Raw genomic sequence first — 57,219 nt, 5'->3', positions numbered from 1 at the left:
ACGCTTCGCCGATTAACGGTATATACAGATTGCCTGGCGCCAGCGTCCGCGTATCCTTCGATACGCCCTGCGCCATCAAGCTTCCGGACGATTCGTCCGTCAACGTGCCCCCCGCCATCACGGCGATTTCAGCCAACGTTCGTTTCATCACGCTTCATCGTCCCCTTATCGCTTCCTGAGCCACCAACCGGTCGTCGAACGGATGTTTGACGCCGCAAATTTCCTGATATGTTTCATGCCCTTTGCCCGCGATCAAAACCACGTCTTTGGCCCCGGCACGCCCAATCGCCTTGCGGATCGCTTCTTTGCGGTCTGCGATCAGTTCGTACCGGGACGTATCCCAGCCCGCTTCGCGAAGACCCGGCTCGATGTCGAGCAGAATCCGCTCGGGATCTTCCGTCCGCGGGTTATCGGACGTCACGTAAATATAGTCGCTGTAAGACGCCGCAATCGCCCCCATCACCGGCCTCTTCTTCCGGTCCCGGTCACCGCCGCAGCCGAACACGCAATACACGTTTCCTTCGGCAAACTGGCGAATCGTCGCTAACGCGTTCTTCAAACCGTCCGGCGTATGGGCGTAATCGACCAGCACCAAGTAAGGCTGCCCGACGTCCACAATCTCCATCCGCCCCTCTACCGAAGCGATCCGCGAGATGCTGTCCGCAATACGCTGCAGCGGAATCCCTTCGGCCAATGTTGCGGCGATGGCGCCCAGGGCGTTATAGATGTTGAATCTCCCGACCAGACGCATCCGCACCTCGGCTTCGCCCTGAAACGTCAGCAATCGAAAACGCGTCCCGCCCGCCGTCATTTCGATATCAACCGCTCTCACATCCGCAGTCTCATCGTCAATCGCGTATGTAATGGTCTGTGCGGCGGTCGCTTTACGGTAATACGCCGATGCGGCATCGTCCGCATTCAGCACAGCAAACTGCCGGCGGGCCGGGTCTTCCGTATACTCGTTCCCCAGTCTGGAGAAGAGAAGCCCTTTCGCATCCCGGTACTGCTCCATCGTCAGGTGATAATCCAAATGATCTTGCGTTAAATTGGTAAAAATACCTGTGCGGAACCGGCATCCCTTCACCCGGCCCATATCCAGCCCGTGGGAAGAAACTTCCATTAACGCGTAATCCGTACCGGCCTCGACCATGTCCCGCAAGATGCGCTGCAATTCCAGCGCTTCCTGCGTATTCGTCGCTTTATTCTCGCGGTATTCCGATCCGATCTTGACATGAATATTGCCCATCAAACCGGTCTGAAACCCTTGATCGCTCAAAATGCTTTCCAATATATACGTCGTGGTCGTCTTGCCGTTCGTGCCCGTCACTCCGATCAGCTTCAGTTCCCGGCTCGGATACCCGTAAAAGTGATTCGCAAGCACGGCCGCCGCCATTCTGGCATCGCGCACGAGCAGCGTCGGAACGCCCGCCCGCAGATCGCGTTCCGCAACCAGCGCAGAGGCCCCCCGCTCAACGGCGACGGCGGCGTAATCATGACCGTCCACAGTCAAACCCGGTACGCAGATGAACAAGTCGCCCGGTTTGACCTTGCGGGAATCGGTCGCCATGCCGGTCACTTCCGTGGCGCCGTCGCCGATCAGGCGGCTCGTGACGAGCTGGGAGGCCAGTTCTTGTAGCTGCATCGAGCGTCCCCTCCATTGGTCAATAAATCGTTAAAAAAAGCACGGATGATCGATCTCCATTTTCACACATGGTCTCGATAAACCTTTCTTCGTTGAATAAAAATCCGCACGGATGATCGATCCCATTTTCACACATGGTATCTATTATGGACAAAAAAACGCCCGATGAAAAGCCCAATTTTCAATTTTCATAATGAAATTGCGGGACTGGGGCCGCTTAAGACGCCGGCGGCGCCGGCTCCTGCGGTACGCCCGTGTCGGATAAGTAGATGCGAATCGTGGAGCCTTGCTCCACACGCGTGCCCGGCTTCGGCACCTGGTTGATCACCGTCTTGCCGGTACCGGATTTGGCCAGCTGAAAATTCATATTTAAATCTTCGTAAATATCGGTGACCGTCATGCCGACGAGATTCGGCACTTCCACGATGCGCTTGTCGCCATAGACGTATTTGCGGTCGAGCTGGTCTTTCCGCGGAGGCACCTTCATATAACGCAAGGTATCTTCCATCATGCTCTTCACGAGCGGCGCTGCGATCAATCCGCCGAACTGGATGCCTTGCGGGTCGTCTACGGCCGCATAAATGACGACCTTCGGATCGTCCGCAGGCGCGAAGCCGATGAATGAAACGATGTGCTCGTCGGCGGAATAACGTCCGTTAATAACTTTTTGCGCCGTTCCCGTCTTCCCTCCGACACGATAGCCGTCGATGAACGCGTTTCGTCCGGTTCCGTTCGCCACGACGCTCTCCAGCGTCTCGCGCACCTGCTTGGACGTCGCCTCGGAGATGACCTGCCGCACCATGGTCGGCTCGACCTTCTGCACCATCTCGCCGGACTCCGGCTTATACCAGGCCCTCGCCACATGCGGTTGGTACAGCTTACCGCCGTTGATCGCCGCCGAGATGGCCGTAATTTGCTGAATCGGCGTCACCGAAACTCCTTGGCCGAACGAGGTGGTCGCCAGCTCGACCGGACCGACGCGGGACGGCTTGAACAGAATGCCGTTCTCCTCGCCGCCGAGGTCGATGCCGGTTTTTTTGCCAAAGCCGAAGTCGTGGATGTACTTGAACAGCAAGTCGGTGCCCAGACGCTGGCCCATGACGACGAAGCCCGGGTTGCAAGAGTTTTCAACTACCTGCTGGAACGTTTCGCTTCCGTGTCCTTGCCGCTTCCAGCAGCGAAGACGCGCCCCCGCCACCTCGATCGAGCCGGGATCGTGAAAGCCTTCGGTCAGCTTCACTTTGTTTTCCTGGAGGGCCGCAGCAAGCGTAATGATCTTGAAGGTTGATCCGGGCTCGTAGGTCATCCAAATCGGCAGGTTGCGGTTATAGCTTTCCACCGGGTATTGCTTGTAGTTGCTTGGTTCATAACCCGGCCGGGACCCCATCGCAAGAACCTCGCCGTTGTTCGGATCCATGGCGATCGCAACGATGTGTTTCGGTTGATATTTCAGCATCGCTTGATCAAGCTCCCGCTCCATGATCGCTTGAATGTTGCTGTCGATCGTCAGCTGCAGATTGAGTCCGTCCATCGGCTCTTTGTACGTGTCGGTCGATCCCGGCATCAGCTTGCCGTTGGCTTGCGCCAAATACGAAATGCCGCCATTGAGACCCGTGAGCAATTTATCATACTTCAATTCTATGCCCGTCAAGCCTTGATTATCAATTCCGGTAAAACCGAGCACATGTGCGGCCAATCCGCCGAACGGATAATACCGTTTGTTGTCTTCGGTGACAACAATGCCCGGCAGCTGCATATTGCGGATTTCCTGCGCTTTTTCCTGCGAAATTTTGCGGCCGCCGGGCTTGATATAAGCTTGAGATTTGCGTACTGTAATTTGTTTGTAAACTTCCGCTTCGCTGAGGTCGAGCGCCGCCGCCAGCTTGGCCGCCGTCATCTGCGGATCTTTGATCTGGACAGGAATGGCCATGACCGTCGGCGTGCTTATATTGTAGGCCAGCTGTACGCCATTCCGGTCAAGCAGCTCTCCCCGTTTAGCCGTAACCTCGATGTTTCTTCGCCAAGATTCCTCGGCTTCTTTCGACAGCCTCGGCCCCATCCATATTTGCACGTACGCGAGCCGCACCACCAGCGCGAAGAACAAAATCGTTCCTATTATCAGTGCGGCGAATAATCGTCGGCGAACCGTTACATTCGATGCCCGCATGCCCGCTCCTTCCCCCTCCTGAATCAAGAATGGTTTCATATCATCCCTATTCAGGACAACCCGGGGTTAGAACAAGCTATCGTTTGGCGGCGTTCTTATCGGTTTTGCTTCCGGTTGCGGACGATGGGGATTCAGCCGGGTTATCCGGCGTCTCCAACAGTTCGCTGTATGGCTTCAGGGACAGCGTCAGCACCCGCTCGCTCTCGGTTCCTTCGAGCGTTTGGGCAGCCACATACCCTTCTCCTACGGATTGACAGCGCACTTTCAGGAGCGAGCATACTTCCATCGCGTCGCGAAGCGATTTGCCGGTTAAATTCGGGATCGATACGTGCTCAGGCTGTTCCAGCACTACATAGATTCGTTGCGAATTCCCGATTTCAGTATCAGGAGCAGGCAATTGGGCCAAAACGGTCGAGCCTTTTCCATACGATTCCACACTGACGCCCGATTTGTTCATTAAAGATTTCGCTTGGTCAAGCGTCATGCCGGTCAAGTCCGGCGCTTTCGTCTTCTCGCTGACCGGCGCCGGCTGCGTCTGTACCGTCGTCGGAGCAAGCCCCATATAACGCAGCGATTGCGAAACAATCTCGCGAAACGCAGGCGCGGCAACCTCTCCACCGCGATGGTAGTCCCCGCCGAGGTCCGGCTCGTCGGCGATAATCGTAACAAGAATGCGCGGATTTTCAATCGGGGCGTAGCCGATAAAGGAAATGACCCATCTCCCTTCGGCATATCCCTTTTCACCCGGAAGCACTTTGTTGGCCGTACCTGTCTTACCGGCGATCCGGTAGCCGTCGATATAGGCTCTTTTTCCCGTTCCAATATCCTGGTCGGAGACTACCTGCTCCAAATATTCGCTGACTTGCTTCGCCGTCTTCTCCGATACGACTTCGCGGATCACCTTCGGTTCGAACTTCTGGATAACCTCGCCGGTATCAGGCTTCGTAATCTCTTTAATCAGATGAGGCCACATCAGCTTGCCCCCGTTCGCAACGGCGGCATAGGCGGCCGTTTGTTGAATGGCGGTAGCGGTCAAGCCTTGTCCATAGGTCGCCGTTGCAAAATCGGGAGCGTAACGCATATTGACGATACCCGGCACCTCGCCGGAAATGTCGATGCCCGTCCTTGCGCCGAAGCCGAATTTGGTAATATATTGGCGCAGTTTGTCCTGCCCGAGCTTCTCGATGCCAAGCTTAACGAAGGCGACGTTACTCGAACGCTTCAAACCTTCTAAGTACGAAATTTTCCCCCATCCTGAAATGTTATGGTCATGAAGACGCCGGTCGGCCACTTTGATCGAACCGGATTGATACGTCTCATTCGGATTGAACAGCCCTTCTTCTACGGTAGCCGCTAATGTGACCAGCTTGAAGGTAGAACCGGGTTCATATTGGGAGGCCACGGCATGATTAAGAAAATCTCGCGTTTCTTTCGTTTCCCAATATTTGTTCGGGTTGAACGTCGGGACGTTCGCCAATCCTAAAATTTCCATCGTTTGCGGATCGACCGCAATCGCCGTTATGCTTTTCGGCTTAAATTTCTCGTTCACCTTCTGCAAGGCGCTTTCGATATAAAACTGAATATTTTTATCGAGGGTCAACTTCACATCATCCCCGTTGACAGCCGGCTGATACCGGCTTTGCGAGTCCGGCAGCTCGACGCCCTTCCGGTCTTTCTCATAAATCAACCAACCGGGAGAACCTCTCAAATATTTATCCAGCGTTAATTCCAGCCCCATAATCGGCTTATCTTCCTTGTTTATATATCCGATCAGGTGCGAAGCCATCGTCTCGGCGGGATAAAACCGCTTCTGCTCGGGAAGCAGCAGGATTCCCGTACTTTCGTTTTTCTTGGGCAGCTTCGACTGTAAATCGGAAATCATCTTCTTAATTTTATCAGCCGTTTCGGCGTCGATTTTCCAGCCATCGTTCCCCAGCTCCACCTGGGCGTAATACTTGCCGTCCTCTTTCTTCTTGTTGATGCGCGTACGGATCTTGTCCTCCATCGCCATCACAGCGCCCGCATCGTCAGCCGGACTTAAGATTGCCGCCAATCCTTTGACGACATCCAATTCAAGTCCTTTGTTCATAATCGTTTCCGGCTCCAACGCGATCGTGTAGGAAGGCGCATCTTCCGCCAAAGCCTTGCCGTTCCGGTCGGTTATCGTGCCGCGGATAGGTGGAATTTCTTTGTCCATCGCCCATTTTTCCTTCGCTTTGGAGAGCAGCTCTTCGCCTTGAACAACCTGCACCCAATACAATCGGGTCACCAGAACAGCAAAAAGGAGGGTGAATCCCCCTCCAATGAGTAACGACCGCAGTTTCACCATTTTCGTCATGGTCTTATCCCCCTATTCCCGCTTACGGATCAGGGCTGATCCTTCGTTTTCTTGACGCCGGACGCCGTCTTGGTTTCGGTCGATTTAGACGCGGCTTGTCCATTCGAATCGGCCGCGGCTTTGTTCTTGTTCGTCTTCACTTGATCGGGCTCAGGCGTTACGAAGCCGAGCTCCTTTGCTTTTTCGAGCATCCGGTGCGGCTCGGACAAAGCATCCACCTTTTGCTTCAAAATGCTGTTCTCCGCTTCCAGCTTGGCGATTTGCTGCTCGATGCTCCTGATGTTGGCATTCATTTCGTAAATTTGCGCGTAACGCCAAATAATCAACCCTGCAACGACGACGCAAATCGCAACCGTAAACAAATACAACAGCTTTTCCTGCAGCGGCAGCGTCTTATTCCGTTGTACGACGCGCTTCGTCTCTTTCGCTTTCACCTGTTGCTCCGTTCGCTGCTCCACCGCTAGGTTTCCATGAATATAAGCCGGCAAAATAATTCTCCCCCTTAATCCTTCACTTTTTCCGCGATTCTAAGTTTTGACGAACGGGCTCTCGGATTTGCTTCGAGCTCCTCTTCACCCGGTTCTATCGGCTTACGGTTAACCAGTTTCAATTGACCTGTCGGGTTGCATGCGCACATCGGAAGATCGGGCGGACATATGCATTTTGCCACGTACCCGGCGAACGTCTGCTTGCAGATGCGATCCTCGAGCGAATGGAACGTAATGACGGCCACCCGCCCTCCCGGAGCAAGGCAGCGCACCGCTTGCTTCAGCGCATCCTCGAAGGCGCCAAGCTCGTCGTTGACGGCAATCCGCAGCGCTTGGAAGCTGCGCTTGGCGGGATGCGGCCCGGTTCTGCGCGCGGCAGCCGGAATCCCTTCTTTAATCAGCTCGACCAGCTGTCCCGTCGTCTCGATTGGAGCTGCGCTGCGGGCGGAGACGATGTTTGCGGCGATGCGCCGGGCGAATTTCTCCTCCCCGTATTCGAACAGAATATCGGCGATTTCTTTCTCGGACCAACCGTTAACAATATCTTTCGCCGTAAGCGGCGCTGTACGGTCCATCCGCATATCCAGCTCCGCATCGTGGTTGTAGCTGAATCCCCGGTCGGCTTCATCGAGCTGCGGCGAGGAGACGCCGAGATCGAACAAGATGCCGTCGACCTGTGGATGCCCGTCCTTCACGGCCTCTGGAATTCGGGAGAGCTCCTGTTCCAAATAACGAAAGTTGCTGCGTACGAGCCGTACCTTGTCCTGAACGCCGGAAAGACGCTCTTTGGCGTTCGCTAAGGCGATGTCGTCTTGATCAAATGCGATCAGCAGCCCGCCCGGACCGAGTCTCGACGCAATTTCCAAACTGTGCCCGGCTCCGCCAAGCGTACAATCGACATATATACCGTCAGGCTTTATATGTAATCCTTCCACGGCTTCTTGCTTAAGCACCGTAATATGATGAAACACGGCTCCATCCTCCTACATCGAACTAACACCGGATTAAAAGTCAAAATTGAAGTCGACAAGCTTCTCGGCGATTTCGGCAAACGATTCTTCCGATTGCCTGGAATAGTCTTCCCAGATTGCCTTACTCCAAATCTCTACCCGGTTGGATACGCCGATCACGACGCAATCTTTCTCCAGCTTGGCATGGTCGATCAACGTATTCGGCAGGTTTACTCTGCCTTGCTTGTCCAGCTCGCATTCGGTGGCGCCGGAGAAAAAAAACCGCGTAAACGCACGCGCATCTGATTTCATCAGAGGCAGCGCCTTAAGCTTTTGCTCCAGAACAGACCATTCTTGCATGGGATACACGAACAAACATTGATCGAGACCGCGAGTGACGATGAACGATGCTCCGAGGGCTTCACGAAATTTGGCAGGCACAATCATACGGCCTTTGTCGTCGACTGTGTGCTGATACTCCCCCATGAACACCACTCGCCACCCCCTTTCCCTCCACTTTACCCCACTTCCCACCACTTGTATAGTAATGTTTCGCCATATTAACAAAAAATCCTGCTTCATCGTCGCGATGAAACAGGATTTTTTCGATTTATTCGGTTTTGTTTTCTTCCGCCAGCCGCTGTCGCACGCTTGCCAGCTTCGCTTTCCTTCGGCGGCGCACCCACCAGAGCGGAATGGCGACGATGACAAGCAGCACAAGAATCGGAAGCGCGCCGGCCAGTACGACAACGATCCCCTGCAGGACGACGTTCAGCACAGTCAGCGAGCCCTGCAGCGCGGCGGATGCCCGTTTTGCGAGCGGCCCTCGTTCTTGTGCGCCGATCGCCTCCGCCGAACCGATTTTTTGCGCGATGCGCAGATCGATGGTGGAGTACGATACGTTTTGCTCCAGATAACGCATACGCCCTTTAATACGTTCGATTTCTTCCTGCACCTTGCCCAGCTCGCTCGAGAAGGCTACCAGCTCATCCGCTTTCGTCGCCTTCTCCATGAAGGAAATCAACCGGCTTTCCACAAGCTGCTTCGCCTTCAATCGGGACGAGAGGTCCACATATTCCTCCGTCACATCCTGGCCTTCCATCGATTTGCGCATGGACGGATTGATTTTCTCCAGTTCGACGAGCAGCGATTGGAAGCCGTTCGCCGGGACCTTGATGACGAAGGTGCCGGACTTCTCCGATGCCGATGTGCTTTCGTTAAACTGCAGCACATAGCCGCCCGAACGCTTAACCGCCTCCTGCACGCGCGTCTCGGTGTCCGCGTAGTTCTCGACCTGCATCGATAGGTTGGCGTGATAAATGATCTTACGGCTGTATGCATCGTCGCCTTCCGCGGCCGTTTGCCCGGTAAAGCTCCCGCCCTGCGGCGGCGCGTTCTGCGAAGACGCGGCGGCGGCGTTCTGCGCTTCGCCGCCCGCCTGATCGGCAGCGCCCGCACTGACACTTTCGTGCTGAGCCGAGTTTGCCGTCGGTGCTCCCGATTTGGCGGCCTCGCTCGCGGATTTATCGGAGCTTGCGGAGCTGCAGCCCGCGAGCGCCGACGCGATAAGCGCCGACGCGAGCAGCAGCCTCGCGCCCCGGCGGTTGATCGCGACTCGGAACCCGTTGCCCGACCGACTTCTCTCTTCTTTCATTCGATAATCCCCCTCGCTCTCTGCAATCGATCCATCAGGCAGCCCTCCGTAATCCTAACAGGAAGCGCAGCCTTATCTATCCAGACGATTGGGGAAGAATTGATGTTGCACAGACCGCCAGCCCGAATTAAAAAAACGCCGATTCCGATCCAAAGCGCCCCTTCCCATACGGCCGAAACATACCGGAAACATCCGAGAAGCCAGGAAACCTTGCCCTTATCGTCCAAAAAGCGCCTCGACCGTTTCGTCGAGGCGCTCCTTATACAATCGTATTAATGCTCGGCCCAGCTGTCCAAGTACGACTTCTGCTCGTTCGTCAGCGTGTCGATACCGAAGCCGAGCGCCGCCAGCTTGAAGCGAGCCACCTGTTCGTCCAGCTCGTAAGGCACGTTCACCACTTTGCTGCCGATTTGCTTATAGTTGTCGTTCACATATTTCAGGGACATCGCTTGCAGTGCGAACGTCATATCCATAATTTCCGCAGGATGACCGTCGCCTGCCGCCAGATTGACGAGCCGTCCTTCCGCGAGCAGATAAAACTTGCGGCCGTCCTTCAAGGTATATTCTTCGATATTGCGGCGCACGGTACGCTTCGATACGGACAATGCCTCGAGCTCCGGTTTGTTCACTTCGACGTCGAAGTGGCCGGCGTTGGACAACACCGCACCGTCCTTCATCACTTCGTAATGCTCGCCGCGAATGACGTCGCGGTTGCCTGTGACCGTGACGAAGTAGTCGCCGACTTTCGCCGCTTCCACCATCGGCATAACGGCAAATCCGTCCATGTACGCTTCAACCGCCTTGATCGCATCGATTTCCGTCACGATCACGTTGGCGCCGAGTCCTTTGGCCCGCATCGCCACACCTTTGCCGCACCAGCCATATCCGACAACGACAACTGTTTTCCCGGCGACAACGAGGTTCGTCGTCCGGTTGATACCGTCCCAAACCGACTGGCCCGTACCGTACCGGTTATCGAACAAATATTTGCAGAACGCGTCGTTGACGGCAACCATCGGGAACTGCAGCTGTCCGTCTTTCTCAAGCGACTTCAAGCGCAAAATGCCCGTGGTCGTTTCTTCCGCGCCGCCGCGCACCTTTTTCAGCAAATCCTTGCGCTCGGAATGAAGAATCGTCACCAAGTCCCCGCCATCGTCGATAATCAAGTCCGGCTCGGTCTCAAGCGTCTTGAGCATTAGTTCCTTGTACTCCTGCGGGTCCGGGTTGTACTTGGCGAACACGGTAATCCCGTCTTCGACGAGCGCCGCGCACACGTCGTCCTGCGTGGAGAGCGGGTTACTGCCGCAGATCGCCACCTCCGCGCCGCCGGCTTGAACAACCTTGGCCAAATAGGCCGTTTTTGCTTCAAGATGAAGCGAAATCGCCACTTTAAGCCCTTTGAACGGCTGTTCTTTTTCGAATTGCTCGCGAATTTTATTCAGCACCGGCATGTGGGCATTCACCCAATCGATTTTCAAATGCCCTTCGTGCGCGAGCGAGATGTCGCGGATTATACTGGAATCTACCGTACTTTTAGCCACGTAAACTTCCTCCTCATAATAGATAATGAAATGAATTACATATAACAGATGCGGTGCTTGCCGTCAATTTCATGCGGGGTTTGCACCAATTCGTCCAGCCAGGCGCTGCCGTACTTGTTCAAATACGCGGAGATATTGAATACCCGCTCCTGCAGCTTGCCGGACGGCAGGACGGATTGACCGATCCGCGCGAACTGGCGCAAGCCCGATTCGTTCTGCGAACGGAGGCCGTCTTCCGCCTTTTGCCCGAAGAAGTCGATTTGCTCCAAAATTTTGCCTAAATTCGTTTCACCCAGCTTTTGCAGGCCCGGATTGATCTCGGCGACCGACGACACGATCGGCTCGTACAGCTCCCGGAACTTGTTCTTGACGTCGGCAAAACGATCCTTCAGCTGCCAGCGGTCTTGCGCTTCCAGCCAAGCCTGACGCCGTTCCTCCAGACGGAACCTGACGTCGTCCAAGGTCAGCCCGAGCTTCTGCATATTCTTCTGAGCGGTCCCTTCCACAATCGTGAAGCCAAGACGCGGCCACAAAATCGGCATACGCATGCCAAGCGTATGGAACGCTTGCTGCGTCAACCCCCAGTAGGCGATCTCCGCGGGGCCGAGCACCGTGCCGAGCACCGGCAGCAAGTAATCCTGCATGAGCGGCCTCGTCATCACGTTGTTGCTGAGCCGCTCCGGCGCGGTCTGCGCCCAGTCGAGCAGCTGCTCCTTCGAAAACCGGCGCTCGCCTTTACGATCCGTATAGCACTGACCTGACGCATCTGCAAACAGCAGCGTCCGCTCGCCCCGCTCGTCGAACACGAACAAGTTCAGACTGTTCTCGCTCCCGTCCGCCTGAGGCTCGTATCCAAGCTCCTGCAAGCGTGCCCGATTGCGCAGCAGCGCCTCGCCGATCGCAGACGAACGTTCGATCAACGTATGGAACATCGGTCCCTCCAGCCGGCGCAGCGCAGGATCGTCCGAATCCAGCAGCACAAGCCCGTACTTGCCGAACAAGCCCGCCAGCAGCTTCGCGAACCCATCCACCAATGTGTCCGAAGACTCCGCCGCCGAACGGAATTCCGCCAGCACGCCTTCCTTAAACTCGGTAGGCATCAACGATGCATCGAGCTGCGCCAGAGCCGATTCCCATTGTTCGCGGCTAAGTAAGGTTTGGCTGACCGACGTACGCCGATCGTCCGGACGCTCCACCTTCATTTTCTCAACCCGCAAATCGGCCGACAAGAAATAGGTGTGATTCACTTCGTCGAAATCGTGATCTTCCCCGGCAATCCAAAATACCGGCACAACCGGCCGGTTCAACGCTTCAGCCGATTGCCTCGCCGCCTGTATAATGGTGATCGCCTTATAAACGACCATCAGCGGCCCCGTAAACAAACTCGCCTGCTGCCCTCCTACCACGCACAACGTGCGTGCATCGCGCAGCGATTCGATCCCTTGCAACGCCTCGGGAGCGTTGCCGGCCTTGCGATTGAAAGCCCGCAAAGCTTCGGCAAGCCCTTCGCGATCTGCACCGAACGGCCGTTCACGGTCTAACCAGTCCGCGCGCGCGCTCCACGCCCCCTTCGACCAAGGGTCGTAATCGTAAAGTCCGCTTGCCTTCTCGGAGCGATTTATGTAATCGTCGGTCAAAGGCTGGCCGGTTCGCCATTCCACTGTTTCCAAACGCAAAGCTCCCGCCGCCCTTTCCTCTGTATGGAGTCGAACTCGTATTGACAACTCATTCCTACTGATGTTAACAAAAAAAGCCCCCAAAGAGCAAGGGGCTTCTCGTAAGCTGTTAATAAAGATGGCAAGCGGTAAAGTGTCCCGGCTTCACTTCTTTGAATTCCGGCATCACCGCTGCGCATTCCGGCATCGCCATCGGACAGCGGGTCCGGAACGGACAGCCGCTGGGCGGGTTGAGCGGGCTCGGAATCTCACCCTGCAGAATGATGCGCTCGCGCGTACGCTCAACTTCGGGATCCGGAATCGGGATCGCCGACAGCAGCGATTGCGTGTACGGGTGCAGCGGGTTCGCGTACAGCTCCTCCGCCGTCGTCACCTCGACCAGTTTGCCCAAGTACATCACGCCGATGCGATCGGAGATGTGCTTGACCATCGCCAAGTCGTGCGCGATGAACAAGTAGGTCAGACCGCGTTCCTTCTGCAGCTTCTTAAACAGGTTGACGACTTGCGCTTGTACAGACACGTCCAGCGCCGATATCGGCTCGTCCGCAATGATGAACTGCGGCTCGATCGCGAGCGCCCGGGCAATGCCGATCCGCTGGCGCTGACCGCCCGAAAACTCGTGCGGGAACCGGTTTGCGTGTTCTTCGTTCAAGCCGACGGCTTGCAGCAGCTCGGATACGCGAGCCTTGCGCTGCTTGCCCGTGTACAGCCCGTGAATGTCGATTCCCTCAGCGATAATGTTGCCGACGGTCATCCGCGGATTCAACGAAGCGTACGGATCTTGGAACACCATCTGCATGTGACGGCGAAACTCCTGCTGCTTGCGGCCGCGAAGGCCGTGAACGTTCTCTCCGTTAAAGAGCACCTCGCCGCCGGTCGCTTCATAGAGCCGGATGATCGTGCGACCGGCCGTCGACTTGCCGCATCCGGATTCGCCGACGAGTCCGAACGTCTCGCCGCGCTCGATGGCGAAATTCAAGCCGTCGACGGCTTTCAACGTTTTGCCGCTGCCCAGGTGAAAATGCTTCTTCAAATCGCGAACTTCCAATAAAGGCTGCGGCTTACTCATCGCGAGACACCTCCCGTTTCTAGCGGACGTTCGACCTTCGGCGCGTCCGGATGCAGCAGCCAACAGGCGGCCGCATGCGTTTCGGAGAGCGGGGTCTGCTCCGGATCGTTCTCCAGACATACTTTCATCGCATAAGGGCAGCGCGCTGCGAAAGCACAGCCCTTGGGCGGTGCGAACAGATCCGGCGGCGTGCCCGGAATCGGAATCAGATCACTATCCTTGTCCTGATCCAGGCGCGGTACCGAACGGAGCAGCCCCCATGTGTATGGATGTCTCGATTGATAGAAAATTTCATCGACGGTACCTTGCTCCACCACTTTGCCCGCATACATGACGACGACGCGCTGCGCCATCTCCGCGACAACGCCAAGGTCGTGCGTAATGACGATGATGGACGCTTCCGTTTGCTCCGACAGCTTCTTCATCAAGTCGATGATCTGCGCCTGAATCGTCACGTCAAGCGCCGTCGTCGGTTCATCCGCGATCAGCAGCTTCGGATTGCACGCCAGCGCGATCGCAATCATCACGCGCTGCCGCATGCCGCCGGAGAGTTCGTGCGGATATTGGTGAATCCGGCCTTCCGGATTGGAAATGCCGACCAGCTTCAGGATTTCAACCGCTCGCGCGTTAGCGGCGTCACGGCTCAAGCCTTGATGCTTGATCAGGCCTTCTGTTATTTGCTTGCCGATTGTCATCGTCGGATTCAGCGACGTCATCGGATCCTGGAAAATCATCCCCATCTCCGAACCGCGGATGCTCTCCATCTGCGAATTTGAACAGCTGGTAATTTCCGTCTTGCCGTCAAACAAGATCGAACCGCCTTTAATCCAGCTCGGCGGCGAAGGAATCAGCCGCATGATCGTTTGTGCCGTCACGGATTTCCCGCACCCGGATTCGCCTACGATCGCCAATACTTCGCCTTTATCTAAATGAAAGGATACGCCCCGCACAGCTTGTACTTCGCCGGCGTAGGTGCGGAACGAAACCCGCAAATCCTTAACTTCCAATATCGGTTTACTCATGAATTGTCACCTCCGAATAACTGACTGCTTATTTGCGCATCTTCGGATCAAGGGCATCCCGCAGGCCATCGCCGAGCAGGTTGAAGCTCATCAGGATCAAACTGAACAGCAGCGTCGGGAAAATAACCCGATGCGGATACAAGCGAATCGAATTCGCGCCGTCGGACAACAGCGAACCTAACGATGCCAGCGGAACCCGGATGCCAAGTCCGATAAAACTGAGGAACGCTTCAACGAAAATCGCCGAAGGGACGATGAACGTAATTTGTACAATAATCAAACCGAGCGCGTTCGGCACCAAATGCTTCATAATAATGCGCGCGCCCCCGGCGCCGAGGGTACGAGCCGCAAGCACGTATTCCTGTTCCTTCAATTGTAAAACTTGACCGCGCACAAGCCTCGCCATAGGCACCCAGCCGGTGATGGCATAGGCAATGATAATCGTCTTGAAGCCCGGTCCGATCACGATAATCAACAAAATGGAAATCAACAGAAATGGGATCGAATAAATAATTTCGATGAACCGCTGCATAATATCATCGACGCGGCCCCCGTAGTAAGCGGAGATTCCGCCGTAAATGACCCCGAACACGAGGTCGAGCAGCGCGGCCGTAATTCCGATCGCAAGCGAGATCCTCGTACCCCACCATACCCGAACCCACAAATCCCTTCCGAAGTCGTCCGTGCCGAACCAGTGGACGGCCGAAGGCCCCATGTTTTTAATATCATAGTTTTGCGTCGCATAGTCGAATTTGGACAAAATCGGACCGAAGATCGACAGAAGCGTCAGAAGGATGAGCGTGATCAAGCCGAACATGGCGAGCTTGTTTTTTTTCAACCGCCGCCAAGCGTCCTGCCAATTCGTCATCGACGGACGAACGATCGTTTCCCGGTTCACTTCTTCCTTGCCGACCGGCTGGAACAGATCTTTGGATATTTCCATCATTTGCTTCCTCCCTTCGCCAAGCGTATCCGCGGATCGACAAGCCCATAGAGCACATCGGTAATAAACAGCACCACGACGAGAATAAACGCATAGAAAATCGTCAAACCCGTAATCATCGTGTAGTCATTGGAATAAATCGACTGGACGAAATGCTTGCCGAGACCCGGCACAACAAAAATTTGCTCCACGACCAGCGTACCTGTAATCAGGTTAACGAATACGGGACCGAGCACCGTAATGACCGGCAAAATCGCATTCCGGACCGTATGCTTCACCACAATCGAAGGCGAGGATAATCCTTTGGCCCGCGCCGTCTTAATGTAGTCTTGATTCAGCACGTCGAGCATCGACGTTCGCATAAGCCGGGCCAGGATGGCAATGGTACCGAACGATAACGCGATGGCGGGCAGTACCCTGGACGAAGGCCCTGTCCACATGCCCGGCGGCAGCCAGCCGAGCTTCACGCCAACGAAATAGGAGAGCAGTGGTCCGAGCACGAAGGAAGGAATCGAAATCCCGACGATAGCCGTAAACATCGCCGCCACGTCCAGCCCCTTGTTATGATTTAACGATGCAACAATACCGAGAATAAGACCGACGACAATAGCGATCAGCAGCGCCCACATTCCAAGCTCGAGCGAGGCCGGGAATGCTTGTTGAATAATATCCGTCACTTTACGCGTAGGAAACTGGAACGAAACACCCAGATCGCCGTGAATGACGTTGTTCATATATTTGAGGTACTGATTCCAGATCGGCTGGTCGAGACCGTATTGGGCATACAGGATCTGACGCTGCTCAACGGTCATTTTCTGCGAGTCTTCGCCAAACGGGTCCCCCGGCAAATTTTTCATCAACACGAATGTGAATGTCACAATGAGCCATAAGGTTACCACCATATACACCAGACGTCGTAGCAAGTAACGAAGCATGGCACACCTCCTAAACTAGTAAAAAAACAATTGCGCACAGCGCGGCCGAATCAGCCGAACTGCTTCGCAAGCATAGTAGACAACACCATGGACTATGTTTGCGAAGCAGTTCCGCGCAACCGCCGTCCTTACCTGTCGCCAGCGGTCCAAAAGAAAAATCGAGGCCGTTCTTCATAAGCAGAACGGCCCCCTCTTGCATCGAATCAGCCTCGATTAATATAAAATCACTTGATAGAAACCCATTTTAATTCCCACTCTTTGGACATCGCCGGCAGAATCAAACCGTCGACATTCACTTTCTTCGCGTACGGACGCGTACGGAAGTAGAGCGGGGCGACCGGTGCGTCGTTCATCAACATTTTCTCGGCGTCAACGAGCATTTGGGAACGTTTCGCCAAGTCAACCTCTTTGTCGGCCGCTTTGACCAGATCATCGTAAGCTTTGTTGTTGTACTGCACGTAGTTAAAAGACTTGTTATCGGACATCCACATGTTAAGGAACGTCATCGGGTCGTTATAGTCCGCGCCCCACAAAGCGATCAACGCGTCAAAGTTGTTCTCCTGCATATTTTTCACGCGAAGTGCGAATGGCAGCGGTTCGCCGTCCACTTCGACTCCCAGATTTTGTTTCCATTGCGCTTGAACAAACTCGATCGTTTTCTTAGCCGTTTCCGTATCGTCGGAAGTCAGCTTGAACTTCGGCAATGACGTCATGTTCAGTTCCTGCAAACCTTCGGCAAGCAGCGCCTTCGCAGCTGCCACGTCGTACGCAAACTGCGTATCGCCCGCTACTTTACGGAACTCTTGCTTGTTGCCGTCCATCACTGTTCCCGGCACCAAACCGGTGGAAGGGATCGAGGCGCCGCCAAGCACAACTTCATTCAACGCTTTGCGGTCTACGGCCATGCCGAGCGCTTTACGTATTTTTGCGTTAGCAAACGCCGGCACTTTGTTGTTATGGAACATGATATAGCTGGTAACAAATTCCTTTTTCAGCGTCAATTCCGGCTTGCCCTGATACATTTGGAATTGATCGCCTTTAAGTTCCGTCAGGTCAACTTGATCCGTCTCAAACATATTCAGAGCCGTATTCGGGTCTTTGACGACGTTAACGGTAACTTTGGTCAACTTCACGTTAGCGGCGTCCCAATAATTTTCGTTTTTGACCATGACGAGCTGCTGCTCATGATCCCACTTTTCCAGCTTGAACGGACCTGCGCCGATTACCTTGTCCGCATCCGCGCCGTATTTGTCGCCTTGCGTTTTCACGAAGTCCGCTTTCTGCGGGAAGAAGATCGGCATGGACAATTGATCGGTGAAGAACGCGACCGGACGCTCCAAGGTGATTTCAAGCGTTCTATCGTCCTTCGCCTTCACGCCGAGCTCCGCTTTCCTGGCTTCGACTTCTTCCGGCTTCGCTGTATTCAAAGCTGTTCCGCCTTTAATCCAGGCAAGCATCGATGCGTATTTCGCTTTCGTGGCCGGATCCAGGGTGCGTTGGTAGGCCCACACGAAGTCATTTGCGGTCAGCGGCGAGCCGTCTGCCCATTTCAAACCGTCACGCAGCGTGATCGTGTACACCAGACCGTCCGGAGAAATGCTCGGCAGCTCTTTAGCTAGCGCCGGCTCCGGCTTGCCTTCCCCGTTAAGACGATACAAACCTTCATTGATCGCATTGATGATCGTGAAGGTCGGGTTTGTCGTTGCAATCGAGCTATCTAAAGCTGGCGGTTCGGCCGATAAATTGATTCGAATTTCTTGCGCCGACGCTTTTCCGGGTTCTGTTGCAGCACCCCCCGCTTGGTCATTGTTGGCATTGCCTGAACATCCCGCAACCGTAGCGCCAAGCACGGCCGTTACAGTCGCCAAGACTAGAAGTTTATTCAACTTCATAGACATCCTCCTCAAATATGTAATTATATGTTAATTACGAACTAGTCCAGAATTCCAACCAAAGTAATATTATCCTGTATTTATTCATTGAATTTATTATCTTTCCAATTGTAAATAGCTGTAATCGTTGCCAGATAGAAATTATACATCCATTGGTCAATAAATTCTAGTACTATTATTTAACATTGGTTAATTATTAGATGATGTAGCCGCACAAAAAAACGCGGCAGCTTCCCTGTTTCCTGAAAAAAAAGAGCCTATGTCATAGGCTCTCAAATCAGGTACTATTTTATTCGCAACATTTAAGATAAATCCAACTTGCGCACCGAGTTCAACACCTTATCGATCGCATAGGACAATTCGCGGTAAACGTCGGTTTCGGCCTGCATCCCCATCTGGGCCTTGGCAATCACTTCGCCCCTAGCGGTTGAGACGTACTTCGCGGGCAGCCGATTCAGCGCGATGGCCATAATGTCGCTCTGGGACTTCTCGTCCAAAGCGGACAATTGCTCTTGGTGCAGCATTAAATCTTTTAGACACGCTTTCACAACATCCTCCATCAAATTATGTACGTTCAAACGTCTTCTCCTCCTAAGGCTCAAACATATACTTTCCTATTCCCACTACAAGCAGCAATACGTAACAAGCCGTTAGCACAAGGAACCCGAATCTTCCCAGCGTACGGGCGATCTTCATCATATCGATCCGGCCCTTGAGGCGGTTTTGTAAATTTCCGAGCAAACCCGCGGCAACCAGAAACAGAAGCACGATCGTCCACGACAGCATCCCGGAACCGAACAAATTGCGGCTCATGAAGGCGACGGATCCGATAAGAAACAGCGTTGTGATGTCCATACTAAGGTGCGTGGCCTTCCGCTTATCCCGGCTGACCCAATAGGCAATCGTCCAGACGATGAAAAAAGCTACGAAAGGAACAAGAGCAAGCAGCATATAGAGCTGATGAAGCCAACCGATCAGTACATTCATGACATCACCCGATTCGAACGAAATGGTTCAGCCGTTTGCCGAATTCCGCTCCTCCAACGCCTTCACAAGTCGATAGACGCTCTTGTGAACCGTCATGTCAAGCCCGAGGTCCTCACCCTTCCGGATCAGGCTTCCGTTAATGGCTTCGATCTCCGTCCGCCTTCCGGCCAGTATGTCCTGCAGCATAGATGAACGGTTAGTCGCCGTTAGCCTGCAAACTTGAAGCAGACGCTCCCAGAGTCCTGATTCCAACTGAATTCCCAGCGCGGCGGCAACCTTCTCGCCTTCCGCCAGCAAATCGCGCATGTAATCCTGCAGCCCGGAAGTTTGCAAAAGTTCGCCGTTGCGCACGTGCAGAATAGCAGTCAACGGATTAACGACGGCATTGATCAGCAGTTTTTGCCAAATGCGGCTAGTGATGTCATTCGACAGAAAGGTACGAAATCCTGCCGATTCGAGCTCTATTGCCAGATTTTTTTGTGTTTTTTCCCTTAATGAACGCTCCGTCCCCGACACATCCTGAAATCGGGATGAATCCGGCGTCCAAGGCCCTGCCCAGGTTTCGCCTTGACCGGTATGGTCTGCCGCGGTATCCGACCGCTTCAGCGCGGCTTCGGTCGTAACGGCTAGAAGCAGCCGGCCGGCCGGGATATGCGTCGCCAGCGTCTCGGCGTGGCCGATTCCGTTCTGCAAGCAAACGACCCACGACATCGGCCCCATACGGCTTCTCAAGTTCTCGGCCAGCTGAACGGTGATGTCCGTCTGTTTAACGGTCAGGACGATATAATGCAGCTCAGGCGCTTCTGCGACGCCGCGGCTGCCTGCATCCGGCTCATCGATCCGGGTCACGTCCGGGAAGACGCGAAGCGGCGCTTCACCTTCGCGGCCCAGCGTGATCCCCTCTTGCGCCAGCCGCTGTCGTTGTTCCTCCCGCCGCACGACCAGCTCGGTCCTGTAACCCCCGGCCGTCAATTTAGCGGCAAACAATATCCCGAGCGCTCCTGCGCCAACAATGGTGTATCGACCCAAACGAACGTCACTTCCTTATCGGGTTTCTCGAACTTCTTCTCCCAACTCTACCATAAAAGCCAGGTCCGGTCGAAGGTTCTCGCCCCGCATCAGGTCCGCTCTGCCGAAAGCACAAAAACCTCCGTTCGGTTCCGGCACCATGATCCGGCATACCAAGAGGAGGCTTCGTTTTCTCGCAGTCAGACATTATCATTCAATACGTTCCAGGTTTCCATTCTCATCCATCTTAAAGCGCGCCTTCGTCTCCTCGTCTTCTTCCACGAGAAAGGCCAGCTTCCGCGCCCGATCCATGATTTGTATAAGCGCTTTATAATCGTCGTTCACGACCCGGTAATCGGTAGAAACGTCGCTAACTTGCTTGTTCAGTTCCTCATTCTCGCTCCGCAAACGCTCCAATTCATCCTGCTTGTCGTTCAATTCCTTCTCCAGCTGACGCAAATGGCGCACCATCTCTTGATAGCTGCCCTTCCACTGCCGTAAAAAGCGGATCACTGCGTCGATCGAAAGCTCTTCGACGATTCCGTCCGTCCGTACGCTTGACGAATCGGTTATGACCCCAACGCCGCCGGATACGCTTGCGAACGCATTCGCGTGCTTGCGCTGCTGGTTACGCTTCTGACGCTGCGCTTTCGCTATTTGTATCGCCGCTTCATACTTTTTACGAACGAAACTATTCCAGCGAAAGCCGCAAGCCGCTGCGGTTCTACCTATTTTTTCCCCTACTTCTTCAAACGCGGAAAGCTGCGTACTTCCTTCACGAATATGACGCAATGTCACCTCCGCTAAAATTAAGTCGTCTTCATCGCTCCATGCATCTTGTCGAATTGCGGTCATTGAAGCAGTCCTCCTAACCCCTGGGGTTTCATCCATCTATGATGGTCGTGCTGAACATGTTGCATTACCTTATCTCTATGCCCATGGTAGAGTTCATAGAATACTTTTCTAGTATTTTGTATTGCCATTTTTACAAGCAGTCATACATGTTTCCTTGCAAAAGGGTTAACATATATACACCGATCGTAAAATTGACTTAAATTCGTCACCGATTGGGCGTTTACACGTTAGACAGCTTTCGCTATAATGTTGGATAGTAATGTTAGTTTTTGAATTGTGAGCTTAGAGAGGGGGATGCACAATGGATCGCATGTTTCGCGTACTCGGCTTCTGGACACTGGCGATCGGGCTTATGGCTCTAGCCGGCGACTTTATTCCGATGGCGCTTCTCTTTTTCGCCCAAACGGCCATTTTCGTACTGCTCGGTTACTTGAAGCTGTCCGAACGCACCTACATATTGCTTTTCTGGGGCTACATGATTCTCTCGTTCTCAGGGGTTACGTATTGGTCATTCTTCAAAATGTCCATTTAATCTCTCCCAGACTCGGCAATGAATTTGAAAAAGGTGAACCGCATCTAAGCTGCGGCTCACCTTTTTTGTTGAATCAATACTTTAAACAGCTCGCTCATCCGGTCCGACAGCAGCAGTTGACGGATCGCCCGATTGCGCCGCGCCGCCGGGGAGAACGGATCACGGGCGTCATGATCCTGCAGCCCGTTAAGGATACCGTGCTCGACCAAAAATTGCTTTTGTGTGAAGTACGCGACCGTTTCCAGCCCTGCTTCCTCGCCCGCCTCCATCAAAGCGCTGAAATTGACATGTGCCGTAATATCCTGCTCGCCGACATGCTCAAGCGGGGTATCGCTCGCCTGATGTCCGCGGTAACAAAGCAGCGTCCCGTTCATCCGATGCGCCGCATGCAGCTCTTCCCGCGTATGACCGTAGTCGATCGTCAACACGCGGCATCCCGGGGCAAGCCGCCGGGCCGCCTGTCCATACCAGCGAAGCGAGTCCAAACTCGCTTCGAACCGCTGACCTTCCCGCTCCGGCAGATTTTCCGCCTCGATATAACGCAACAGTTCTTCGTTCCTTACCGGCTGCTCCGTTTCCTTGAACGAGCACGTGTCACCGTCGTAACGGACGCCAAGCTCCATCCAGCCCTTCGCCCGCCGGACAAGCCGATGAACCGGAAAAGCGTCCGGCAGCTCGTTCGAGAACAGGATCGCCTGCGCCCAAGTCCCTCCAGCCATCCAGCTTTCCGGCGTTATGAATTGCACGCGACCGGCATGAGAGGCCAGCGCCTCCGTTTGAAGCCGCCGGTGGTACGGACTCGCCTCGACGCTTGTATACATCACCTGTCTGTACACCGAGGCATCCGCTTCCTTCAATGCGTCGAGAAACTGCCGCGCAAACCGGCCGTCCCCCCCGCCCCACTCGACAAATTGCAGCGCCGCTCCTCGATCCATTGACTTCGCCGCGCCAATCGTATAGTGCGCGACGCATTCCCCTAGCAAAGCGCCGACCGAGGAGGCTGTGTAAAAATCGCCGGATCGACCGATTTTTTCTTGTTCCTTCATATAATATCCATACTTCGGATCGTATAAGGCCATCTCCATAAAATCCCTGAACGGGATCCAGCCGCCTTCGCTGTCCGCAATCTTATTGCGAATGATCCCCGCAAGTCCGGTCTCAACCTGATGCATGATCCCACCGCCTCAAACCATTTTACTACAGACAAAGCGCACCCGAATCGTTATAATTATACGGGTACCTCATTTCCATATTCATCGAGATTACTACATGATCCTATCCAATTCTAGGGGGCAGAATGAGATGTCCATCTCTCGCTTCACGCGATACGCCGCGTTGTTTGGCCTTACCGTTCTGCTTGTATCGGGCTGTACCGACCGCCAGCAGTTGAAAGAAGAGTGGCAGCAAGCCGCCGCCAAGCAAGAGCAAGCGTTAAGCTATCAATTCTCCGGCGAGCTTGACCTGCAGCTCGACGCCTCCCTGTTCGAGGGCGCTCCACCGTTAACCGCAGGCCTGTTGTCCGTCTTTAAAGAAAGCCGGATCGCCTATAGCGGCATAGCTTCGCTTAACGAACCCGTTCAACTCGAAGCCGACGTCAAGTTGACGCCCAAGGGCGCAGACAGCGGGCTGGAGCTTCCAATCTTACTTAAAGATAACAAATTGTACTTGCATATGCCAGCCGTCAACAAAACGGACGAATTTTTCATGCTGCCCCTTGGATCCAATGCCGATCGACTGAAGAACACCGGCCGAATGTCGGCCTCTGTCAGCGGCAAGCTGCTGCAAGCCGCGAACCCAGACTGGCTTGAATCCAGCGGAAACGATGAGCCGCTCGCGGGCGGAGAAACGGCCAAACACATCTCCATGCTGGTGACGGATAAAAATAAGCAGCAAGCCGCTTCTTATTTGGCCGCCGTTCTGCCCGCTATAGCCGACGAATGGCTGAGCAGCGGCTTGATCGGCGAAGCGCAAGCGAAAGCATGGAAGGAAGCGAGCCGTTCGCTGCAAGTGACAGCCCCTTCTTCGCTGGAGACCTGGATCGATAGCCAAGGGTTTATTCGCCAGCAGAAAGCACAGCTTCGTTTCACCTTGAAAGAGGGCGGCGCAGTCCACGCCATCCAGTGGACGCATCGAATAGATGCCGTCAATCAACCGCAGACGTTCGAGAAAGAAACGCCGAAGCTATTGAAGAATACGGATGAGATTTTGCGCCTGCTGCCCAAAGCCTCTCCGAACTAAAAGAACGTGCCGCACCGCCGGCTTATGAACGGGTACCTTCTATGCAGACACGGCAAATAAATGCCGAAAAGTCTACATGGAAGGTATTTTTATTAGCGCAGCTATCGGCCGCCGAACCGGCTGCTCCAAAATTTTGTTGTCATCTTTTTCCCCTTCCTATGATAATCTGTAGTTAAGAGGGACTGGAGGGACATGCGGGTGAAGATGCGAAAATGGGCGTTCCTGGGGCTGCTCTTGGCCGTTGTATACATACCGGTTCTATATCCTGCTTACAGTGCGGAAACCGGACAACCGTCGAATAAGGAACTGCTGCAAAAAGGATTGACGATCTTCGAAATCGACCAAGAGCTCCAACGAATCGAAGCGCAGGAAACGGAACTGCAGAGTCAAATCGCGTCCGCGGAGAACAATCTGGCGTCCGCGGAAGCGGCTTCCCGTGAGGCCCGCGTGCATGCGGCCAAAGTGATCCGCGCTTATTATATGGGAGACCGGGATTCGCTGTGGACGCTGCTGTTCGCCGCACGTTCGTTCTCCGACGGCTTGGCGACGCTTGAATATTTGCAAATGATAATCCGCAACGATAAACTGGCCTTAGGCCGGCATCAGGAAGCCTGGAAGCAGCAGTCGCAGATCAAGCAGTCGCTGGACGCGGCAAGCGCATCGCTGCAGCAGGCGAAGCAGCGTTATATCGAACAACGCGCGAAGCTCGTGGCGCTGCAGGATGAAGTGGACCGGCAGCTTGCTTCGCAAGAAGTGCAGGCCGTTAGCCTGCAGCAGCAGATGCTCGATCTCAACCGGTTGTGGTATGAGCAAGGCCTCCCCCAATTCAAGACGTACTTTAGGGAGCTGGCCCGAGCGATGCAGGATTTGCCCGAAATCATGTCGGGCAAAAACGGTGCCATACAAAGCAACAAAATCAGCCTGTTCGATAACGGCCTTCATTCCACGTTTCAGCTGACGGACGCCGAGCTCAACGATTATTTGCGTTCGAAGAACACGATGTTTCAAAATTTAACGTTTCATTTTTTACAGGATCAAGTGATCGCTTCCGGCTCACACGAAGGCATCGAGCTTTCGGTGAAGGGCACCTACATGCTGGCGACGAAAGAAACCGGGGGTTCAAAAAAGCCTTATATTCGCTTCCGTATCGATGAGCTGCAGTTTAACGGCTTTCTGCTGCCGGACACCACGGTGGAATCGCTGGAGAAGGAAATCGGTCTGAGCATTTATCCGGAGAAACTGGCGCCGTACTTGCAGGTAACCGAAGTGAAGCTGGAGGAAGGCAAGTTGAAGATTATTTTTAAACTGTTGTTTTAATCTGTCCGAGAGGTGACCGATTCCTATGGATTTCATGTTGAAATATGCGTTAGCCATGCATATGCCCGAAGGCAAAAGAGCCGGCTATTACGCACAAATCGTCAAGGCGTTGGCGGAACGCACGTCGCTGTTCGATCGGGACAAGGAACTGCTGATCTTCTCTTCCCCCGAAGAGCGCTCGGCGGCAGAACCGGTCATGACGCAGTACGCCGTTCCTGCCGAACCGATCGATTTGCTCCTGCTGCCTGCGAGCCTGCAGGCTCGCCCCACCTTCACCGACTTCGGCTTCGTCAGCCGCTTGGAGCAGCAGCCTTATCTTTACGCCGATATGGCGGCGCTGTTTCAACTCACCCACGCTCCAGCCGCGTCGCGTTCTTACGAGCCCGCCTCGGCGGCCGCTCAGCTGGACGAGCATGTGCTCGCCGATTGGCCTGCAGCATTCGACCCGGATGGTAAAGACGGCGCCGGTGACGATTACGGCCGGACGATCTTCGCCATCGAGGCGCAGCATGACCGGCTGGTTGAAGCCATCGCCGAAGCCTACGGCTGCGCGGTGCAGTGGCGATATCGGCCACAGCCTGCCCCCCACGCCAAATAAAGCCCTGGCCGATTCGGCCAGGGCTCTCTTCAGTTTACAGCAAATCCGCCGCCAGCTGTGCGAGGTTCGAACGTTCGCCCCGCTCCAGCATGATGTGACCGCTGATGCTTTGCTCCTTGAAGCGCTCGACAACATAGGTCAAGCCGTTGCTCGAGGCGTCCAGGTAAGGATGGTCGATCTGCTCCGGATCGCCGAGCAATACGATTTTACTGCCTTCGCCGACACGGGATACGATCGTTTTGACCTCGTGTTTGGACAAGTTTTGCGCCTCGTCGATAATAATAAACTGCCCCGGGATCGAACGGCCGCGGATATAGGTCAGCGCTTCGACCTGAATACTGCCGAGGCCGGCGAGAATTTTATCGATGTCGCCCGGCTTTTTCGTATCAAACAAAAACTCGAGGTTGTCGTACACCGGCTGCATCCAAGGCCGCAGCTTCTCATCCTTTTCCCCCGGCAAATACCCGATGTCCTTGCCCATCGGCACAACCGGGCGGGCGATCAGCAGCTTCTTGTACTTTCGCTCGTCCTCCACCTTCATAAGCCCCGCAGCAAGCGTCAGCAGCGTCTTCCCTGTACCGGCCTTACCCGTCAACGTCACAAGCGGCACATCGTCGTTGAGCAGCAGCTCGAGCGCCATCCGTTGTTGGGCGTTGCGGGCCGCTATCCCCCAGATCGGATCATTGCTCATGTAAAGCGGCTCGAGCTTACGGCCGTCGGCATTCACCTTCAGCAGCGCCGACTTGCTCGTGCCCATCTCATCCTTCAGAATGACGAACTCGTGCGGATGCAGCGGGTACGTCAAGTTCAACGAATTAACGCTCAGCGAACGGTAAGTGTAAAACTCATCGATGATGGCCGGGTGCACATGAAGCGTCAAGTGACCGCTGTAAATATCGTCAGCGACATTCACGACCCGATCCGTCAAGTAGTCCTGGGCCGTGATGCCGAGAACGTCGGCTTTAATGCGCACAAGCATGTCCTTGCTAACCAGTATGACCGGACGCGGCTCAGACCGCTCCTGCTCTTCCAGATGATAGTTCAACGCCACCGCCAAAATGCGGTTGTCGTTGTTTGCATCCGCAAACACTTCCTGAAGCTTGGCAAAGCTTCTGTGATTAAGCTCCACCTTCAAGCTGCCGCCGCTCGGCAGGGCGATGCCTTCGTACAAATGGCCGTTTGCCCTTAGCGCGTCCAGCATCCGGGAAATTTGCCGGGAATTGCGCCCGAGCTCGTCGGCGTTTCGCTTCTTCGAGTCAATTTCTTCCAATACAATGGCAGGGATGATGACTTCATTATCCTCAAAGGCGTAAATCGCATTGGGATCCTGCAACAGGACATTCGTATCCAACACATAAATTTTTTTCATGTGAGTCCCTCCCGGGTCTGGTGTTTGGCTCTATGCGATACATAGGAATTTGGCCGTGAGGACAAACTAACCAAAGCTGATGCTGCAGAGAAAGGATCGATGACGAATGAAAATGTTTGTCGCGGCAATCTTGTTGTTGTCCGCTGCTTTAGCAGGATGTAACCAATCACCAAAGAATGGAGCTTCCACCTCTCAAGCTGCTGATCCGAACCAACAGGTCAAGGCCCAGCAAACGGCACCGCAGAAGAAAGAAATTACTGACCCGCAGACGGTAGCGAAGCGGCTGGAACAAATCGCCCTCAGCGTTCCGAATGTAGAAAGCGCCAATTGCGTCGTGTTCGGAAATACGGCGATCGTCGGCATCAATGTGCCGCCGGGGATGGATCGGTCAAGGGTCGGTACCATCAAACTTTCCGTAGCGGAAGCATTAAAGAAAGATCCGTACGGCGTCGATGCCTTCGTAACCGCAGATATGGATTTAGGCGAACGTTTACAGAAAATCCGGAATCAACTTCAAAACGGCCGGGGCATTAACGGGCTTGCAGAAGAAATGGCTGCGATCATCGGGCGAATCATTCCGCAGATACCGCGCGACGTCGACCCCATTCGACCGAACGAACCGCAGAACAGCGGCAATCCGCAAGTCCCCAACCCATCGCTTTAATAAAAAATCGTGTGCAAAAAAGCCTAGAAACGAAAACGGATCTAGGCTTTTTTCATGGCGCTGAACACTTGCGTATCCAGTTTCTCAGCGGCACGCTTGTCATACGTCTTCTCATATTCAGGTTGAACCGAAATGCGCGCTCCGTAGAACATCCCATCGCGAACTTCCGTTACTTCAATATCGAAGCAGGCCAGTTTGAATGGCACCTCGTCGAGAGCATCGGTAACCAGACGCGCTTTGCCGTAAATGGCATGGACGGAACCGGCACCAATATAAGTTAATGTGACCAGCGGATTGGCCTTCATATTCGTTATGAGCCGAGAACGTTGATCCACGGCGAAACGAATCGTGGAAGCATCCTTGGCGAACAGCCATGAAATGGCATTCATGGTCGGCGAACCGCTTTCGTGATCGATCGTGCTCAAAAGGGTGAGCGCTTCTTTCTGCAAATGTTCGATCAGTTGCTCGGATAGTGCTGTGATCGTTTCCGCCATAGAGTCGCCTCCTGTGTTAATAGTTCCTATTGCTACATCCATTATATCATACGCAAATTGGTACAGCTACCGATAGTTGCAACAGACACTCCCTTCACTTTTGAATACTTTATTTTATCTAAATGTCCGGAAATTATGTCATTCGTTATATTTGGGATTCGAATTAATATCGGTCAGCAGCTGCTCGGCCAATTCCCGGTCGTACCGCTGCATACGGGTTTGTCCGTCCTGCTCGTACTCCACGCGGTACAAATCGTCGTTCTCCTCATAAGAGAACCGGCTCAAGGCATGGTCCTCCCGTAAGATGAGCTCGAAAAAATCTTTCGTTTCGCGCGCCGCTCCGTCCTCCGGACGTGCTTCGGCCACGATGCTGATTTGCAGCCAGTTAAACAATGTATCCTGCAAATTCATCGATCGACTCCGTCCTCTCTCAGCATAATGATCCGGTCGCCCCGCAATAACCAGGCTCGCAGCGCGGCCGCCCACTCTTCCGTCCCCGGCTCGAGATCGGCTAGACTTAACAAACGGGCTGCTTCTCCGGGCGAAGGCAGGCCCGATAAATAAGCTTCCGCGCAATGCGAAAGCGGCCACCCCGCGGAAGGCTCCTCGTCAGTCGCCGTCGAAGCCTCCAGGCTGCGCAGCACAATCGGCCCGGCAGATCCGAGGGCAAACGGCAGATCATCCGTGCCGCAAGCGTCCAGCGCCTCGTCAGCTACAAGCAGATGGGCTTTGAACGCCAGCAGCAGCCGCGGATGAACCGCTTGCAGCGCACGCACAAAGCGGTCGCGTTTATCAGCCGGGGCCAGCGCGAATCTCTCCTCACTGAACACCGCGGTTTCGCCGTCCCATTCCAGCGGCACAAGCCAGTACGTCGCCATGCGAAATTCACTCCTTGCCAGGATCAGTGGGTTTACCCTTATTGATGCGTTCCTGTACGAAATAACGCAGGCGAAGCGTCAGCATCAAGCCCACGGCCACCGATAAGCTCAAGATGATCGGCAAGCCCGCCAATTGAAAGAACAACAGCATCAAGGAGCCGAGCGCAAGCAGCAAATAAATGACCGCTTCTTTCAGCAAAGGCAGCTTGCGCGCCCGAAACACTTTGTTGTATACGTATGTAAGAAGAACGAATATAAGCACGTAAGCGATCCAAGGATGCGCCCTAAACCATTCGAGCATACGTACCGACACCTCCGGTTCCAAAGGGATAGAATAGTTATGAAGAAAGCTCTGATCGCTCAGAGCTTTCCCCGCTTAATGTTACGAAGTTATAGTTAGTTAGTTAGACGCTGCTTTCCGCCATCTTGCGGTGCTTCTCGAAGCGCTCGCGCTCGCTCTTGTTCAAAATCTTCTTGCGCAAGCGAATCGATTTCGGCGTAATCTCGCAATACTCGTCGTCGTTCAAATATTCCAGTGCTTGTTCCATCGAGTGGATGCGCGGCGTCTTCAGACGTACGGTCTCCTCTTTCGTTGCGGAACGAACGTTGGTCAGCTGCTTCTCTTTACAGATGTTCACGATGATGTCGGTATCGCGGTTATGCTCGCCGACGATCATGCCCTCATAAACTTCCGTGCCCGGCTCCAGAAACAGGATGCCGCGGTCTTCCACGGAAAGCATGCCGTAGAAGGTCGACGTTCCCGTCTCGCTGGAGACGAGTACCCCTTCGTGACGTCCGCCTACGCCGCTGCCGGCGTAAGGACCGTAGCTGTCGAACGCATGGTTCATCACGCCGTAACCGCGCGTCAGCGTCAGGAAATAGGTGCGGTAACCGATCAATCCGCGGGCCGGAATCAGGAATTCCAGACGCACATTGCCGTTGCCGTTGTTAATCATGTTAACCATCTCGGCTTTGCGCGTACCGAGACTTTCCATAACGGAACCCATGCTGTCTTCCGGCACGTCGATGATCAGGCGCTCGATCGGCTCCATCTTCTGGCCGTCGATCTCTTTAATGATAACTTCCGGTTTCGATACTTGAAGCTCGAAGCCTTCGCGGCGCATATTCTCAATCAGAATCCCGAGATGAAGCTCGCCGCGGCCAGAAACGATGAACGCATCCGGGCTGTCGGTTTCTTCAACGCGCAGCGAGACGTCGGTCTCCAGCTCTTTCATCAGCCGTTCGCGCAGCTTCCTCGACGTGACGTGTTTCCCTTCACGGCCGGCGAACGGACTGTTGTTGACGAGGAACGTCATTTGCAGCGTCGGCTCGTCGATCTTCAGCACCGGAAGCGCCTCAGGGTTAGCCGGATCGGCCAGCGTTTCGCCGATATTGATGTCTTTAATACCGGAAATCGCAACGATATCACCGGCACCCGCTTCTTCGATCTCCAAACGTTTCAGCCCCTGGAAGCCGAACAGCTTTTCCACGCGCGCCTGTTTAATTTGACCTTCGCGGTTGATGACGGCGATCTGCTGACCTTGGCGGACGACGCCGCGGTTCACCCGGCCGATGGCGATACGGCCCAGGTACTCGTTATAATCCATCAACGTGACCAAAAATTGCAGCGGCTCTTCTACGCTTTCCGTCGGAGCCGGAATATGATTCACGATCGTTTCGTACAAGGCCTGCATGTTGTTTTCCTGTTTAGCAGGATCCGGATCAAGGCTGGACGTTCCCATCAGAGCGGACGCATAGGCGACGGGGAAATCCAATTGCGCGTCGTCGGCGCCAAGCTCGATGAACAAATCGAGCACCTCGTCTACCACTTCGGCCGGACGGGCGTTCGGACGGTCGATTTTGTTCACGACGACGATCGGCGTCAAGTGCTGCTCCAACGCTTTGCGCAGCACGAACTTCGTTTGCGGCATCGTGCCTTCGAACGCATCAACAACGAGCAGAACGCCGTCAACCATCTTCATAATCCGTTCCACTTCGCCGCCGAAGTCGGCGTGGCCCGGCGTATCCACGATATTAATCAAGTAGTCTTTGTAACTGATGGCGGTGTTTTTAGCCAAAATGGTAATGCCCCGCTCACGCTCCAAGTCATTGGAGTCCATGGCTCTCTCCTGCACCGCTTCATTGTCCCGGAACGTACCGGATTGCTGGAGAAGCTTGTCGACAAGCGTCGTTTTCCCGTGATCGACGTGGGCAATAATAGCAATATTGCGAATTTTATCTCTGGCATGCATAGGTGGTTTTAATTCCTCTCTTCTAATTTGGCCTGCGAAGCCCGTTCAACAAAGAAGCGTCGACTCAAGAAGCGCCGACGCATCATTCCATATTCCATTATACGTGCGATTACGGCAAAAGGCAAGGAAATCGCCGATATTTACGCACCGTAAACATTCGCCATTTCGACACGAAGCTAGGAATGCTTCGGCCTGACGATCAGCTTCTTCAACACGCCGCTGACGATTACGATGACCGTTGTGACGGTCGGCAGCACGTAATGCGGGATATCTCCGAGCACGAGATGCGAAATTTGCTCGTCCGCCATGAACATTTCACCCGCTGTATATCCTAAAATGCCCGCCCCCAAAAATACGAGCACCGGAAACTTTTTCAACAAAGTCACCACGAGGTTGCTGCCCCAGATAATGATCGGAATGCTGAGCCCGATTCCTAATATGATGACGCCGACTTCGCCCTTTGCCTTGGCCGCGATCGCCAGTACGTTGTCCAGGCTCATGACGAAGTCGGCCAAAATAATAGTCGAGATCGCCTTGCCGAGCGTGGATGCTTCCTTCACGTCCGAATGCCCATCTTCGTCAACCAGCAGCTTAATGGCGATCCAGAGCAGCAGCAGCGATCCGATTCCTTGAATGTAAGGGATGTCCAGCACATAAACGGCGGCTAGCGTCAATAAAACCCGCAGCGCGATGGCGCCGAATGCCCCCCACCATATCGCTTGCTTGCGCTGGGCCACAGGCAAATTTTTACTGGCAAGCGCGATAACTACCGCGTTGTCTCCGCTCAGCACGATATTGATCAGCATAATTTCCAGAAACAAGACGATATTGTCCCAGAGCATGAATACCCCCCATTTCCCTATATACAGGTGAGCTTACGGCTAGAAAAAGGCGTCGAAGCGGTCGAACCGCTCATCGCCGGCTTCTATCCAGGTTGTTTCCGTCCGGAGAACCGCGTCTTCGATCACTTCCTCCAGCCAAGGCATGTTGCGCTCGATGCTGTGGATGACGTTCAAATTCGGATTGGTGCTTGGACTGGGCGGCAGAAACAGCGTGCAGCAATCTTCGTGCGGCAATATCGAGATATGAAAAGTATCGATCATTTCCGCGATTTTAATAATCTCCTTTTTTTCCATACAAATGAGCGGCCTTAGCACCGGCATCTGAACGGCGCGGCCGATCGCGTCCATGCTGGCCAGCGTTTGGCTTGCGACCTGCCCCAAGCTTTCACCGGTGACGATCGCTCCGGCGCCCCCCGCCTCGGCCAGCTTCTCGGTAATCCGGAACATGGCGCGCCGCAGCAATGTAATCAGCAAGTTTTGCGAGTACGCTTGATGAATACGCGTTTGCACTTCGGTGAACGGCACCATGTGCAGCTTGACCGAGCCGCCGTAAGGAGCGAGCCGCCGCACCAGGTCTCTTACCTTCTGCTGGGATTGCTCGCTGGTGTACGGATAGCTGTGAAAATGAACGGCCTCCACCTTCAGCCCTTGGCGCATAGCCAAATACCCGGCTACCGGACTGTCGATGCCGCCGGACAACATGAGCGCAGCCCGTCCGTTCGAGCCGAGCGGAAAGCCGCCCGCGCCCTGATCCACGCGGCAGTACAGCCATGCCGCCTCTTCGCGAAGCTCCACCTTCAGCTCCGTGTCGGGCCGATGCACATCGACCTTCAGCTCCGGCAGCGCGCGAAGCACCGCCCCGCCGACCAGACGGTTCATCGCCTGCGAATCGTGCGGAAAGCTTTTGTTAACACGGCGGACGGTCACCTTGAAGGTGTCCGGCTGCGGCGTCAGCGCCTCCATCATGGAGGCGGCCGCCTCTTGAATGCGCTCCAGCTCCAGTTCGGTGCTGACCACCGGACTTATCGAAGCGAGCCCGAACACGCGCTTCAGCGGCGGCAAAACATCTTCGTACGGCACGCCGTTCAAGTGAAGCATGATCCGGCCGAATTCCCGTTCGAACCGGATCGCCGGAAAGGGCCTGAGCCCTCGTTTCACCTGTTCGAACACCGTTTTCTCAAAACGGTGCCTATTTTTTCCTTTCAAAACCAATTCCCCGTAGCGAAGCACAGCCAGTTGCGCTTGATTCATCTAGTTTCGTCCTTTCCGGCTACGTGCGGTAACCTGCGGTTTAACGGCTTTCAACACCTCGGTAAGCATGCGGTCGAACCGCTCCACATCCCCAAGCGTTTGCTGCAATGAATAACTTAGACGGATACCGCTGCGGGCAGCGGCGTCCGTATACCCCATAGCTGTCAATATGCGACTGGGCTTCTCCACGGAGGACGAACATGCCGACCGCGCCGAGACGAAGATGCCTCGCTGCTCAAGCGCGTGAACGAGCACCTCCGATTTCATGCCCGGATAAGTGAAGTGAATCAGATGCGGTGCCATGCCTCCAGGCTCGTCCGTTCCGCTAAGCGTCAGCTCCGGATGGGCGCCGATTACGGACTCCAGCTTCGTTCGCAGCTCCGCGGTATGAGCCGCAAACTGCGGCTGCTGCTGAACGGCGATCCGGACTGCCTTAGCCATGCCGACGATCGCCGGCACGTTCTCGGTGCCGGATCGCAGCCCTTGCTCCTGGCCTCCCCCATACAGCAGGGGCTGCAGCTCCACCCCGGAACGGATGTACAGAAATCCCGTTCCTTTCGGCCCGCCGAGCTTATGCGCCGCGCAGGTAAGCAGGTCGGCCCCCAATTCCTGCGGGACCACCTGCAGCTTGCCCAGAGCTTGTACCGCATCGACGTGGAACAGCGTCTTCACGCGGGGACGCAGCAGCTCTCCGATTTCCCGGATCGGCTGCACGCGGCCCATTTCGTTATTCACATACATGACGCTTACAAGAATCGTATCGTCGGTCAATGCGGCGCGCAGCGCATCCATGTCAATCCGGCCGGTGCGGTCGACCGGCACGTAGGTCACGCGGAACCCTTCTTGTTCCAGCTGCCGGAACGTGGCGTAAACCGAGTCGTGTTCGATTTGAGACGTGATCAAATGCGTGCCGCGGTGCCGGTAACGATAGGCGGCCCCTCTTATCGCCCAATTGTTGCTTTCCGTGCCGCCGGACGTAAACCGGATTTCCGCAGCCTTACAGTGAAGCGCAGACGCAATCGTTTCCCGGCTGCGGGCGACGAGCGTCTGCGCGTCGATACCGAGGCGGTGCAGCGAGGACGGATTCCCGTAATGGGTTTTCATGACTTCCGTCATCGTGTCAATAACTTCGGGCAGCATCGGCGCAGTCGCCGCATAATCCAAATATAACAAGTATATGAGCCTCCGCTTCCAATAAGTACTAGCCGTCTAACGAAAAACAAGACCAATCCTCGCGCCTCCGTACACCGGAAACGGAAATTGGTCCTTCCCAACCTTTTAAGAAAGCTCGTAGGCAGTTTGAAGCTGCCGCACTTTGCGAACATAGTTTTGCGTTTCCTTCGGGAGCAGATGCAGCTTGTCCATCAACTGTTGATCGGTGCGTATGCCGAGCCGGTCCAGACGGCCGGGACCGGCGTTGTAAGCGGCTAGCGCCACACCTTGATTGCCGTTGTATTTCATGAGCAGATCGGACAAATATTGCGTACCGCCGGCAATGTTCTGCGCTGGATCGAAAGCGTTCGTAACCCCGAGGTCCGCGCCCGTCGAATCCATCAGCTGCATCAGGCCCTTCGCCCCCGCCTGGGAAACAGCGCGAGGATTGAATGAAGATTCCGCTTCAATGACAGCCTTGATCATGCTCGGCCGCACGCCGAACTTCTGACTCGCTTCTTGAATGATAGGCTCGAAATCCGTAGGGTGGCTTGGGGCCAATTGCTCCTGCCAATACGCTCCTGACGAGCCGAACGCCCCATTCGCGAAAAGCGGCGATTTGGACATAGCCGATGACGCGGCCGAGGTTAGCGCGGCTCCCGAGGCTTTAGCCGCATTTTGCCGGGCAGCCTGAGTCGCCATCAGCCCCTCGAGCAACTCGGCGAAATCGCCGTCGCTCCCGTCGGAGCCTGCCGGATTCGAGGAAAGCAAGCCGGCTTTATTTATCGTTTGCAGCTGCAGCAGTTCCTTGATCGTGCGCGGATCCAAGGATCCGATGTTCATGGACATGATGGTGAATGCTCCTTACGTATAAGAGATCTTAGATCTATTGTACACTCTTTCGAGTACAGGTTCTACCCTAAAAATGTAAAGCAGGCCGAAGGCGGCCTGCTTCGTTTCTCCCGAAGTCATGCGTACAGCGGTACGAGGATGAAATACCCAGCCAGCGATATCAATCCGATTGCAAGCGCCCAGCCGCCGAGTGCACGCTGTCCGACAGAGTAAGCGAACAGCCCCAGCACAGCGGCTGTACTGCCGAGCAGCGCCGGGAACGCGAACAGCGACAAGACGGCGAGCACGATCGCCGTCAAACCGAGCCAGCGGTACGCAGCGCCCGATCGCTCCGGCGCCTGACCCTCGCTTGTCGTACGTACCGCCCGGTCTTCCGTCCGTTCCCTTACGGAAACAGGCGCACCGGAAGGAGGATAAATGCCCGCCTCTGCGGCAAATTCCTCGTGAACGCTCCCCCCCGATTCGCGAGTAACCTGCTGCAGCTTGTAGCGCTGCAGCGCGGCATCGTTACGGTCAGGCTTTGCAGGCTTCCCTCCGAGCTTCCGTTTCATATCCGTTCGTCCTTTCCGGGTCAGGATGATTTGGACTTCTTCGGCTCAAAGGTGTGACAACAGGTGTTTCTTACGCTTGTGGCACGGTCTTGATGATCAACGAAATCCGTCGCGAATTCAGTATCGTACCCGACTTCCGCATGTTTGTCGACTTCAATCATGATCGTTTTCGCATTGCAATTGTTGCCTTGCGCCCAGTATTCGCAGTTGGCAACGCTGCATTTGACTTCTGGCATATGATCACCCCCTGCCCACAGCTTGCCCGCTGCAAAGAGGGGGTATTCTTGCCAAACTGGGTTCATTTACCGGATAGAGTCGGGGTAGAGTCGATGGTACAGCACCAAATACATGCCGTGCGACCATAATAATGGCCTCGCCGGAGGGCCCCATTTGCTGACCCAATGCTCATACCCTTCGCGTGACGGAAGCGCATCCGGAACCTGCTCCGGTAGCCGGCCGCTGGCGTCGGCCTTGGACACGATCCAATGCAGCGCCGCTTCGGCTGTCTCGCGTCGGCCGCGCGAAAGAGCGGCCCATCCGTACCAGGCGGTCAGGAGGAGCCACTCGCCGCCGCCGTAATACGTGTCGCTGGCATAACGGCGAAGCCCGCCTTGTGCCGTGCGCAGCTCGGCATCGATTCGATTAAGCGTCGCCTCCATCGCCGGATGATCCGCTTCGAACATGTGAAACGGCTCAAACAGCCACAGCAAGCTCGCATCGACGCCTTCGTAATTGATTTTATACGTTACCGTGTCGTCGGCTTTGACGGGCGCGATATTTTTCACGAAATGTCCGTCCGGGTGGACCGCATGCTGCAGCAGGAACTCACGAATGCTCGCGCAAACCGTTTCCAGCTCATTCCGCCGGTCCAGTCGCGCGATCGCTTTCAGCCCGCCGTACAAACAGGCAAGCGTGGAGGGGTGGATAAATTCCGCATATTCTTCCCAACAGTCGAAATTCGGCAGCTGCCAGAACGCGACCAAATAAGCGACCGTCGCATCGACAGCCGGGCGATACGCATCCGGGATTTGCGGCTGCCCCGTCGCCTTCAAATGTTCGCTCAGTCCCCACAACCAGGCGCCGTAACCGTCCAGTTGAAAGTGACCCCAATCCGATTGTTCGTCGTCGCGGCCGTCCGCATAGTAGCGCGTATGTAAAAACTGCTCCTGCGGAATAAACTCGCCCCGCTCCTTCTTGCCTAGCAAATCGTCAATATGCGGCTTTTTCGATTCGATAATTCGGCTTACCCACTCATAGAACAGGCGGGAGCTGTCATGCTGCCCCGCAACATCCATGCCGTAAGCGATAAAGCTGCCGTCGCGCAGCCAACTGAACGTGTAATGGGAAAATAAAGGGGATGCTACGTACCCTCCCCGTTCGTGCTGATTCCATGTTATTACGCGGGTGCTGGCTTCCGCCAATTGTTCCGCCGTCAGCCTAGCGGTCATCCGGGCGACACTTCCTTTACGCTTGTATCAAGCTAAATAAAAAGAGATGCTGGAAAGCACCTCTACTTGTCATTATATGGAAAAGCAGTGGCGATTATACGTTATACCTTTTCGCCCTGCATCCTTTTTTGCGTAATATAGTCGGTTTCATAGTACGACAGATCTTCGCGAAGCGTCTCGAAAATTTTGGAGAGCTCAATCGTCAAGTCGCGGACTTCACGCACCGGCTTTTTGCGGAAACGAATAGCATCCTGGCCTGTGTAGGCGTAACGACCGTCTTCGGAATAACATTCATTTTTAGGATAAAAGAAGCTGTTTACGGATGAATGATACACTTCATAAAGTACTTTCTCCGAATATTCCACGTTGAAGTTCGGTCGGCGCAGCGCAACCCCCAGCTTCTCGTAAGCCACCTCCGAAAATACGAGCAAGTGCCGGGTATCGGAAAGATATCCTTTATAAAACTCTTCCATCGCGCTGTCGTTCTCGGTGTTTAATTTCGTGAGCGAGCTCCCGTTTAAAAACTGCTCCATTTTGGCGATGGCTTCGCTCAATTTTGCTCTCGTCGTTTCACAAAGGTTTTTCACATGTTCTACTGACATAATTCCGGTAGCCTCCTCAACTTTGACGCAACAATAAATTTTATTCATACAAGCAGATTTCCAATCAATCGTACCATAAAACCAGAGTAAAAGTAATAGGAGAAATTCATTCATCCGGCTGGTTAACTTTGCTTATGATGATTCCTACGAACGTCGGGAAGTCTACTCCTATGACGAATACAGGAGGCTGTCACCGATGTGGAAATACGCGTTCCCCGTGTTGCTCGTAGTTGCAGGCGCGCTGATCCTGTTCCCCCGCGGCGATCAAACGCCACGACCCGAAGCCTTGTCGCCCCAAGCCGAGCTTCAGATGAAGCAAACAACATTGAATCAAGACCTTAAGCAGACCGAAGAGCTGTGCCGCAATCAATGCAGCTATGAGCTGCGCCGTGTGGCTGGCGAGATGAGCCGCAATGACGAAAACCGCATTCCGGCTTTACTGTCCGACTTGCAAAAGGATCATCCTCATATGCAGCTTCTTGTTCGAACCAAGCGCAACGAGTCCTTGTCGCAGGGCAAAGCTGCCGGTACTTTGAAAGATCCGGTGCGCCGGGCTGCGGATACCTATATGACGGAAGCGAAAGTCCAAGTAGACGCAGGACGCTCGTATCAATCGCCGGCCTTCGAAGCGGAAGGCAGCCAGTACTTCGTCTTAGGCGAGCCGGCGGATGACGGTACAAGCGGTATTATCGGCGTCGTAGAGCAGCACATTCTGAAGCAGGTGGCCGATCATCAGCTTAAAAACTTGCGGATTGTCACCTATCCGAGCGAAGGACGCTACAAAATCGAATCGGTCGATTCTGATACCTTACAGGATGTTCATGTCCATCATCCGGAAGGAAATCAAGGCACGAGCCATTATCATCAAAATCAAGTTGTCGTCCGGTTCAACAAAGAACCGACCGAAGCCGAGCTTTCCCAAATTCGCAAAGAAATCGGCGGTAGCACCGTGCAGAAGCTCGGTTACACCTATGTGTTCGAGTCCGACCGCATGGAAGCTAAGGCGCTTATGAATTACTTCCGCAAATGGAATGTTTCGTACAGCGAGCCTCACTTCCTTTATTTAACCAACGAGTCGGCCGTTCCCACGCCGACAGCTAACAGCATCACGCCGAATGATGCTTTATATCGCCGGTATCAATGGAATTTGCCGCAAATCGAAACCGAGGCCGGTTGGAACATTTCCAAAGGCTCCGATCAAGTCACCGTTGCCGTCATCGACACCGGAGTCGATTTGAAGCACCCGGACTTGAAGAACCAGCTTGTTAGCGGTTTGAACGTCGTAAATAAGGACGCCGATCCGCAGGACGATGTCGGGCACGGCACCCATGTCGCCGGGGTCATCGGAGCCTTGGTCAACAACAATCTGGGCGTAGCCGGCATGAGCTGGTACAACCGGATCATGCCGGTTAAAGTACTTGACTCGAGCGGAGCCGGCAGCACCTATGCCGTGGCGCAAGGCATCATTTGGGCCACCGACCATGGCGCCAAAGTCATCAATATGAGTCTCGGCAATTATGCCGATGCCGAATTTCTCCATGACGCGATTCGATATGCGTACGACCGCGATGTCGTGCTGATTGCCGCGAGCGGCAACGATAACACGGATCGGCCGGGTTATCCCGCCGCTTATGAGGAAGTGTTCGCGGTCGCAGCGGCCGACTCCCAGAAGTCGAAGGCGTCGTTCTCCAACTACGGCGATTACATCGACGTTACGGCGCCGGGCGTCAGCATCGCCAGCACGTACCTGAACAACCAGTACGCGGCATTGTCGGGGACGTCGATGGCAAGCCCGCACGTAACAGCGCTCGCCGCGCTGATTCGTTCGGTCAATCCGAAGCTGAAAAATACGGAAGTGATGCAGCTCATGCGCGACACCGCGACGGATCTGGGCCAGGCCGGCAAAGATAAATATTTCGGCTACGGCTTAATCGACGTGGCCGCCGCCCTGAAAGCCGCCCAACCGAAGTCCGTCCGGCAGGAAGAGCCGACAGCTCCGAATAACACCACGCTTCCGAACTGGCCCGGGTGGCTGCAGCGTCTGTTCGGCAGTTGAACCGGCACCAGCACAGCGCATGTGCGCAAAGCAAAGAAACCGCCTCATGAGGCGGTTTCTTTGCACATCTAAAACCATCCGTTTGCTGTATGTGGCTGAAAGAAAGTTTGCCGTAAGCCGGGTTCTGTGCTTCCAGTGGTCGTAACGGGGGCCACCCTGCCACCATTGAAGCGACAATCATCTATCTAGGCCAAACATTGCTGCCTGGCTCAAGCGACCAACCCGAACGCGCCTCGGGCTAAGGCTGTCCCTTAAAGAGACTAGCGTTCCTCTAGGTCTTGCTCCAGATGGGGTTTACCAGGAACCATGTCACCATGGCTCCTCGTGGTCTCTTACACCACGGTTCCACCCTTGCCTGTGCCGCTGCCGTGAAGCGGCGGCCATCGGCGGTCCGTTTCTGTGGCACTAGCCTTCAGCTCGCGCTGACTGGACGTTATCCAGCATCCTGCCCTATGGAGCCCGGACTTTCCTCTCGCGGCGCAAGGCCGCCAGCGATTGTCTGTCAAACTTTCTTTTGCAACAGATGCATTTGCTAGTATAACCCCATTCGCCGCAAAAGGCAATACGCCTAAATGAGGTCGGGCTTACACAAATCGGAAAGGCTCCGTGTCGGTCTGCGAAGCGATGGCGCGCGTCTTCCATTTGCGGTCGTCCAGCTTGCGCTGCAAATAATCAGCGACGCCCTGCTTCATAATCTTCTCCACGTTATGTCCGGGGTCGATCAAGGCGATGCCCGCGGCGAGCGCATCGTGCGCCGTATGATAATCGATATCGCCGGTGATCAGCACATCGGCTCCTGCGAAGATCGCATTGCGCACATACCTGCCGCCCGAGCCTCCGAGCACAGCCACCTTACGGATGACGCGCTGCGGGTCGCCAACCATGCGCACCATCGGCACTTCATATGCCTGTTTGACGCGCTCGCACAGCTCAGCTAAGGTGACCGGCGCCTCCAGCTTCCCGGCCCGGCCCAGCCCGAACGTACGCGTCTTCAAGTCAAGCGCATATAAATCGTAAGCTACCTCTTCGTACGGATGCGCCTTCAGCATGGCCTGCACGACACGCCGTTCGGCGCTCTGCGGAACGATCGTTTCAATGCGGATTTCTTGCGCTTGCTCCAGCTGCCCCTGCCGTCCGATGTAAGGATCCGTTCCTTCGCCCGGCTTGAACGTTCCGACGCCTTCGATGTTGAAGCTGCAGTGGCTGTACTTGCCGATAGCGCCCGCCCCTGCATCGAACATCGCGGCGCGCACCTTGTCCGCGTGGTCGACCGGCACGAAGACAACCAGCTTCTTCAGCTTGTCGGTGTGCACTTCATCAAGCGGCTCGGTAACCTTCAGCCCGATCGCCTCAGCCATCATATCGTTAATGCCGCCGTCCGCCACATCCAAATTGGTATGGGAAATGTAGACGGCGATATCGTGTTTAATCAGCTTCTCGTACAAGCGCCCGGCCGGCGTATCGGTTTGCAGATGCGGCAGCGGGCGAAAAATAATCGCATGATGCGCAATGATCAAATTGGCGTCGACGCGCAGCGCTTCTTCGACGACTTCATCCGTGACGTCCAGCGCAATGAGCACATTGCGGATTTCCTTCTGCAGCGTTCCGAGCTGCAGACCGATTTTGTCATTCTCCACCGCATACGATTTCGGCGCTAACTCTTCCATTAGTTGAATGACGGCTTGACCTTTGGCGTACATGCGGCCAACACCTCCCTGATCCGGTTCATTTCCTTCCGGTATTCGGCTTCTTTCGCGCGGGCGGCCTCGGTCTGCGACAACCGAAGCTGCGCGCATATCTTATCCATTTTCTCAAGTTCCCAAGTCCACTTCGTTCTCCAGACGTCGGACGCTTCCCGCGTCAAGTAGGGCCCCATGAGAAGGAGAAGCTCACGCTGAACTTCCCTTCCGTCCGCGCATACAAGAGGAGCGTACATCTGCTCCGGCTCAAGCCCGGATTCAGCGGCGGACACAGCAGTTAAGATTTCGTAGATTTTGCCGTCCTCTTCCAGAATACGTTCTCCGATCAGCACCCAGCCGTTCGCAAGCAGCCACTCCCGAACCGCAGGTTCGCCGACATTCGGCTGCAATACGAGCCGTTTCACCCCCTTGAGCTTCGACTTCCCCGCTTCTAGAATAGACACGATCAAGGCTCCGCCCATTCCCGCGATCGTAATGACGTCCACTTCGCCCGGTTCGATCACCGCCAGCCCGTCGCCAAGCCGAACGTCGATGACGTGCTTCAAGCCCGCTGAACGGACTTGCTTGGATGCCGCCTCATACGGCCCTTCGTTCACCTCGCCGGCCACCCCGCTCACGATGACCCCGTTTGCCGCCAAATAAGAAGGGAGCAGCGCGTGATCGGACCCGATATCCGCTAACCGGCTGCCCTCCGGTACTTCCCTCGCAATCCATTCCAATCGTTTCGACAACTTTATCATTCACATTACCCCATGACCCAGACGGTCCATTTTTTTCGCCAAACGAACAAGATCGCCGCTTGCATACACATTTTGCTTAGCAGCAGCCATTGCAGCGCTTGTTCGCCGTACTTCTCGGCATAAAGCATACCATACAATTCCGGCATGTACCAAACGATGAGGCCCAGCAAGAAGAAGACGAGCCCGATTTGACGGCTTCTCTCGTGGATCAACCAGGACAGCCAGCAGAACAATATCCCAAGCGGCACCCAGCTAATTTCCAGCGTAAACCAGTTGATCGCATCAAGCTGATGATGAAGCAGCCAACCGTAACAAAAAACGAGACTGACCCATCCGCACAACTGGAACAGCGCCAGCCGTGCCAATAGCCCGGTGATCATCCATATTAGACTGGTGATAAACACATATCCGACGACGAGCACCGGCTCCTCGATGCCGTGAAGCTTCATCATATAAACCCCGATAAACAGCAGGAACAGCGAAGCCATGCCCAGCAGTATTTGCGCCGCCATCGGTTCCTTGGCCCGCTTGAGCCCTCCCCACACATAACAGGCGGTCAAAACGGCCAATGCGACCCCCATTTGCATTGGTAATTCAAAAGCGTTAAAATTAAGAGCAGAAAAGGATAAAGCGGCCGCTATGATTAAATTGAGCATCCATATTTTCCAATTGCTGTTTCTTATTTGCGATGACGAAAGCCCCAAAAATCCGCTCCCGGTATCGGGCTTCGCTGCATCGTTATCCAAATAAATGTTAAGTAAAAAATCGCAATATTGCTCCGGTAACAGTCGGCTGCGCCGCCAGTGTTCGATTTCGCGAATGAGCATTTTCTTTTTTTCGTCCATTAGCGTCCTTCTCCCCCAAGGCCCGGCATACTTCTTTCCTATTTCATTATCGGCGGCGGGGACATAAAAAATTAGACCTTGCTGCGAGGCACTCGCAGAAGGTCCAACATAGATCCGAACGCATGACCGTTTCGTTTATTCCAAGAAATCCTTCAGCCGCTTGCTGCGGCTTGGGTGCCGAAGCTTACGGAGCGCCTTGGCTTCGATTTGGCGAATCCGCTCGCGCGTAACGCCGAATACTTTACCGACTTCCTCCAGCGTTCTTGTGCGGCCGTCATCCAGTCCGAAGCGCAAGCGAAGAACGTTTTCTTCCCGTTCCGTCAACGTGTCGAGCACGTCCTCAAGCTGTTCCTTCAGCAGTTCGTAAGCGGCGGCATCCGCAGGTGCCAGCGCCTCCTGGTCCTCGATGAAATCCCCCAAATGTGAATCGTCTTCCTCACCGATCGGCGTTTCCAATGAAACCGGCTCTTGAGCGATTTTCATAATTTCGCGCACCTTATCGGTACTGAGATCCATCTCTTTGGCGATTTCTTCCGGTGTGGGTTCGCGCCCGAGCTCTTGCAGCAGTTGTCGGGATACCCGGATCAGCTTGTTGATGGTCTCTACCATATGTACCGGTATCCGAATCGTCCGCGCTTGGTCCGCAATCGCTCGCGTAATCGCCTGGCGAATCCACCATGTCGCATACGTACTGAATTTGTATCCCTTCGTATGGTCGAACTTCTCAACGGCTTTAATCAAGCCCATATTGCCTTCCTGGATTAAATCAAGGAACAGCATGCCGCGTCCGACATATCGTTTGGCAATGCTGACAACGAGACGCAAATTGGCTTCGGCCAGACGGCGCTTCGCTTCTTCGTCGCCAAGCTCGATCCGTTTCGCCAAATCGACTTCATCTTCTGCGGAAAGCAGAGGAACACGGCCGATTTCCTTCAAGTACATCCGCACCGGATCGTTGATCTTAATGCCCGGAGGCAAAGATAGATCGTCGTCAAAGTGGAAATCGTCGTGCTCATTATCATGCGGATTCATGTCATGGTCTTCATCCGACTCGTTGCCGACGTCGATGCCCATTTCTTGGAGCTGCTCGAAAAATTCGTCGATCTGCTCCGGATCTTGATCGAAAGGCGCCAGCTTTTCCATTATCTCTTTGTACGTAATAACCGAGCGCTTCTTGCCCTGTTCGATCAGTTGTTCTTTCACTTGCTCCAACGTCAACTCTGTCTCTATTTCCGTGCGTTGATCGTTCGCCATAATCCAACTCCCTCCTCCTTGGAACTCCCCAAAGCGCGCTTAAGCATCAGGATGATTTCAATTGCTTTTCCAAGGATATAATTTCACTGCCCAGCTGCAGAGCTCTTGGAATATCTCCCATTCGTTCCGCTTGTTTAATTTCTTCTCTCTTACGCTCCAATTGCTGCAGAAGCGGATACTTCTTAATTTCGCGAATGTAATCGTCAATCACGGCTTCGTTCACACCGTTGCGATTATCTATTAAGGTCAAAGAGCTTGCCAAGCTCTCGAGCTTGTCATCCTGGAGCATCCCGATGAACATGCTTGCATTCGGTTCGTATCCTTGCGCATAGTAGGCGTACAAGTAGGCGGCGATGGCCGCATGAGCCTCCATATTGAACTCGTCCCCCAAACGACGCTCGACATACTGGGAAACGTCCCGGTCCAGCATCATTACGGCAAGCAATTGTCGCTCTGCAAATTGATAGGCAGGGATCATTGAAGGGGTCTGTTCACGAGGCTTTCCGTCATTCATACCATTATTCCACGGATTGGGTTTATTATCCCCGGATCGGCTGTTTTTTTCCGTCTGCAGCCTGATCTCATTAAGCGTCTGCATCGCGGAGTCATAGGAATACCGGAACTCGGAAGTTAAATCCTTCACGTAGTGCTCCCTCTCAATCGGTGATGTGAGCCCCGCAATCAATCGGAGCGCCTGCTGTATATATCGTAGCCTCTCCCCATCCTCCTGCATCCTATAGTTTTTGCGAAAATAAAGAAGTTTATATTTGATCGACGGTACGGCGGTCTCGATAACCTCGCGTACGAATCGTTCAGAACCGTGATTGGCAATATATTCGTCCGGATCCATGCCCCCCGGGATTACCGCGATCTTCACCTGGCACCCGGCGTTCTCTAAGAGCGGAATGCTCTTGTAGGCGGCCGATTGTCCGGCATTATCGCCGTCGTATGCAACCGTTACCCGTTCCGCAAGCCTGCGAATCGCTTCGGCGTGTTCCGGCGTCAGAGCCGTTCCCATCGTGGCGACTCCGTTCGTGACTCCCGCATCCCAGGAACGAATGACGTCCATGTACCCTTCGAACAGGACAATCTCCTGCATTTTGCGTATTTGGGGTCTCGATGCGTGCAAGTTGTACAAGGTACGGCTCTTATGGAACAGCATCGATTCCGGGCTGTTTAAATATTTGGGCTGTCCGTCCCCCATCAACCTTCCGCCGAATGCGATCGTCTGCCCTTTCCAATCGCGGATCGGGAACATCACGCGATCTCGAAATTTGTCGACGTAACCGGTGCCATCCTGTTTCGCCGAAATCAAACCGCCTTGTTCCATGAGCGGCAGCGGAAATTGCTTCTTGTCCAGCAGATTAACGAGCGTATCCCATCTGGATGGCGCGTAGCCGATGCCGAATGTCTCCATCAGCTTACCTGTAATCCCTCGTCCCATCAAATACTGTTTAGCCGCTTTTCCCTGCTCCGTATTGTGGAGAATGTACTGGTACAGCTTGTCGGCCAGCTCGTACGCTTCGAGAAGCTTAGCCCGCTCCTTGCTCTCTTTCGTTTCCGCCCCGGTATGAGACGCCCCAAGGCCGACCTGCAGATTCGCTTCCTCCGCTAATTTCCTAACCGCTTGACCGAAGGATAAACCTTCGATTTCGGCGACGAAACGAATCACTTGCCCGCCTGCGCCGCAGCCGTAGCAATGGTAAATTTGCTTCTCCGGCGTAACGGTGAACGACGGCGTCTTCTCGGAGTGAAAAGGACACAGGCCTTTCAGATAATGCCCTTGTTTCGTCAAATGCACGTACTTGCCGACGACTTCGACAATATCGTGAGCCTTCAGGACGGCGTCGATGACATGATCGGGAATGCGTCCGTTACTCATCCTATCCACCTTCAATCCAATTAACACGTAATACTATTCGCTACTTTAGGCGATTCTCCTGCAAACGGGATAAAAGTTTTGTCAAAGATTGTAGAAATTCATCACGATCCTGATTCGTAAACGCTCTGGGCCCTTTCGTATGCTTCCCTCCGCGCCGCAGCTTGGCTTGCTCGTGGCGGCGTTCCAGCAAAAAATCCATCGTACGATCGTTGAACAGCTGCCCCCGGTTGGATAGGGCGAACGCCTTCTTCCCGAGCGCAAGAGCCGCAAGACCGAAGTCCTGGGTAACGAGAACGTCTCCTGCCTGAATTCGATTCACGATATAAAGATCGACCGATTGATCGGAACGATCCACTTGAACGATTTCGACGCCGTCTTCCGGCTGCAGCCGGTGATCGAACGAGGCGACCATGACCACTTGAACGTCAAACCGTGAAGCGGCGTTGCGGATTTCGGCTTTGACCGGGCAAGCGTCCGCATCCACTATTATTTTATACGTCATGAGAGACCACCACGGGGATAATTCAGATATGTGAATGTTTTTACAATCGCACTACCGTAATATTATATACGATGAAATTACAAAAAATCCTGCTTATATCCAAAAGAAACAGACTACCTGGAACGGAATATATCGATGATGATGCTGGCCGTCTCCTCGACGGCTTTGTTGGACACGTCGATGACCGCGCATCCGATTCGTTTCATGACCGCGTCAGCAAACTCCAGCTCTTTATGAATGCGCGCGGTGTTCGCGTAAGTGGCGTTGCCGGGCAGCCCTAACGTCTTCAACCGCTCGGTGCGAATCACGTTCAGCTTTTCGGGGTCGATCCGCAAGCCTACAATCTTCTTGGAGGATACGGTGAACAATTGATCGGGCGGTGCAATTTCCGGTACCAGCGGCACATTCGCGACCTTGAATTTTTTGTGGGCCAAATACATGGACAGCGGTGTCTTGGAAGTCCGCGACACGCCGACCAGCACGATGTCGGCCTGCAGCACGCCGCTGAAATCGCGGCCGTCGTCGTATTTGACGGCAAACTCGATCGCTTCCACCTTCTTGAAATAATCTTCGTCCAGCTTGTGGATCATTCCCGGCAAATGCCTTGCTTCCTGTTTAAGCGTATGCTCCAGTGTGCGAATGACCGGTCCGAGCACATCGATGTATACGATGCCGGCGCGTTCAGCTTCCTCGATCAAGTAATCCCGCAGCTCGGGAATAACGAGCGTAAAGACGATCGCCCCGTTGCGTTCCACCACGGTTCGGATCATTCGATCGATATCCGTTATTTCCTGCAGGAAAGGCACCCGTCTTATTTCTACTTGCAACGGATCGAATTGAACGGCGGCCGCGCGTACGACCGCTTCCCCCGTATCTCCGGCCGAATCGGAAGCAACGAATATGACCGGCTTAAGCATGGTTACCATCTCGGCCTCGTCCCCCTTGGTAAAGTTCTGGCATGACCTACTCTTACTACGAGCCTATACACGGTAATGTTTCATGATGGGACAAACAAAAAATCTCGCTAACCAAAGCCTAGTAAGCAGACTCTGTAACGAGAATTCCATGGATGCATCATATTATAATAACATTGCACGAAAATTATGTCAATTTTTTCATCTATATTTCATAGCGATCCATTTGATCTAAAAAATCACGCGATTTCAAGCGCAAGCCTGCGTGCGTGTCGAAGTAAGCGCGCAATATTTGTTTCAACAACGCTTTCGTCTGCGGCTTCACGTCAATCTGCCCGAGCCTCCTGACGTCGGTTTGAACAAAGATCCGCAGCAGCTTCAATGCTCCGGGCGTTAAAGCAATCGCCTGCGGATCGCGCAGCCGGCAAGTCTCGCATAAGATGCCGCCGAGCCCGACGCTGAACGAAACCGCTTCCCCTTTACTGCCGCAGATGACGCACTGTTCCAGCTCAGGCATATAACCGGCGTGCATCATCATTTTCATTTCGTATAAGTGGACGACAATCTGCATATCCTTGCCTTCAAGCAGCGCATGAAAGCTCCCTTTCAATTGCTCGAATAAGTAAGGTTGTCCTTCCTGATCGCCCAGCATCCGGTCAGTCAGCTCCGCCAGGTACGACGCGTTAGCCGCCAGATGCAAATCTTCGCGCAACTTGTGGAACGCCTCCACGATCTCGGCGTGATTCAGCGTTCCGAGCTGACCCGATTTGAAAAATGAAAAATCGCCCAGCGTAAAAAGCTGGACGGTCGAGCCGAATCGGCTTTTTACTTTTTTGGCGCCTCGGGCGACAATACTCATTTTTCCTTGTTCCCGAGTAAACAGCGTAATAATTTTATTGCCTTCCCCATAATCCATGCTGCGAATGACGATTCCCTGCAGCCTATACTGCATCGGCAGTCTCTCCCTGCTCCTAAGCCTCGCGCGTATTACTTACTGAAGCCAGTCGGAGGCTTCCAGCCCCGCTTCTTCCTCCGGTTCCGGTTCCTCTCCGTCTTGGACATTCATCTCTTTATAAAGCAGGTAGGCATCCACATCTCCAGTCATCGAAAAATACTTCCACGAAAAATCTCTCATGGTACATCCTCCCCAGTGTGACATGACTACAATACCTGTTTATAGGAATAGGATGATACGAATCGCATCGAAGTATGCTGAACAAATACTGGCATGTATGCTCTCCATTACCCTGCCTTTGTACTACTGAAACAAATTCCGTCTTATTCGTGCCTAAAACCGAGATCCTTCAGCACGCGGTCGTGGTTTCTCCAGTCTTTCTTCACCTTCACCCACAGCTCGAGGAACGTCTTGGAGCCGAGCAGCGCCTCGATATCGGCGCGCGCCTGTTTGCCGACTTCCTTCAACAATGCGCCGCTCTTGCCGATGATGATGCCCTTTTGCGAATCCCGTTCCACATAGATGACGGCCGAAATGCGGACGAGACCGTTCTCCTGCACTCGCATATCTTCAATGGACACCGCGATGGAATGCGGAATTTCTTCGCGCGTCAGATGCAATAATTTCTCCCGGATCAGCTCCGCGCAAACGAATTGCTCCGGGTGATCCGTCACTTGATCCGCCGGATAATACTGAGGTCCTTCCGGCAAATATTTGATCACCTGCTCGAGAAGCGTGTTCACGTTGTTGCCGTTCTTCGCCGAGATCGGCACGATTTCAGCGAACGGGTACAGCTCCTTGTACGTTGTAATTACCGGCAGCAGCTGCTCGGGATGCACCTGGTCGATTTTGTTCATGACCAGGATGACCGGCGTCTTGACGTTACGTAGCTGCTCGATAATGAACCGGTCGCCGCCGCCGAGCCCTTCGACAACGTCGATCAGAAACAGCACGGCCTCCACTTCGCTGAGTGCGCTTTGAGCGGATTTCATCATATAATCGCCGAGTTTCGATGTCGGTTTATGTATACCCGGCGTATCGAGAAAGACGATTTGCGCTTCATCGGTCGTATATACGCCATGAATTTTGTTGCGCGTCGTTTGCGGCTTATCCGACATGATCGCGATTTTTTGGCCGATCACTTGATTCATCAACGTTGATTTGCCCACGTTCGGCCGGCCTATAATGGCCACGAAGCCGGATTTAAAAGGCGCTTTCTTGGTGTCGTTCTTTGAAGAGTTTGACATCAGTTGTCTGTTCCTCCGTCCAGATCTTGAGATGTGAATGCCCCGGGCAGCAGCGCCGATACGGTCGTCTCCGTGACGTCTCCGCGCAAATTCGCCAAATACACCGGCATATCCGGAGCGCATAGCTCCACGAGCACTTGACGGCAAACGCCGCAAGGAGAAACCGGATGCGGCGTATCGCCGACGACCGCAATGGCCTGAAACGTACGCGGCGCTTCCCCGTCCGCAATCGCGCGATGCAGCGCCGTTCGTTCGGCGCAGTTGGTCGGCCCGTACGCCGCATTCTCCACGTTGCAGCCGAGATGAACGCGGCCTGATGAATCGAGCAATGCGCTGCCTACTTTAAAGCGGGAGTACGGCACGTAAGCCCGCTCCCGCACTTGCTTGGCCCATTCGATCAATTCCGAGCGTTGCATGCGGTCACATCCTTCTTTGATTAGAAAATCGTGTATAAATAAAAGCAAAGCAACGTGATGAGGCTGCCTATCAAGGCTCCCAGCAGCTGCGAGGCGAAAGATCTCCGCCGTTTATCATATAACACGAGCGAGAGCACGATAGCGAGAAAAAAACCTAGCAGCGATGCGAGCGTATCCTCGATGCGGTATGCAATCAGCGTCGCAACGGCGAAGGCTACCGCGCTGAGCAAGCTCGGCTTCACCCAGGTGCCCTTCTCCGTGAACCGCGTCTGAATGACGATTACCGTCAGAATAACCAATGATAGCAAAATCCATACCGCGCCTGCGGTCAGCGCATGGCCTTCCATGGCGCGGCCGGTCCGCAGCAGCCGGTCGATCGGATCGTAGAACACGACCATGCCCGTAACAACGGCAAAAGCCGCAGTCACCAATACCGCGGCTGCAGCTACGTCTTTGGCGATTTTGGCGAGCGGATGGATGTCCGGCATCGCCAGATCGACCGACTTCTCAATGGCGGTATTGATGAGTTCCGTCACGATAACGAGCGTCACCGCAAGCAGAATGAACAAGACGTCCGTTTTGGAAAGACCGAAAAGCAAGGCAAGCACCAAGGCCAGAAACGCTAGCGTGAAATGAAATTTCATGTTGCGCTGGGTGGAGAGCGCATATTTGACGCCTTCGTACGCGTACCGGAAGCTGCGCTGCCATTTGACCGGCTGTCTCACCGGGTCAAGCCCGCCTGCTGCAAGATCGCTTCCTGCTTCGCAAACATTTGCTTCTCTGCCCCTTCGTCCTGATGGTCGTACCCGAGCAAATGGAGGAAGCCGTGCACGAACAGGAACCCTAGCTCCCGATCGACGGAATGGCCGTACTCTTCGGCTTGCGCCACAGCCTTTTGTACGGAAATAATGACGTCTCCGATCGGCTCCTCGAAGCCTTCTTCCTCGTCGTCCCCTTCGTCCGAAGCATCGTCTTCATCGGCGTCCGAATCCGCACCGTTGCCGATGAATTCGAATTCTTCCTCGTCGTACTCCTCGTCGCCGTACACGATCTCAATCTCATCCTCGCCCATCTCGAGCATCGAGAAGGAGAGAACGTCCGTCGGCTTATCCAGTCCGCGGTACTGTTTATTCAGCGCTTGAATCGCCGCATCGTCGACGAACGTTAACGTCACCTCGCCGTCCGATACCTGCTCGGCCTTCCCGGCCAGCCGCAGCAGCTCTTCCAGCTTCCGGACCAGCTCCGGGCTAATCTCGATATGGTCTTGCTCATTGCTAAACGATAATCTCAAACTCATGGGTCCACCTCTTTTTTATTCTCGTCCGCTTTATTCTCGTCCGCAGCCTTGTCTTTGTCTTTACGAGCTTTTGGATCTGCCCGCGTCACTTGAACGTCGGCCGGATATTCGATTCTGGAGTGAAAAATACCGAGCAGCGTCTCGTTCAACGTTCTCGCAATTTGATCGAGCTCTTTAATCGTCAAATCGCATTCATTGAATTGACCGTCGTCCAATCGGCTCTTGATAATCTTGCGAACCATCGAATCGATTTGCTCCACGGTCGGATTCCGCAGCGAGCGGACAGCCGCCTCGACGCAGTCGGCGATGCCGACAATCGCCGCTTCCTTCGTCTGCGCATTCGGTCCCGGGTAGCGGTAGTCCTTCTCCTCCGGCGGTTCTTCGCCCCGCTCTTCGGCTAGTTTCTTCGCTTTGTGGTAAAAAAACTGAAGCAGCGTCGTGCCGTGATGCTGCTCGGCGATATCGCGAATCGGCTTGGGAATATTAACATCCTTCAACATTTCGGACCCGTCGCGGGCATGAGCCACGATAATGGACTTGCTGAGCGCCGGATCGATTTTGTCATGCGGATTTTCGATATTCGTTTGATTCTCGATAAAATAGCTCGGTCTTTTCGTCTTGCCGATATCGTGATAGTACGATCCGACCCGGCACAGCAAGCCGTCCGCGCCGATCGCTTCCGCGGCGGCCTCCGACAAATTGCCGACCATCACGCTGTGATGATACGTCCCCGGGGTCTCCGTCAGCAGCTTGCGCAGCAGCGGATGGTTCGGATTGGACAGCTCGACGAGCTTCAACGGCGACAGAATGCCGAACGCCACTTCGAAGAACGGGAGCAAGCCGATGACGAATACGGCGGTCAGCAGCCCGCTGCCAAGGGCGAACGAGGCCGCGAAGATGGCGGCGCGTTTGGACTCCTGCTCCTCGAACAACAGCAAGGCGGCAACAAGCGCCACCGCGAACACCGAAACCATCATGCCCGCCTTGAGAATCGACGAGCGCTGGCTCGCCCGCTGAATCGAGAAAATCGCGGCGAACGACGTGGAGAATGTCAGCAAGCCGTAGCGGAAGTCGAACGTTTGCACGTGGTCGGAGTTGAAAATGATGCTCGCCATCACGCTGAACAGCACGGTTGCGATAAACGCCAGCTGCGGGTTTAACAAAATCGTGATCAGCATCGCTCCCATGGCTGTCGGTGCCAAATACCCGATCATCGGGTAGTCGAGGTTCTGCATCATCGAGAACACTTTCATAAACGTAACCGTCAAAAATAAAATGAGCACGAGCATTAACAGCTGCACGTTGTTATACTTGATCGGCAGCGCGCTTTGCCGGACGTACATATACAGCGCAAGTCCGCATAAGGAAACGAAAATAAACAGACCGAGATGAGGCCAATACGAGCGATCGTCTTTCAACAGCTCCAGCGCAGCCAGCCGCTGATAGACGTCTTCGGTAATTTTATCACCCTTGGCCACGAGCACCTCGTTCTTGTTGATAAAAATTGGCTTCACATTGTCCCGGGCGTGGCCTTTCGCTTCTTCCGTACCTTTCTGATCGTAGAACTTGTTCGGCGTCAGCGCCGCCCGCACCAGCTCCTGCACAATCTCCCTCGCGTTGTTCTTCGACAAGGTCGAGGCGTTAACCAGCTCCGCCACTTTCGCCCGGCCCGGCTGCGCCTCCAGCAGCTGATCCGTCATCAGCCGTGATACGATTTCTTTGGCGACCGGCTGCATTTGGAGTAAATCATCCTTGCTCAGCCGCGGAATTTTATAAAACGCTTCCTCTGGAATCCGGTACTGCTGCTCGTCGAAATCCTGGCGCATCTCGGCCAGCAATTCGGGACTGTACTGCCCGCTGTCCTGAAACTGCTTCAGCTGACGGTACAGGTGGTCTTGAATAAGCTGCGGAATGACCGTTTTGTAAATGTTCACTTTATCAGCTGTGGACACGTCCGCGTCGGCATTAATTTGCTGCAGCTTCTCGAAGACGGCTTCAAGCGCCATCTCGTTTTTCAACGAAACGATTTTGTAAACAGGCTGCACTTTCGCAGCCGCCTCTTCCTTGGCCTTCTCCGTGGCTACTTCATTCAATATGGCGCGCGGCGCCAGAATGTCTTTCTCGGCGACGGCGTTCAGCGTGATATCGTAGGTTTGCGGGACAACACGGTGCAAAAGCGCAAAGTAAAAAAAGACGGCTAGCGCCAAAAACAGAAGAAAGCGCACGATGGCGCTATATCTCCAGCCGGCAAGCCGATATTGGTATTTGCCCCGAATGGAAACGCGATTGCTCATGATGAAAGGTCAGCCCTTTCTCAGCCTTCTTTGTCTTCATTATAGGCTACGATGATTTTTTGCACGAGCGAGTGACGAACGACATCCTGTTCGGCGAAGGTAATAAATCCGAGCTCTTCGATCCGGCCCAGGATCCGTTTCGCTTCCACAAGACCCGAAGACTTGCCGCGCGGCAGGTCGATCTGGGTGACGTCGCCGGTAATGACCATCTTCGACCCGAAGCCGAGCCTCGTCAGAAACATTTTCATCTGTTCCGGAGTCGTATTCTGCGCTTCGTCCAATATAATAAAAGAATCGTCAAGCGTTCTCCCCCGCATGTAGGCGAGCGGCGCGATTTCGATCAATCCGCGCTCCAGCGACTTCAGCACCTGCTCGGGACCCAGCACGTCGTTAAGAGCATCATACAACGGGCGCAAATAAGGGTCAACTTTTTCCTGAAGGTCGCCCGGCAGGAAACCGAGACTTTCTCCCGCCTCGACGGCAGGGCGCGTCAGCACGATCCGCTTCACTTTGCCCTCTTTCAGCGCGGCTACGGCGAGAACGACGGCGATGTAGGTTTTGCCCGTCCCCGCAGGTCCGATCCCGAAGACGATATCCTTCTTCTTGATTTCGTTTACATACTGCTTTTGCCCGATCGTCTTCACACGAATCGGCTTGCCTTTGTGCGTAACGGCGATTTCGCCCTTGAACAGATCCAGCAGCTGATCGGCCTTCATCTCTTTGGACAAATCCAAAGCATAAATCACGTCGCGCTCGGTCAGCACGTACTGGTTTCGGATCAACTCGAGCAGTACCGCAAACAAATGCTCGAGACGCGCGGTTTCGGCGCTCGCGCCTTGAATGACGATCTCCGCTTCGCGCGTAAAAATGGACGCCTGCACTTCCCGTTCAATCAAGTGCAGAAACTTATCCTGCGGCCCGAAAAGCGCCTGGCCCTCGGACGGATTTTTCAAAGATACTTTCACCGTTGTCGCTTGTTCCATCCAGTTCTCCTTCAACGATAACCGTTCGTCATATGAAATTAAGGCACAATCGGTTGTTCAACCGCAATTGACTCCTCGACTTCCAAAAGCACTTCCATATAAACTTTACCATTCTCCGCCTTCTCATGCAAAATTTTTTCGGAAACGACCCTTGCGCCCCCGCCCGCGGCAGACAATATTTGTGCTTTCGCCTCCGTCAATCCGACGCTCGACGCCTCCTTCGGATCGATCGGCTGCTCCTGAAGCTCCACTTCCATCACCTTCTCGCTGAGCCATCCGATCGGCAGTGTGTAGGAGCGCCAACTGAGCGTTTTGCGTTCCTGAATCGTTTCCGTCTGCCCGAACGGCACTTTACCGTACCCGGACACCTGCACCCCGCGGCTGCCGAGGACCAAGTAAGAGCGTTGTTTACTTTCGCCCGTGTAAACTTTATATTGACGCACAAGCGGCACTTCGACCGTCGGTTTGTACCAGACCACACCTTTGACGGTGCCGGAAGCTACGACCGTTTGCTGATGGAGCTCGTCGCCGATCATGCCGGATATGAGGATGTCTCCTTTGCGCACATACGTATTCGGCTTAACGGCGGGACGTCCCTTTTCAGCAAAAATCTCCGTCACAAGCGCATGCTTCGAGGCCACCAGATGCCGCGGATTCATCAGCGGCGGCTTCTCCGGAATCGTCGCTTCGACGACCTTGATCACGACATGCGTACCGCGCACCTCAACGCCGATCCAAGCGGCGGCCGGCAGCTGACTCTGCATCGCCCGGGACAGCTCGGAAGGCTCCTTCAGCTTAAACTTCCACTGCAGCCGGTACACCCCCTGCTGCTTGGCCGCCTGCAAAATTTGTTCGGTTTGAATCGTCTCATTGCCCTCCACGCGAACCTGCAAGACGAGCTGGGAAAGCAAATAAATGCCGATGACGAAGCCGAGCAGCCCGATGGCGAAAAATTTGCGCCTCTCGAGCTTGTCCAGCCAAAACGGAAAGCCGCGTTTTTCCTTGATGCGAATCAGGGAGCCTGTCTCTTTCAAGAGCGGACGAAGCCGAAAAAAATCGGGCACGGTGACATATAACGAAATCCGCTCCTTGTCCAAATAACGGATGTCCCAGACGGACATCCTTTTCTGTGATAAGCGGTTAACCAAATGCTCCAGCTTGCCTCCGGTGACCTCCAGATGAACAAAGCCGCGCAGACGGTAAATTAACGAAGCTTTCAAGACTCTCATCCCCTTTCCGGCTCTAGGACATATATTTGATATCTCGGATTTTCCCTTCAATCATCACTTCATCAGGCAGGATCGCGCGAATCACCAGATCGGAGCCGTCCACTTCAAGTTTTCCTTTCGCCAAGGCCAATTTCAAAGAATCGCTGGAGAAGTGAAGGACGCCCCGATGATTTTCGATATAAAGCTGCATATTCCCGATCATCGTAATGCGGGGCAGGTCCATAGCGACGTCCTGAGGCAGGTCGAGCAGTTTTGCCGTAAATTGATTGATTTTGTGAGTCAGACTGCGCATACTTAACCTCCTCCGGTAGCGGGCGCTTTGCAAAATAGCGGAAGATCACGGGCTATTTACACGATATGCCGGGGAATCGAAATTATGACGTCGGGCTGGGAAAAAGAGTAAAATGACCCGGCCGAAATCCAGGCCGAAATATAGCTAGGAAGCCTGCCCGCAGAACCGGGGATGCGCAGTTTCGCGCAGGAGGCTTGAACTGCGCCAACGCCAAAAACCGCCGCAAGCGATGAAGGACAACCTTCATCGCTTGCGGCGGTTAGATGTAAGCCGGTTCCGCTAACGCCGATAAGGACGCTTAGCGCGCGGCGGGCCAAGAATTTCCGCCCAGAGGACGCCGAGCGCCACGTCTTCCGGGCGCAGCGGACCGGGCGCTGAAGCCGGCTCGGCGGCTCCCGCCCCGCCG

At 54.4% G+C, this 57,219-nt stretch carries 58 protein-coding genes and 1 other RNA gene (1 of these 59 only partly in view); 6 read left to right on the top strand and 53 right to left on the bottom strand.

The genetic code is table 11. The features are described 5' to 3' along the window. The 19 genes from PVA01S_RS16560 to PVA01S_RS16470 all read right to left on the bottom strand — a co-directional run. On the bottom strand, positions 1-151 hold the 5' end (the start) of the coding sequence (locus PVA01S_RS16560) for a UDP-N-acetylmuramoyl-tripeptide--D-alanyl-D-alanine ligase (protein WP_127608534.1). Its footprint begins 1,259 nt before the window's first position; the window shows 151 of its 1,410 coding nt (coding positions 1-151); it begins with the start codon at positions 149-151; its stop codon lies off the left edge, out of view. A 3-nt stretch (positions 152-154) separates the two neighbouring features. After that, positions 155-1,642 (bottom strand): UDP-N-acetylmuramoyl-L-alanyl-D-glutamate--2,6-diaminopimelate ligase, encoded by a 1,488-nt coding sequence (locus PVA01S_RS16555; RefSeq protein ID WP_127608533.1) that lies wholly within the window; start codon positions 1,640-1,642, stop codon positions 155-157. A gap of 217 nt (positions 1,643-1,859) precedes the next feature. After that, a complete protein-coding gene (locus PVA01S_RS16550) occupies positions 1,860-3,809 on the bottom strand; it encodes a stage V sporulation protein D (protein WP_127608532.1) in 1,950 nt (649 codons plus the stop codon). Positions 3,810-3,885: 76 nt separating this feature from the next. Beyond that, positions 3,886-6,147 (bottom strand): peptidoglycan D,D-transpeptidase FtsI family protein, encoded by a 2,262-nt coding sequence (locus tag PVA01S_RS16545; protein ID WP_127608531.1) that lies wholly within the window; start codon positions 6,145-6,147, stop codon positions 3,886-3,888. A gap of 29 nt (positions 6,148-6,176) precedes the next feature. Continuing rightward, on the bottom strand, positions 6,177-6,635 hold the full coding sequence (gene ftsL, locus PVA01S_RS16540) for a cell division protein FtsL (RefSeq protein ID WP_127608530.1): 459 nt from the start codon (positions 6,633-6,635) through the stop codon (positions 6,177-6,179). Between the two features lie 14 nt (positions 6,636-6,649). Then, positions 6,650-7,606 (bottom strand): 16S rRNA (cytosine(1402)-N(4))-methyltransferase RsmH, encoded by a 957-nt coding sequence (gene rsmH, locus PVA01S_RS16535; protein WP_127608529.1) that lies wholly within the window; start codon positions 7,604-7,606, stop codon positions 6,650-6,652. A gap of 33 nt (positions 7,607-7,639) precedes the next feature. Next, on the bottom strand, positions 7,640-8,077 hold the full coding sequence (mraZ, locus tag PVA01S_RS16530; protein WP_127608541.1) for a division/cell wall cluster transcriptional repressor MraZ: 438 nt from the start codon (positions 8,075-8,077) through the stop codon (positions 7,640-7,642). 118 nt (positions 8,078-8,195) lie between these two features. Continuing rightward, positions 8,196-9,239, bottom strand: coding sequence for a DUF4349 domain-containing protein (locus tag PVA01S_RS16525; RefSeq protein ID WP_127608528.1), 1,044 nt, complete (start codon positions 9,237-9,239; stop codon positions 8,196-8,198). Between the two features lie 272 nt (positions 9,240-9,511). Further along, entirely contained in the window at positions 9,512-10,780 is a 1,269-nt protein-coding gene (locus PVA01S_RS16520; RefSeq protein ID WP_127608527.1) for an adenosylhomocysteinase, read from the bottom strand. A 35-nt stretch (positions 10,781-10,815) separates the two neighbouring features. Next, positions 10,816-12,441 (bottom strand): bacillithiol biosynthesis cysteine-adding enzyme BshC, encoded by a 1,626-nt coding sequence (gene bshC, locus PVA01S_RS16515; RefSeq protein WP_236595857.1) that lies wholly within the window; start codon positions 12,439-12,441, stop codon positions 10,816-10,818. A 124-nt stretch (positions 12,442-12,565) separates the two neighbouring features. Next, positions 12,566-13,525, bottom strand: a complete 960-nt coding sequence (locus PVA01S_RS16510; RefSeq protein ID WP_127608525.1) for an ABC transporter ATP-binding protein — start codon at positions 13,523-13,525, stop codon at positions 12,566-12,568. Further along, complete coding sequence (locus PVA01S_RS16505; RefSeq protein WP_054797365.1) at positions 13,522-14,547, bottom strand: ABC transporter ATP-binding protein; 1,026 nt, start codon at positions 14,545-14,547, stop codon at positions 13,522-13,524. Before PVA01S_RS16505 ends, PVA01S_RS16510 begins: the two co-directional genes overlap by 4 nt. Positions 14,548-14,575: 28 nt before the next feature. Further along, entirely contained in the window at positions 14,576-15,490 is a 915-nt protein-coding gene (locus PVA01S_RS16500; RefSeq protein WP_127608524.1) for an ABC transporter permease, read from the bottom strand. After that, the gene (locus PVA01S_RS16495; protein WP_127608523.1) at positions 15,490-16,425 is read right to left on the bottom strand and encodes an ABC transporter permease; all 936 of its coding nucleotides are present in this window, start codon (positions 16,423-16,425) and stop codon (positions 15,490-15,492) included. The genes PVA01S_RS16500 and PVA01S_RS16495 overlap by 1 nt, the downstream gene beginning before the upstream one ends. A gap of 224 nt (positions 16,426-16,649) precedes the next feature. Then, the gene (locus PVA01S_RS16490) at positions 16,650-18,317 is read right to left on the bottom strand and encodes a peptide ABC transporter substrate-binding protein (protein ID WP_127608522.1); all 1,668 of its coding nucleotides are present in this window, start codon (positions 18,315-18,317) and stop codon (positions 16,650-16,652) included. Between the two features lie 302 nt (positions 18,318-18,619). Next, positions 18,620-18,895, bottom strand: coding sequence for a late competence development ComFB family protein (locus tag PVA01S_RS16485; protein ID WP_054797364.1), 276 nt, complete (start codon positions 18,893-18,895; stop codon positions 18,620-18,622). A 13-nt stretch (positions 18,896-18,908) separates the two neighbouring features. Beyond that, on the bottom strand, positions 18,909-19,304 hold the full coding sequence (locus tag PVA01S_RS16480) for a DUF3397 domain-containing protein (RefSeq protein ID WP_127608521.1): 396 nt from the start codon (positions 19,302-19,304) through the stop codon (positions 18,909-18,911). 27 nt (positions 19,305-19,331) lie between these two features. Beyond that, positions 19,332-20,333: a ketopantoate reductase family protein gene (locus PVA01S_RS16475; RefSeq protein WP_127608520.1), complete on the bottom strand. Its 1,002-nt coding sequence runs from the start codon at positions 20,331-20,333 to the stop codon at positions 19,332-19,334. Between the two features lie 189 nt (positions 20,334-20,522). Further along, entirely contained in the window at positions 20,523-21,167 is a 645-nt protein-coding gene (locus PVA01S_RS16470) for an RsfA family transcriptional regulator (RefSeq protein WP_127608519.1), read from the bottom strand. Positions 21,168-21,468: 301 nt separating this feature from the next. Here PVA01S_RS16470 and PVA01S_RS16465 point away from each other — a divergent pair, with 301 nt between their 5' ends. Then, positions 21,469-21,699 carry a DUF2626 domain-containing protein gene (locus PVA01S_RS16465; protein ID WP_054800017.1) on the top strand — a complete coding sequence of 77 codons (231 nt, stop codon included), beginning with the start codon at positions 21,469-21,471 and terminating at the stop codon, positions 21,697-21,699. Positions 21,700-21,755: 56 nt separating this feature from the next. On the opposite strand, the gene PVA01S_RS16460 is transcribed toward PVA01S_RS16465, so the two are convergent. Beyond that, positions 21,756-22,871: a class I SAM-dependent methyltransferase gene (locus PVA01S_RS16460; RefSeq protein WP_127608518.1), complete on the bottom strand. Its 1,116-nt coding sequence runs from the start codon at positions 22,869-22,871 to the stop codon at positions 21,756-21,758. 130 nt (positions 22,872-23,001) lie between these two features. Here PVA01S_RS16460 and PVA01S_RS16455 point away from each other — a divergent pair, with 130 nt between their 5' ends. The 3 genes from PVA01S_RS16455 (at position 23,002) to PVA01S_RS16445 (ending at position 25,852) form a co-directional block, all read left to right on the top strand. Then, positions 23,002-23,937 carry a hypothetical protein gene (locus tag PVA01S_RS16455; protein ID WP_127608517.1) on the top strand — a complete coding sequence of 312 codons (936 nt, stop codon included), beginning with the start codon at positions 23,002-23,004 and terminating at the stop codon, positions 23,935-23,937. Between the two features lie 192 nt (positions 23,938-24,129). Continuing rightward, positions 24,130-25,254: a hypothetical protein gene (locus PVA01S_RS16450; protein WP_127608516.1), complete on the top strand. Its 1,125-nt coding sequence runs from the start codon at positions 24,130-24,132 to the stop codon at positions 25,252-25,254. A gap of 25 nt (positions 25,255-25,279) precedes the next feature. Continuing rightward, positions 25,280-25,852, top strand: coding sequence for a hypothetical protein (locus PVA01S_RS16445; protein WP_054797361.1), 573 nt, complete (start codon positions 25,280-25,282; stop codon positions 25,850-25,852). A 34-nt stretch (positions 25,853-25,886) separates the two neighbouring features. Here PVA01S_RS16445 and PVA01S_RS16440 read toward each other — a convergent pair whose 3' ends face one another. After that, entirely contained in the window at positions 25,887-27,221 is a 1,335-nt protein-coding gene (locus tag PVA01S_RS16440; protein WP_127608515.1) for a PhoH family protein, read from the bottom strand. 106 nt (positions 27,222-27,327) lie between these two features. Between PVA01S_RS16440 and PVA01S_RS16435 the strand changes: the two genes are divergently transcribed. After that, the gene (locus PVA01S_RS16435; protein WP_054797360.1) at positions 27,328-27,885 is read left to right on the top strand and encodes a YhcN/YlaJ family sporulation lipoprotein; all 558 of its coding nucleotides are present in this window, start codon (positions 27,328-27,330) and stop codon (positions 27,883-27,885) included. A 41-nt stretch (positions 27,886-27,926) separates the two neighbouring features. Here the strand turns inward: PVA01S_RS16435 and PVA01S_RS16430 are convergent, their stop codons facing one another. The 13 genes from PVA01S_RS16430 to PVA01S_RS16370 all read right to left on the bottom strand — a co-directional run bounded on the left by PVA01S_RS16430 (position 27,927) and on the right by PVA01S_RS16370 (position 38,207). After that, positions 27,927-28,379 (bottom strand): pyridoxamine 5'-phosphate oxidase family protein, encoded by a 453-nt coding sequence (locus PVA01S_RS16430; protein ID WP_054797359.1) that lies wholly within the window; start codon positions 28,377-28,379, stop codon positions 27,927-27,929. A gap of 138 nt (positions 28,380-28,517) precedes the next feature. Beyond that, the gene (locus PVA01S_RS16425) at positions 28,518-28,790 is read right to left on the bottom strand and encodes a hypothetical protein (RefSeq protein ID WP_127608514.1); all 273 of its coding nucleotides are present in this window, start codon (positions 28,788-28,790) and stop codon (positions 28,518-28,520) included. Next, positions 28,787-29,257 (bottom strand): hypothetical protein, encoded by a 471-nt coding sequence (locus tag PVA01S_RS16420; protein WP_054797358.1) that lies wholly within the window; start codon positions 29,255-29,257, stop codon positions 28,787-28,789. The genes PVA01S_RS16425 and PVA01S_RS16420 overlap by 4 nt, the downstream gene beginning before the upstream one ends. A gap of 7 nt (positions 29,258-29,264) precedes the next feature. Further along, entirely contained in the window at positions 29,265-29,558 is a 294-nt protein-coding gene (locus PVA01S_RS16415; RefSeq protein ID WP_054797357.1) for a YlaH-like family protein, read from the bottom strand. 103 nt (positions 29,559-29,661) lie between these two features. Then, positions 29,662-31,509, bottom strand: coding sequence for a translational GTPase TypA (typA, locus tag PVA01S_RS16410; RefSeq protein WP_127608513.1), 1,848 nt, complete (start codon positions 31,507-31,509; stop codon positions 29,662-29,664). Positions 31,510-31,685: 176 nt separating this feature from the next. Further along, the gene (locus PVA01S_RS16405) at positions 31,686-32,351 is read right to left on the bottom strand and encodes a TerC family protein (protein WP_127608512.1); all 666 of its coding nucleotides are present in this window, start codon (positions 32,349-32,351) and stop codon (positions 31,686-31,688) included. Positions 32,352-32,390: 39 nt separating this feature from the next. Next, positions 32,391-33,602 (bottom strand): tRNA uracil 4-sulfurtransferase ThiI, encoded by a 1,212-nt coding sequence (gene thiI / locus PVA01S_RS16400; protein ID WP_127608511.1) that lies wholly within the window; start codon positions 33,600-33,602, stop codon positions 32,391-32,393. Then, a complete protein-coding gene (locus PVA01S_RS16395; RefSeq protein ID WP_155615246.1) occupies positions 33,603-34,775 on the bottom strand; it encodes a cysteine desulfurase family protein in 1,173 nt (390 codons plus the stop codon). A 105-nt stretch (positions 34,776-34,880) separates the two neighbouring features. Next, complete coding sequence (locus tag PVA01S_RS16390) at positions 34,881-35,603, bottom strand: lytic transglycosylase domain-containing protein (RefSeq protein WP_127608509.1); 723 nt, start codon at positions 35,601-35,603, stop codon at positions 34,881-34,883. A 119-nt stretch (positions 35,604-35,722) separates the two neighbouring features. Then, the gene (locus PVA01S_RS16385; RefSeq protein ID WP_127608508.1) at positions 35,723-36,157 is read right to left on the bottom strand and encodes a hypothetical protein; all 435 of its coding nucleotides are present in this window, start codon (positions 36,155-36,157) and stop codon (positions 35,723-35,725) included. 20 nt (positions 36,158-36,177) lie between these two features. After that, complete coding sequence (locus PVA01S_RS16380) at positions 36,178-36,393, bottom strand: DUF1540 domain-containing protein (RefSeq protein WP_054797353.1); 216 nt, start codon at positions 36,391-36,393, stop codon at positions 36,178-36,180. 66 nt (positions 36,394-36,459) lie between these two features. After that, positions 36,460-37,605, bottom strand: coding sequence for a glycoside hydrolase family 15 protein (locus tag PVA01S_RS16375; RefSeq protein ID WP_127608507.1), 1,146 nt, complete (start codon positions 37,603-37,605; stop codon positions 36,460-36,462). 101 nt (positions 37,606-37,706) lie between these two features. Then, positions 37,707-38,207, bottom strand: a complete 501-nt coding sequence (locus PVA01S_RS16370; protein ID WP_127608506.1) for a YpuI family protein — start codon at positions 38,205-38,207, stop codon at positions 37,707-37,709. A 196-nt stretch (positions 38,208-38,403) separates the two neighbouring features. Here PVA01S_RS16370 and PVA01S_RS16365 point away from each other — a divergent pair, with 196 nt between their 5' ends. Then, positions 38,404-40,263: a S8 family peptidase gene (locus PVA01S_RS16365; protein ID WP_127608505.1), complete on the top strand. Its 1,860-nt coding sequence runs from the start codon at positions 38,404-38,406 to the stop codon at positions 40,261-40,263. A gap of 98 nt (positions 40,264-40,361) precedes the next feature. Here the strand turns inward: PVA01S_RS16365 and rnpB are convergent. The 19 genes from rnpB to PVA01S_RS27020 form a co-directional block, all read right to left on the bottom strand. Then, an RNA gene (rnpB, locus tag PVA01S_RS16360) (RNase P RNA component class A) lies at positions 40,362-40,774 on the bottom strand. A gap of 73 nt (positions 40,775-40,847) precedes the next feature. Further along, positions 40,848-41,963 carry a Nif3-like dinuclear metal center hexameric protein gene (locus PVA01S_RS16355; protein WP_127608504.1) on the bottom strand — a complete coding sequence of 372 codons (1,116 nt, stop codon included), beginning with the start codon at positions 41,961-41,963 and terminating at the stop codon, positions 40,848-40,850. Continuing rightward, on the bottom strand, positions 41,930-42,703 hold the full coding sequence (locus PVA01S_RS16350) for a tRNA (adenine(22)-N(1))-methyltransferase (protein ID WP_127608503.1): 774 nt from the start codon (positions 42,701-42,703) through the stop codon (positions 41,930-41,932). The genes PVA01S_RS16355 and PVA01S_RS16350 overlap by 34 nt, the downstream gene beginning before the upstream one ends. Positions 42,704-42,708: 5 nt before the next feature. After that, positions 42,709-43,548 carry a hypothetical protein gene (locus PVA01S_RS16345; RefSeq protein WP_127608502.1) on the bottom strand — a complete coding sequence of 280 codons (840 nt, stop codon included), beginning with the start codon at positions 43,546-43,548 and terminating at the stop codon, positions 42,709-42,711. Between the two features lie 135 nt (positions 43,549-43,683). Then, a complete protein-coding gene (rpoD, locus tag PVA01S_RS16340; protein ID WP_054797348.1) occupies positions 43,684-44,802 on the bottom strand; it encodes an RNA polymerase sigma factor RpoD in 1,119 nt (372 codons plus the stop codon). A 46-nt stretch (positions 44,803-44,848) separates the two neighbouring features. Beyond that, the gene (gene dnaG / locus PVA01S_RS16335) at positions 44,849-46,684 is read right to left on the bottom strand and encodes a DNA primase (protein ID WP_127608501.1); all 1,836 of its coding nucleotides are present in this window, start codon (positions 46,682-46,684) and stop codon (positions 44,849-44,851) included. Between the two features lie 40 nt (positions 46,685-46,724). After that, positions 46,725-47,186 (bottom strand): YaiI/YqxD family protein, encoded by a 462-nt coding sequence (locus tag PVA01S_RS16330; protein WP_127608500.1) that lies wholly within the window; start codon positions 47,184-47,186, stop codon positions 46,725-46,727. 113 nt (positions 47,187-47,299) lie between these two features. After that, positions 47,300-48,112 carry a pyruvate, water dikinase regulatory protein gene (locus tag PVA01S_RS16325; RefSeq protein WP_127608499.1) on the bottom strand — a complete coding sequence of 271 codons (813 nt, stop codon included), beginning with the start codon at positions 48,110-48,112 and terminating at the stop codon, positions 47,300-47,302. Positions 48,113-48,305: 193 nt separating this feature from the next. After that, positions 48,306-49,052, bottom strand: a complete 747-nt coding sequence (recO, locus tag PVA01S_RS16320; RefSeq protein ID WP_127608498.1) for a DNA repair protein RecO — start codon at positions 49,050-49,052, stop codon at positions 48,306-48,308. A 39-nt stretch (positions 49,053-49,091) separates the two neighbouring features. Beyond that, positions 49,092-49,235 (bottom strand): YqzL family protein, encoded by a 144-nt coding sequence (locus tag PVA01S_RS16315; protein WP_127608497.1) that lies wholly within the window; start codon positions 49,233-49,235, stop codon positions 49,092-49,094. Positions 49,236-49,378: 143 nt separating this feature from the next. After that, the gene (era, locus tag PVA01S_RS16310; RefSeq protein ID WP_127608496.1) at positions 49,379-50,302 is read right to left on the bottom strand and encodes a GTPase Era; all 924 of its coding nucleotides are present in this window, start codon (positions 50,300-50,302) and stop codon (positions 49,379-49,381) included. Then, a complete protein-coding gene (locus tag PVA01S_RS16305; RefSeq protein ID WP_054797346.1) occupies positions 50,302-50,718 on the bottom strand; it encodes a cytidine deaminase in 417 nt (138 codons plus the stop codon). Before PVA01S_RS16305 ends, era begins: the two co-directional genes overlap by 1 nt. Positions 50,719-50,738: 20 nt before the next feature. Continuing rightward, positions 50,739-51,443 carry a diacylglycerol kinase gene (locus PVA01S_RS16300; RefSeq protein WP_127608495.1) on the bottom strand — a complete coding sequence of 235 codons (705 nt, stop codon included), beginning with the start codon at positions 51,441-51,443 and terminating at the stop codon, positions 50,739-50,741. Then, positions 51,440-52,015, bottom strand: coding sequence for an rRNA maturation RNase YbeY (ybeY, locus tag PVA01S_RS16295; RefSeq protein ID WP_054797345.1), 576 nt, complete (start codon positions 52,013-52,015; stop codon positions 51,440-51,442). Before ybeY ends, PVA01S_RS16300 begins: the two co-directional genes overlap by 4 nt. Further along, complete coding sequence (locus PVA01S_RS16290; RefSeq protein WP_127608494.1) at positions 52,012-54,309, bottom strand: HD family phosphohydrolase; 2,298 nt, start codon at positions 54,307-54,309, stop codon at positions 52,012-52,014. Before PVA01S_RS16290 ends, ybeY begins: the two co-directional genes overlap by 4 nt. 20 nt (positions 54,310-54,329) lie before the next feature. After that, the gene (locus tag PVA01S_RS16285) at positions 54,330-55,292 is read right to left on the bottom strand and encodes a PhoH family protein (RefSeq protein WP_127608493.1); all 963 of its coding nucleotides are present in this window, start codon (positions 55,290-55,292) and stop codon (positions 54,330-54,332) included. A gap of 38 nt (positions 55,293-55,330) precedes the next feature. Continuing rightward, a complete protein-coding gene (yqfD, locus tag PVA01S_RS16280; protein ID WP_306439325.1) occupies positions 55,331-56,521 on the bottom strand; it encodes a sporulation protein YqfD in 1,191 nt (396 codons plus the stop codon). 13 nt (positions 56,522-56,534) lie between these two features. After that, complete coding sequence (gene yqfC / locus PVA01S_RS16275; RefSeq protein WP_054797344.1) at positions 56,535-56,813, bottom strand: sporulation protein YqfC; 279 nt, start codon at positions 56,811-56,813, stop codon at positions 56,535-56,537. Positions 56,814-56,869: 56 nt separating this feature from the next. After that, positions 56,870-57,219, bottom strand: a 350-nt coding sequence (locus PVA01S_RS27020; protein WP_218029641.1) for a hypothetical protein, incomplete at its 5' end; no start/stop codon positions are given.

The sequence above is a fragment of the Paenibacillus validus NBRC 15382 genome (genome assembly GCF_004000985.1).
GTDB classification, from domain to species: domain Bacteria; phylum Bacillota; class Bacilli; order Paenibacillales; family NBRC-103111; genus Paenibacillus_G; species Paenibacillus_G validus.
The sequence above is the reverse complement of the archived record's forward strand: the minus strand, read 5'-3'. Positions and strand labels throughout refer to the sequence as shown.

What these genes read in the sequence shown, in the direction of transcription:
- PVA01S_RS16555 (WP_127608533.1), bottom strand. Translation starts at nt 1,642, where the DNA reads ATGCAGCTACAAGAACTGGCCTCCCAGCTCGTCACGAGCCGCCTGATC.
- PVA01S_RS16550 (WP_127608532.1), bottom strand. Translation starts at nt 3,809, where the DNA reads ATGCGGGCATCGAATGTAACGGTTCGCCGACGATTATTCGCCGCACTG.
- PVA01S_RS16545 (WP_127608531.1), bottom strand. Translation starts at nt 6,147, where the DNA reads ATGACGAAAATGGTGAAACTGCGGTCGTTACTCATTGGAGGGGGATTC.
- PVA01S_RS16525 (WP_127608528.1), bottom strand. Translation starts at nt 9,239, where the DNA reads ATGAAAGAAGAGAGAAGTCGGTCGGGCAACGGGTTCCGAGTCGCGATC.
- PVA01S_RS16510 (WP_127608525.1), bottom strand. Translation starts at nt 13,525, where the DNA reads ATGAGTAAGCCGCAGCCTTTATTGGAAGTTCGCGATTTGAAGAAGCAT.
- PVA01S_RS16505 (WP_054797365.1), bottom strand. Translation starts at nt 14,547, where the DNA reads ATGAGTAAACCGATATTGGAAGTTAAGGATTTGCGGGTTTCGTTCCGC.
- PVA01S_RS16500 (WP_127608524.1), bottom strand. Translation starts at nt 15,490, where the DNA reads ATGGAAATATCCAAAGATCTGTTCCAGCCGGTCGGCAAGGAAGAAGTG.
- PVA01S_RS16495 (WP_127608523.1), bottom strand. Translation starts at nt 16,425, where the DNA reads ATGCTTCGTTACTTGCTACGACGTCTGGTGTATATGGTGGTAACCTTA.
- PVA01S_RS16490 (WP_127608522.1), bottom strand. Translation starts at nt 18,317, where the DNA reads ATGAAGTTGAATAAACTTCTAGTCTTGGCGACTGTAACGGCCGTGCTT.
- PVA01S_RS16480 (WP_127608521.1), bottom strand. Translation starts at nt 19,304, where the DNA reads ATGAATGTACTGATCGGTTGGCTTCATCAGCTCTATATGCTGCTTGCT.
- PVA01S_RS16470 (WP_127608519.1), bottom strand. Translation starts at nt 21,167, where the DNA reads ATGACCGCAATTCGACAAGATGCATGGAGCGATGAAGACGACTTAATT.
- PVA01S_RS16465 (WP_054800017.1), top strand. Translation starts at nt 21,469, where the DNA reads ATGGATCGCATGTTTCGCGTACTCGGCTTCTGGACACTGGCGATCGGG.
- PVA01S_RS16460 (WP_127608518.1), bottom strand. Translation starts at nt 22,871, where the DNA reads ATGCATCAGGTTGAGACCGGACTTGCGGGGATCATTCGCAATAAGATT.
- PVA01S_RS16455 (WP_127608517.1), top strand. Translation starts at nt 23,002, where the DNA reads ATGTCCATCTCTCGCTTCACGCGATACGCCGCGTTGTTTGGCCTTACC.
- PVA01S_RS16450 (WP_127608516.1), top strand. Translation starts at nt 24,130, where the DNA reads ATGCGGGTGAAGATGCGAAAATGGGCGTTCCTGGGGCTGCTCTTGGCC.
- PVA01S_RS16445 (WP_054797361.1), top strand. Translation starts at nt 25,280, where the DNA reads ATGGATTTCATGTTGAAATATGCGTTAGCCATGCATATGCCCGAAGGC.
- PVA01S_RS16440 (WP_127608515.1), bottom strand. Translation starts at nt 27,221, where the DNA reads ATGAAAAAAATTTATGTGTTGGATACGAATGTCCTGTTGCAGGATCCC.
- PVA01S_RS16435 (WP_054797360.1), top strand. Translation starts at nt 27,328, where the DNA reads ATGAAAATGTTTGTCGCGGCAATCTTGTTGTTGTCCGCTGCTTTAGCA.
- PVA01S_RS16430 (WP_054797359.1), bottom strand. Translation starts at nt 28,379, where the DNA reads ATGGCGGAAACGATCACAGCACTATCCGAGCAACTGATCGAACATTTG.
- PVA01S_RS16425 (WP_127608514.1), bottom strand. Translation starts at nt 28,790, where the DNA reads ATGAATTTGCAGGATACATTGTTTAACTGGCTGCAAATCAGCATCGTG.
- PVA01S_RS16420 (WP_054797358.1), bottom strand. Translation starts at nt 29,257, where the DNA reads ATGGCGACGTACTGGCTTGTGCCGCTGGAATGGGACGGCGAAACCGCG.
- PVA01S_RS16415 (WP_054797357.1), bottom strand. Translation starts at nt 29,558, where the DNA reads ATGCTCGAATGGTTTAGGGCGCATCCTTGGATCGCTTACGTGCTTATA.
- typA (WP_127608513.1), bottom strand. Translation starts at nt 31,509, where the DNA reads ATGCATGCCAGAGATAAAATTCGCAATATTGCTATTATTGCCCACGTC.
- PVA01S_RS16405 (WP_127608512.1), bottom strand. Translation starts at nt 32,351, where the DNA reads ATGCTCTGGGACAATATCGTCTTGTTTCTGGAAATTATGCTGATCAAT.
- thiI (WP_127608511.1), bottom strand. Translation starts at nt 33,602, where the DNA reads ATGAATCAAGCGCAACTGGCTGTGCTTCGCTACGGGGAATTGGTTTTG.
- PVA01S_RS16390 (WP_127608509.1), bottom strand. Translation starts at nt 35,603, where the DNA reads ATGTCCATGAACATCGGATCCTTGGATCCGCGCACGATCAAGGAACTG.
- PVA01S_RS16385 (WP_127608508.1), bottom strand. Translation starts at nt 36,157, where the DNA reads ATGAAACGGAAGCTCGGAGGGAAGCCTGCAAAGCCTGACCGTAACGAT.
- PVA01S_RS16380 (WP_054797353.1), bottom strand. Translation starts at nt 36,393, where the DNA reads ATGCCAGAAGTCAAATGCAGCGTTGCCAACTGCGAATACTGGGCGCAA.
- PVA01S_RS16375 (WP_127608507.1), bottom strand. Translation starts at nt 37,605, where the DNA reads ATGACCGCTAGGCTGACGGCGGAACAATTGGCGGAAGCCAGCACCCGC.
- PVA01S_RS16370 (WP_127608506.1), bottom strand. Translation starts at nt 38,207, where the DNA reads ATGTCAGTAGAACATGTGAAAAACCTTTGTGAAACGACGAGAGCAAAA.
- PVA01S_RS16365 (WP_127608505.1), top strand. Translation starts at nt 38,404, where the DNA reads ATGTGGAAATACGCGTTCCCCGTGTTGCTCGTAGTTGCAGGCGCGCTG.
- PVA01S_RS16355 (WP_127608504.1), bottom strand. Translation starts at nt 41,963, where the DNA reads ATGTACGCCAAAGGTCAAGCCGTCATTCAACTAATGGAAGAGTTAGCG.
- PVA01S_RS16350 (WP_127608503.1), bottom strand. Translation starts at nt 42,703, where the DNA reads ATGATAAAGTTGTCGAAACGATTGGAATGGATTGCGAGGGAAGTACCG.
- PVA01S_RS16345 (WP_127608502.1), bottom strand. Translation starts at nt 43,548, where the DNA reads ATGGACGAAAAAAAGAAAATGCTCATTCGCGAAATCGAACACTGGCGG.
- rpoD (WP_054797348.1), bottom strand. Translation starts at nt 44,802, where the DNA reads ATGGCGAACGATCAACGCACGGAAATAGAGACAGAGTTGACGTTGGAG.
- dnaG (WP_127608501.1), bottom strand. Translation starts at nt 46,684, where the DNA reads ATGAGTAACGGACGCATTCCCGATCATGTCATCGACGCCGTCCTGAAG.
- PVA01S_RS16330 (WP_127608500.1), bottom strand. Translation starts at nt 47,186, where the DNA reads ATGACGTATAAAATAATAGTGGATGCGGACGCTTGCCCGGTCAAAGCC.
- PVA01S_RS16325 (WP_127608499.1), bottom strand. Translation starts at nt 48,112, where the DNA reads ATGGTAACCATGCTTAAGCCGGTCATATTCGTTGCTTCCGATTCGGCC.
- recO (WP_127608498.1), bottom strand. Translation starts at nt 49,052, where the DNA reads ATGCAGTATAGGCTGCAGGGAATCGTCATTCGCAGCATGGATTATGGG.
- PVA01S_RS16315 (WP_127608497.1), bottom strand. Translation starts at nt 49,235, where the DNA reads ATGAGAGATTTTTCGTGGAAGTATTTTTCGATGACTGGAGATGTGGAT.
- era (WP_127608496.1), bottom strand. Translation starts at nt 50,302, where the DNA reads ATGTCAAACTCTTCAAAGAACGACACCAAGAAAGCGCCTTTTAAATCC.
- PVA01S_RS16305 (WP_054797346.1), bottom strand. Translation starts at nt 50,718, where the DNA reads ATGCAACGCTCGGAATTGATCGAATGGGCCAAGCAAGTGCGGGAGCGG.
- ybeY (WP_054797345.1), bottom strand. Translation starts at nt 52,015, where the DNA reads ATGAGTTTGAGATTATCGTTTAGCAATGAGCAAGACCATATCGAGATT.
- PVA01S_RS16290 (WP_127608494.1), bottom strand. Translation starts at nt 54,309, where the DNA reads ATGAGCAATCGCGTTTCCATTCGGGGCAAATACCAATATCGGCTTGCC.
- PVA01S_RS16285 (WP_127608493.1), bottom strand. Translation starts at nt 55,292, where the DNA reads ATGGAACAAGCGACAACGGTGAAAGTATCTTTGAAAAATCCGTCCGAG.
- yqfD (WP_306439325.1), bottom strand. Translation starts at nt 56,521, where the DNA reads ATGAGAGTCTTGAAAGCTTCGTTAATTTACCGTCTGCGCGGCTTTGTT.
- yqfC (WP_054797344.1), bottom strand. Translation starts at nt 56,813, where the DNA reads ATGCGCAGTCTGACTCACAAAATCAATCAATTTACGGCAAAACTGCTC.